The organism is Rhodothermales bacterium (assembly GCA_040221055.1).
Lineage (GTDB): Bacteria > Bacteroidota > Rhodothermia > Rhodothermales > UBA10348 > 1-14-0-65-60-17.
Genome location: JAVJVN010000020.1, coordinates 172,123 through 219,207, shown reverse-complemented (window position 1 = coordinate 219,207; position 47,085 = coordinate 172,123). Strand labels below are relative to the sequence as shown.

Here is a 47,085-nt window from a genome sequence, read left to right as displayed (position 1 = left end):
GGCGGCGAAGGCGAAGGTCAGGGCGAAGGCGAGAGCGAAGAAGTTTTTCATGGCGTTGTTCGTGGTCTTGAAGAGGGTGTGTGTTGGTAACTGTCCACGCTCTTGCAAGCCACGTGCCGGTCCGGACCGCGTTTTGGCACGATCGGAGGAAAACGCCTTTTTTCGGGCCGATATCGCCCATTCCTGCTTCATTCCGGCCATCATCTGTCCGGATGATCGTCCCGAAAGTGTTTCGCCAGCGAAACAGGACTGCTCTTCTGGAGAGGCAATGGCCAGACACTATTTACAATTGGACGCCACTGACTTTTACAATCGGACGGAGTTGACGGGGCCAAGGCGTCAGCCGCCCAGGTACGCGTCCGGAATGGGGAAGTGCGGCGACTCGCCCTGCCAGAAGATGTTGATGACCCACCACCGTGCGCCGTCGAAGCGGAGCTGGAAGCTGTTGATGCCCCGCATGAAGGGCTCCGCATCGTCCGCATTCCGCCGGCTCTCGTAGGTGCTGAAAATGTGGGCGATGTCCGCGTAGCGCTCTTCCACCCGGTGGATTTCCGTCTCGAAGAATCCCATGGTTTCCAACTGCTGACCGGGGCCGGAGATGTACTCCTCGATGGTCAGGTAGCGGATACCGCCCTGCCCCGTGTCGGGGTTCCGGCCGGACGGGATGAGCCGGGCGTCGGGATGAAACAGGGAGCGCATCCGGTCCCAGTCGCGGGCCTGGCCCGCCGGGCCCGAAATGACCTCATAGACGGCCGCCATGATGGCATCGACCGACTCCACGTCGGCGGGATCGGGCTCGGGCACCTGCTGGGCCGCGGTGGGCCGGGCCATGGAAAGCATCAGGAACAGGGCGCCGGCGGCAAGAACAGGAAAACAGGGACGTGTGTGTGTGGTCGTTGTCATGGTTCAGTACAGATCGTATTTGGCGAGACGGCCTTCCAATGCGCCATTGACGACCTCCTTCCGGAAGCTGGTCCGAAGCCCCACATATTTCAGGAGTTCCGGCTTGCCCACGTAGATGAACGCGGTGCATCCGGAGCATTCCTGCTTCAGGAAGTCGCCAAACGCCTTGTAAAAGGCCTGAACAGGCATGGTACCACCGATCCGAAGCCCATACGGGGGATTGCACAACAAAGTTGTGTCGGTAAAGCCGGGCAACAGCCGGAAATCCGACTGCTCCACCCGGACCGCACTTGAAGCACCCGGAATGCGCGCCAGATTGGCCCGCGCGGCCGCTACCGCCTGTGCATCGATGTCCCAGCCCCTCAACAACCCGTCTGCAAGCGGGACCACCTTGGCCTCCCGTTCCGCCCGGACCTGTTTCCACAACTCCGCATCGAAATCCGGGAATTGCTCGAATCCGAAGGAAGTCTGGAGGATGCCCGAGGGCGTTCCGGATGCGGCCATGAACGCTTCGGCCAGGATGGTGCCCGATCCACACATGGGGTCGACGAACGGCCGCTCGCCCTTCCAACCCGTATAGCGGACCAGTGCGGCCGCCACGGTTTCCTGCAACGGCGCCTCGACGCTGGCCACCCGGTAGCCTCGGCGGTGTTGGGACCCTCCCGATGCATCCAGGCTCAATACCGCCCGGTTGTTCTGGATGTGCAGGTTGATCCAGATGTCGGGGTCCCGCCGGTCCACATCAGGCCGTTCGCCGACGCGGTCCCGGATGTCATCCACGATGGCGTCCTTGACCTTCAGTGCCGCATACTTCGAGTGGCTGATGGCGCTGTTGGATACGTTGGCGAACACGGCAAACGTGCGGTCCGGGCCGATCAACGCCGTCCAGTCCAACTCCCGCACCCGCTTGTAGAGGTACTTGTCGGAATGGCAGTCGAAGGTCATGAGCGGCGCCAGGATCCGCGTCGGGATCCGCGACGAAAACACGATATCGTACAGGACGGCGGGCGTAGCCGTGAAGTGCGCCCCCCGGTAATCCGCCTCGACATCGGTGGCCCCCAGTTCGGTCAGCTCGTCGGCTCCGAGTTGTTCAATGGGATGCGCAATCTGCGCGAAATAGCGGCTGAATTCCTGGTATTGATACATGCTTATGGTGCGTCGAGCCCCAGGATGCGCAGCAGCATGTCGTGGACCTCGATGTTTTCAAAGGGCTCGGCGGTGGTGCCGGGCGCGAACGATGGGCCATGCGCTACGAACAGTGCACGCATGGACGATTCCTTGTTGTCGTAGCCGTGGGCGCCTCCGCTGGCTCCCCGGAACCTTTCCCGGGACGGAACCGCGAGCCAGCCGCTTGTGACGTATCCATTGATATCCGGAATGCGCGGGTTGCCGTCGAAGTGGAAGCGCTCGGGCATGTCCTCTTTTTTCCAGACGCTGAGCTCAGGGTGGGCGCCGTGGAGCGCATCCAGAATGACATCTTCCTTGCCGTCCGTGACATTCATGGCCAGGTTCGGGCCCGATTCGACGATGGAAACGTCGTCCAGATCGATGTAGTCGTCCAGGAATACGACCCGGTCCGGGGATACCTCAGCCATGCCGTGGTCGGAGACCACGATCACGTGGACGCGGCCCAGGAGCTCGCGCGCTTCCAGGCCGTCCAGAAGACGTCCCAGATGGGCGTCGAATTGTTCAACCGCCCGCGTGACTTCGGGGGCATCCGGTCCGTGCCGGTGTCCTTCGGAATCCACGTCCGAGAAATACAGTGAGATGAAGCCCGGGCGTTCATCGGGTGGCAGCTCGAGCCATTTGAGCACCTCGTCCACTCGGGTCTTTCCCGGTACGGAGTCATCATAGGTATACCAGTATGTCGGCCGGATGCCGTCGTAGGGCGACTCCGAGCCGACCCAGAAATAGGTGGCCGCCCGGATGCCGTTGCGCTCGGCGGTGGTCCAGATGGGCTCGCCCGTCCACCACGCAGGATCTTCCACCGCCGCACGGTCCCGGATATTGAACCGGGCGTCCCGCTCCGGATCGTACATGGAATTGCCCACAATACCGTGCTCGGCCGGATACAGTCCGGTGACGATGGAATAGTGGTTCGGGAAGGTCTTCGTCGGGAAGACAGGAATCATCCCATCCGGCGCCGACAGTCCTTCGGCCGCCAAGCGATCCAGATTCGGCGTATCGGCCCGCTCCACCATGGACGGATGGGTGCCGTCCGTGGAAATCAGGATGACGGTCCGGCTGAAATCCCCTTCGGGAACAGCCGGCCGGCCGCACGCTGAAAGGAGCAGGGCGGCGACAACGGCCGTGGAAAAGAAAAGGTGACGCATGCGATGGACGGGAATCCGGTGGGGTTTGCCTCAATATAGGACCCACCCCGCGTCCGCCCGTAACGCGCGTGTTGTCCTTATCGCCCGAAGAAGTAATACAGGAGCAGTCCGCCCACCGGGAAGAAGATGAGCAGGAGCACCCAGAGGACTTTGCCGCCGAACGTCCGGTCGCTCCCGGAGACCTCGATGATGGCCACGATGTCCATGATCAATATGATCATGCCGCATATGCCAAGACCCCAGCCGTGGTTGGCGTAGTCAATGAGGGTCGGACCGCCGCAGCCGGCCAGCAGAAGCATGCCGAAGGCCGCGAGGGAAGCCGTCAGGAAGCGCGGGGAGGGAAGGGAAGGGTGTACACGCATAGGCGATTGGACCGTAAAATTGAATGGGCCTTTCCCTGAGTATACGGTGGAACGGGGGCCGGATGTTGCGTTACGGAACCGCCCCATACGGCTGCCGTACGTGCCGTTCCATGCAGATCGGCTCCATCATACTGCCCGAACGCCCCATTTTCCTGGCTCCCATGGAAGATGTGTCGGACCCGCCTTTCAGGATCATCTGCAAGCGGCTGGGCGCGGACATGCTGTACACGGAGTTCATTTCGTCCGGCGGCTTGGCCTACGGCGCCGACGGATCGGAGATGAAGCTGGATATCTATGATGAGGAGCGTCCGGTGGCCATCCAGATTTTCGGGGGCGATGTGGAGCAGGTCCGGGAAGCGACACGCATTGTGGATGCGGTGGGTCCCGATCTGATTGACATCAATTTCGGCTGCCCGGTCAAGAAGGTGGTGTGCAAGGATGGCGGCGCGGGTATCCTGCGGAATCTGCCGAAGATGCAGGAAATCACCGCTGCGGTCATCGATGCGTCAAACCGACCGGTGACCGTGAAGACGCGCCTGGGATGGAACGATCAGACGATCCAGATCCTGGACGTGGCGCGCATGCTCGAGGAAACCGGCATCCAGGCGCTGGCCGTGCACGCAAGGACGCGCTCCCAGATGTACAAGGGCGAGGCGCGTTGGGACTGGCTGCGGCGCATAAAGGAAGAGTCCGGCATTTCCATCCCGCTCATCGGGAACGGGGATGCCTCGGATCCGGTCCGGATTGAAGCCATGTTCAACGAGACCGGCGTGGACGCCGTCATGGTGGGACGCGGAGCCATCGGGAATCCGTGGATATTCCGCGACACGAAGATCTATCGCGAAACGGGGGAGGTGCCGCCACCGCCGAGCTGGGACGAGCGCATAAAGGTCGTCGCCGAACACCTGGCCCTGAAATGCGAATGGCTGGGCGAGCACAAGGGCGTCCTGGAAATGCGTCGTATGTACGGCGGGTACTTCAAGGGCTTCCGCGGCGCCAGCCGGCTGCGCTCCCTGATCATGGACCTGTCGACCATGGACGAGGTGCTGGAGTTGCTCCTGAACTTCAAGGAAGAGGATGCGGACATCCAGGTGTCAGCCGGTCCTTCCGTTCGCGCGGTGGCGGTGAAGGCCTCGCTGCCGGTGCCCACACGCCGAGCGGTTCCCACCGTTTAGGTCAAGGACGGTTCAGCGGTCAGGTCAGGCCGTGGTCGGACCAAGACCGCGCTCCTCATCCCACAACGCCGTCAGGACCTCGTGGAAGGTCATCCATTTTTCCCGTTCGGTGGCCAGGGCCTTTTCGCCCTTCGGCGTGATGGCATAGTACCGCCGGCGACGCTCGCCAACCGGCTCTTCCCAGTAGTCACGGATCCACCCGTTCGTTTTCATGCGATGCAGGACGGGGTAGAGGGAGCCGGCCGTCCATTCAACGTCCCCGCCCGACAATTCGCGGACCCGGTTGATGATGGCATACCCGTAGCTGTCGCCATTCCGGAGAATGGACAGGATGATGGGGGCAATCGAGGCTCCGTTCAGGGATTTCGTGGACATGGATTCAGGCGACGCGTAATATTTCGGCGGGATTGGCCCTGGAAAGTCGGCGGATATGCGCCGAGATGGCGAGCGCGGCCACGGACCAGACCAGGGTTACGCCCAGGATGAAGGGGGCAGGACCGAGGGGCATGAGCGCGAGTTCGTCCGGAGCCATCCGGAAGGCGACAACCGCTCCGCCGCCCACGATGGACACCGCTATGCCACCGGCGATGACGAGCATCCAGATGTACGTCCAACTGATGGTCAGCAGCGTGCGGCCGGCCGATGCGCCCAGCACCTTGCGCACGCAGACTTCCTTGAGCCGACGGCTCACGTTCTGTGACGTCAAGCCGAACAGCCCCATGGTGGCAATGAACACCGCCAGCAGTCCGAGATACCCGAGGGACCGGGCCAGGTTGTCGTAACTCTCCAGTTGCTCCTGGAATACATCGGCCTGGATGACACCGCCGAACGGCTCGGAAGGCCAGGATGCCTGCCACAGTTCGGCCACGTCGGCCAGCACCGCCGACGCTGTGCCCGGTTCCGCGAGCGCGGATATCCAGGGCATGTTGGCGGCCTGTTCCGCATACTGGAAAATGACCGGGCGTTCCTTCACCATCGGGTTGAGGTGGAAGTTGCGCACCACGCCGGTGATTTCGTAATACGTCCCGTCCAGAAGCAAGCGGTGTCCTTCCTCCGTTTCCCAGCCCATGCGGGAGATGAAACTCTCATTCACGAACACCGTGGCCGGCGTCAGTGGCTTGTCGGAGAGATGCAGCGTGCGCAGGTAATCGGCTCCGACGCGATACCGGACGGCGAGCACGAGCTCGTCTTCCACGGTCAACTCCATGGATGACACGGATCGGCCCGGGTGGGACTCGGCTGCGGAGACCAGTTGGACGCGCGCATCGGTCGACAGCATGCGCATGGTTTCCTGGTACTGGTCGGCGTCCGTGACCGGAATAACCACCGTCTCCTCCGTGCCTGCACCCCACTCGATCGCTTTCATGTACTGGCCATTGGCGGCGACCAGGATCACGACGAGAACCGTCATGAACGCCAGGGTGAACTGTGCCGTCAGGAAGGCCTTGGTGAACCATGCATTTCCGGCCACGGACAACCGCCCGCCGAGGACGGCGACCGGACGGAACGACGAAATGTAAAGGGCCGGATACATCCCGGAGAGCACAGCCACGGCGCCGAGCAGGATGACCAGGAAGGTCCAGAAGCCTGCAGACGCAAACATGCCGTGGCCGATCTGAAGCACGAACAGATTGTTGAACGCCGGGATCGCCACGGAAATGGCCAGGAAAGTTCCGATGACAAGGGCGATCGTGCACAGCAAGAGGTTCTCCACCATGAACTGAGCCGTCAATTGCGCGCGTGTGCCGCCCATCACCTTTCGGACGCCAATTTCCCGTAACCGGCGGAGGGCCGCACCCACGGATATGTTGATGTAGTTGAAGCAGGACAATGCCATCATGAGCCCGGCAATGAGGAGGAACATGCCAATCAGGATGGGATGCGGAGCCTCGGACGGGCGGAACAGGACCCGGTATGCGCCCGGCATCGGATTTCGCAGGTTGTCCAGCAAGAAGGACTCAACCACATAGGCATCATTCGCAGCATGTTGTTGCGCTACATACCGTTGCATGGATTCAGACACGGATGAGGCCTGGCCGGCCTCATGCAGCAACACGAACAATCCGTTCGTGAGGGATGCCCATCCCTGGTCCATGTCCGGATACACGGTGTCGAGCGCGCCCCAACCCATCAATATGCCGAAGAAGAAGCCGGCATTCTCCGGGAAGTCCGCGGTTACCCCGCGTACGATGTACTCCCGTCGTTCGCCGTCGCCGAACGCCATGGTCACCTGTCGTCCGAGGACATCGGCATGCCCGAACAGGCGTGCGGCGGTATCGAACGACAGAATGACGGCCGATGGATCGCGCAATGCCGAGGCCGATCCCGACAGGAGAGGGAACGTGAATACATCGAAAAAGCCCGGATCGGTGAATGTGGCCCGGTCCTGCAGACTGACCCCGTTGCCGGAAATCGTGACCATATCGTGCTCCACCCGGACGGCTTTGTCAACCTCGGGCAGCTCGGCCTCCAGGGCCGGGCCCAGGGCCACGGGGATGGTTCCCCGGATTTCCATCTGCTCGTTTCGGATGACCTCATGTTCCACGATGAAGATCCGGTCCCCGTTCTCATGGAAGGAGTCGAGCGATCCGTAGACCTGCAGGAACAGGAAGACCGCGATGGAGCAGGCAATGGCAATCGACAGTCCCACGATGTTGATGACGGAAGTCATGGGGTTGCGCCCGAGTGCCCGGACTGCACTGACCCCGTAGCTGCGCGCCAATCCGGTCCAGTATCGCATTTCGGCGGCCATTCCGGACGGGGCGAGCCTCTTTTCGACGACGACCGACCCGTATGCGGTATTCAATCCGCCCGGCTCACCCGTCAGTCGCCGGGCCTCGGCAAAGGCTTCCTGGCCCCGGAGTCCACGCCGGCATGCGGCCGCAAACTCGTCGCGCAGATGATTTTCCAATTCGTCCAGATCACCTTCGTGGAAGGCGCGGTCGCGGGACAGGAACTGGCGCCATGTAGCCACAGCGTTTTCAAGATCAAAGGTCCAATCGCGGGATTCGGGGTGGCGCATGGCACTCAGGAATGGTGATTGCGACGCCTACGGACCGAAGCTGGTCGTTGTTACATAGAAATTCTATACACGTAGATATCCCATGCTTGACCTATCCAGCCAATGACAGGACCAGGACACCTGTCCAGGCTGCCGTTCGGAGCCAGTTGGTCCTCACAAGCCGATCGATGATGCCGGAATCCTTTCCTCTGGAAGAAAGGGCATGGTGACATGGGACCGAAAGCGTCACCGTACCTACGAGTGCGATGGCAATACATACGGCCTGCGCCATGGAGATGACCGTCACGCCTGTCCACAAGTCACTGCCGTGCAAAAAGATCTGCGCCGCCATCAATGGTCCCACGATAATGCCCATGGTCCGCGTGTATCTCCGGTGCCATCGGCGAAACCCGTTCTGCTCCTGCGTCCGGAATGAGGGATAGATGATGAGCTGGACCAACCAGATGAGGACCGCCATGGCCGCGTCAATGGCGACTGTCATCAGAGCCCGGCCTCGGCCAGATACTCAGCGCCGCGCCCCTTTATCCGCTCATCCCAGTACTGCATCCACGTGGGGCCTTCTGCCTGCAGACGGTCCCAGTCCAGTTCCATGGGGCGCAGATCCACGTCGCGCATCCATTCGGGCAGGCGTTCGGTCGGGATGTCGGTCCGCGCCGGAATCCGGTAGTACGTGTGGGCCTGTTCGACGAGCGCGGAATCGGACGTCACGAACTCGTAGAAGGTGCGGGCCCACTCGGGCTCCGGCGCGCCGGACACGATGGCAATACCGTCATTCAGGACCGGCGTACCGGACGTGGGCAGGGAAAAAGCGAAGGGGTAGCCGTTGGTTTCCGCCTGGATGTACGTGTCGGGCATGTTCCAGAGCGATACGTCGCCCTCTTCACGTGCAATCTTGAGGTACAGCTGGGTGGGATCGGCCGTGTACGTCTTCGTGTTCGCGTCCAGACGGGCCAGCCAGGCATAGCCGTCTTCCACCGTGGGCTGGCGCAGGATGAGCGCTCCCCAGATGGTCCGCATGGTGGAGCTGGCAAGGGGATACCGGATGAGGATGCGATCCTTCCATTCGGGCTCCAGGAGGTCATCCCAGTCCGTGGGTACTTCCGCTGCATCCACCGTGCGCGTGTTGTACAGCAACACCTCCGGCGTCAGATACGTCGCGTACCACGCGTGGTCGGCGCCGTGCGCATCGTCGGGCATGGCCGCGGACCAGGTGGGCTCGTACGGCTCCAGGAGCCCCTCCCGCGCCGCCCGCGAGAATGTGGGTCCATCGCCGCCCCACCACAGGCTGGCCGTGGGATTCGACCGTTCCGTCCGGATCCGGTCGTAGGCATCCTGACCGCCCATGTCTATCCACTGCACATTGACCTCCGGGTGGGCTGCTTCGAAGGCATCCTCGTAGGCCGACAGCATTTCCTTGCCGTGCGGCGAATAGACCACCAGGCGGGTCCGGTTGTCGGTGGAGCAGGCAGAAAACAGGACGGCGCCCGCGAAGAGGCCCGCGAGCGTTCTTGAAAAGGGCAGGGTCATGCGTCAACCTATGCGTTTGAGCCGGGCAAACCGGAGGATGAGTTTCTTTTCGCCCACGTCTTCGAAGTTGACGATGGCCTTCGCGTTCGGGCCGGAGCCGTCGAGCGCCACCACGTGGCCTTCGCCGAACAGGTGGTGTTCGACCTGCATACCGGGTTCGATGGTCCCGGATTCTTCCTCGTCGTAGACCACCCGACGATCGGCCGCTTTCTTCCGCACCGCCGCCTGGGTCGGCTGGTCCTCACGCAGGCTCTTCCGGTAATAATGGGGGTCCAGGGTTTCGTAAGATGTCGTGCCCGCGGAACGCATGGCGAACCGGTCGGACTTCGGATTGAACGGCTGGCCGCTCTCCGTAACGACCACAGCCGGGTCGATTTCCTCGAAGAACCGGGATCGGATGGCCGACTGCTGGTCGCCGTACCGGTACCGACTGCGGGCGTAAGAAAGGAACAGCAGGGACTTTGCGCGGGTGGCCCCCACGTAGAACAGCCGGCGCTCCTCCTCCAATTCCTGTGGGTCCTGTGCCGCGGCCTGCAGCGGAAACAGGCCTTCCTCCATGCCGCCCAGAAAGACCACGGGGAATTCCAGCCCTTTGCTGGCGTGCAGCGTCATGAGCGTCACACGGTTGTCGGAATCATCGTTCTGGTCGGCATCCGTCAGCAGGGAAACCTCCTGCAGGAATGCGCTGAGCGTTCCGCCGTCGCCGTTGGCTTCCGAGAATTCGGTGATGGCGTTCAGGAGTTCCTGGACGTTCTCCCAGCGCATGAGGTTCTCCGGTGTATGCTCGGACTTCAACTCCTCGAGCAGGCCGGACGCCTTGATGAGCGACTTGGCGACCACGGCTGCGGACTCCTTGTCCTGCATGGTCTTGTGCGTGTTGATGATGTCCCGGAAGGCCTTCACGCTGGACGTGGCTCGTGCCGGCAGCCCCGTGAACTCCACCCGCTCAAGTGCATCCCAGGCCACGATCCCTTCCCGGGCAGCATACTGGATGAGGTGATCCTGCGTCTTGTCGCCAATGCCGCGGGTGGGCGTGTTGATGATCCGGCGCAAACTTGCAATGTCGTTGGGGTTCACCAGCAGGCGCAGGTAGGCCAACGCATCCTTGATTTCCTTCCGCTGGTAGAAGCTCACGCCGCCGACCACGCGGTACGGGATGTTGCCGCGCCGGAGCGCATCTTCCAGGGAACGGCTCTGGGCATTCGTGCGGTACAGGATGGCGAAGTCCCGGTACAGGTAGCCCAGCCGGACCTGGACATCCCGGATGCGCCGTTCGAATTTCTGCGCTTCGTCCTTCTCCGAAATGGACTCCATGATGATGACGGGGTCGCCCTCGGCGTTGTCCGTCCACAGGTCCTTGTCGAGCTGCTGGCTGTTCTGCTTGATGATGGAGTCGGCCAGGCGGACAATCCGTTTGGTGGAGCGATAGTTCTGTTCCAGGCGGACGGTCTGCGCCTGCGGATAGTCCCGCTGGAAGGACAGGATATTGGTGATATCCGCGCCGCGGAAGGAGTAGATGCTCTGCGCATCGTCGCCGACGACACACAGATTGCCGTGTCGTTCGGCCAGCAGACGGGCCAGCAGGTACTGGGCCCGGTTGGTGTCCTGGTACTCGTCGATATGGATGTACTTCCAGCGGTTCTGGTACTTGGCCAGCACGTCCGGATGGTTCTGGAACAGTTGAATGGGCTTCAACAGGAGGTCGTCGAAGTCCAGTGCATTCGCGTTGCGCAGGGCGGTCTCGTACGGTTCGAACAGCTCGGCGGCACGGACCTGGGCCGGGGAGATGGCCGTCCGTGCGAATTCCGACGGGGAGATCATGCGGTTCTTGGCACCGGATATCTGTTGCTGGATGCTCCGCGGCTTGACCTGCTGTGTATCGATGTTGAACCGGTGCATGAGCTCGCGGATAATCCGCTGCCCGTCGTCCGTATCGTAGATGCTGAAATCGGACGTGTAGCCAATCCGGTCACCGTCGGCGCGCATGACACGCGCGAACATGGCATGGAAGGTCCCGATGGCCATGCCCTTGCCCTGTTCGTGCCCGACCAGGTCCAGCACGCGCTCCCGCATTTCGCGGGCCGCCTTGTTCGTGAACGTAATGGCCAGGATTTCCCACGGGCGTGCCTTGCCGGTGGCCAACAGCCAGGCTATCCGGTGGGTGAGCGTCCGGGTCTTGCCCGAACCGGGGCCGGCTATGATGAGGACAGGGCCATCCGCGGCCCGGGCCGCCTCCTGTTGGGAGGGGTTGAGGCCCTGGATGATGCTTTCTGCGTCGATGTCGGGCGCCGTCGGATGCGGGTCGGTCCGTGCCGGGTCCGGGTAGAGGGTAAACTGTGCCATAAGCTGCAGAAGATACGAAGTCCGCGGGTCGCGTATATTCCCGCTCCGCACACACAGATCCTGCCGCAAAACCGGATTTCCATGGACTTCATCTCCCTCCTTCGTGGCCTCCTCGGGTTGGCTGTCATCCTCGGCATTGCCTGGCTCGTTTCGAGCAACAAGAAGCAGATCAACTGGCGGATGGTGGCGTCGGCCCTGGGGCTCCAGGTCGTCCTGGCCATCTTCCTGCTCAAAGGGGAGGCCATGGGTGCCGTATTCGCGCCCCTGGGATGGGTGAAGGCGTTTTTCTCCTGGGTGTCGTCCTTCTTCGTGTTGGTGCTGAATTTCACGACGGCTGGCGCCCGGTTCATTTTCGGGGATCTGGCGAACCCCCCGGGCACGGAAGGCAGCATGGGCATGTTCTTTGCCTTCCAGGTCCTGCCGACCATCATTTTCTTCGGCTCGCTGATGGCCGTGTTCTACCACCTGGGCATCATGCAGAAGGTGGTGCAGGGCATGGCCGTCCTGGTCTCCAAATTCCTCGGGACGAGCGGGGCCGAGTCGCTGTCCGTCACGGCCAATATTTTCGTCGGACAGACCGAGGCACCCCTGGTGGTCCGGCCGTATCTGTCGACCATGACCATGTCCGAGCTCATGGCGGTGATGACGGGCGGCATGGCCACCATTGCCGGTGGCGTGATGGCGGCATACATCCAGATCCTGGGCGATCCCTATGCGCAGGCCATGGGCATTTCCCTGGACGCCGGTCGATTGCTTTTTGCGGAGCAGCTCCTGGGCGCCAGTATCATGGCGGCTCCGGCCGCGCTGTTGTTGGCGAAGATGTTCATCCCGGAAACGGAGGAGCCCGCCACGAAGGGTGAAGTGAAGATCGAGGTGGAACAGCGCTCGGCCAACGTGATTGATGCGGCGGCGTCGGGGGCGTCAGATGGACTGAAGCTGGCGTTGAACGTCGGGGCCATGCTGCTCGCGTTCCTGGCGTTGATTGCCATGCTCAACTACATCCTGGGCTGGGCCGGGGGCATGGTTGGCGTGAATGTGACGCTCGAGCAGTTGCTGGGGTGGGGTATTGCCCCCCTGGCCTGGCTCGTGGGTGTGCCGATGGCGGACATCGTGCAGTTCGGCTCGCTCATCGGGACGAAGATCATTGCGAACGAGTTCGTGGCCTATATCAACCTGTCTGGGCTTATAGGCGAGGGCGTCCTGTCACCGAAGACGGTGGTCATGGCGACGTTTGCGCTCTGCGGATTCGCGAACCTGTCCTCCATAGCCATCCAGATCGGCGGCATCGGGCCGCTTGCGCCGGAGCGGACCAGTGACCTGGCAAAGCTCGGGGTCCGGGCGGTGGCCGCCGGGACCATGGCCAACCTCATGACGGCCACGATTGCCGGGGTGTTGGCTTAGGGTTTGGATTCGGTCGGTGCGAACAGCCCTAAGGCATTTCGAAGCGGACCTTGAAGCGCGCCCAGGACGCGATGGGGACCGATTTGCCCTGTCGGATTACGTACGCGGGCTGCCAACGCATGTCGGTGGTTGCGCGCATGGCAATGCGGTCCAGGACCGGATGCACGCCGTCAATCAGTTCGATTCCCACGGGAGCGCCGAGGGTATCGACGCTCACCTGCATGAGGACCGTTCCGTTGAACTGCGGAGCCTGCAGACTGTCCGGAACGGGAACGGGGATATCGGTGCCCAGCTTCGTAAGCGGATAGGGGGCCCTGAAATGCCGGCCCACAATCCGGTAGCCCTCCAGTTTCAGCCGTTCGACTTCCGGGCGGACATCCCCCCGGACCTGCGCATCTTCCATCCGCGGGACCACGAATCGGACAAACAGGGAATCCACCACATCGGGACGGTTGCGGTACAGCGGGAGCAACGATTGCTTGACGAGCACGGCGAGCTTGCGCCGGGCCAGGGTGTGTGTGACGTTGGCCGGAACGGCATCCAGCAGGTAGGCATCCTCAGCGCCCATGGCGTGCAGGGTTTCCAGGTCACGGAAAATGTGCGACGTATCGGTGACCGTTACCCACCACCGGGTGCCGGTGGCATCGGCCGTCCATCCTTCCGGGGGGGAGATGGGGATGGTGGGTGGCGGAGTGCATCCCACGAAAAACAGTGCAGATACCACCACCGAGGCCAGGGCGAGCCGGACGGGCAATGGAATCGAGCGATGAAATACGGCTCCGGCGTGCATTCAGTCGGCCTCCCGCACGAACACGCGACGGCGGTCCACGGCCACGATCTCGACCGGGATGCCGGTGCCCACGAAATGCCCCTCGGTAACGACTTCCACGCGCTCACCGTCGATGTCGGCGAATCCCGTCGGTCGAAGCGGGGAAACCGTTGTGCCCCGCCGACCGACAAGGGCGGTACGGGTGGCCAACGTCTGCTCGGCGAGCACCTTGTCCGTCTGAAGCGATGTGCCCAGGATGAAGGCGTTCCAGGCTCCGGTTTTCCACATGGCATAGAAGGTGCCGCCTGCGGCCACTCCGGCCCCGGCTGCCGTCAGCAGGCCGCCGGCCATGCCGGCCTCGGAGAAGGCGTATCCGACACCGAACAGCAAGGTCAGGGCGCCCACAATGCCCACCACGTTCACACCGGGCACCAGATAGACTTCCACCACGATGAGGCCGAGTCCGGCCAGGACAAGCAATATGGGGACCAGCAATTCCATCAGACGCGCCGGACTTCCACGCGGGATCCGTTTACGCGTACAATGCGGACTTCCACGCCGGCTTCAATGTAGTCGCCAGCCGTGACCACGTCTATCCGTTCACCGTCCAGATCGACAGCCCCCGACGGGCGGAGCGAGGTCATCGTGGTGCCGGTGCGACCGACCCAGTCCGCATGCACCGCCGATGAAGTATATCCGCTGCTGCTGGCCAGCGATGGCTGGAGGACGAGTTGGTTGAACCGGGAGGATCGCGGGAGCACTTTCCCGAGTCCGAAGACCATGCCCACGAACAGCAGCATGGTGGAGGCGAGGGTCAGTAGGGCATTGGCAATGGCATCCCCGGCCGGGAACGAGAAGCCGACGTTGGCAATGAGGGAAACCACCAGGGACAGGACAATGAGGATGAGCCCGCTGATGCCCGCCACGCCGAATCCCGGGATGACGAAGATTTCCACCAGCAGCAGTCCCACGCCCACCACGAAGACCACCACCTCCCAGCTCTCGACCAGGCCATTTAGGTACGCCGGACCGAAAAACATGGATGCGCCGAGGGCGGCCATGAGTCCGGGAAAGCCAACGCCCGGGGTCTGGAGCTCGAAGTAGAGGCCGCCGAGCATCATGAGCATGAGCAGGGACTGGACAACCGGCGATCCGAAGAAGCGGATGATCTTCTCCGTCCGACGGAGCTCATGGTATACGATGGGGGCTGCTTCCAGACCCAGGGCGGCCAGCACAGCCTCGATGGAGGTCAATTCGGCGTCCGCAACCCCGAGTTCGACCGCTTCCTTCGTTGAGAGGGTGAGGACCTTTCCTTCTTCCACAATGCCCTCAATGGCGAGCGTCTCGTCCACCATGGCCTCGGCAATCGCCGGATCGCGTCCGTTGGCTTCCGCGGTGGACCGCATGAGTCCCCGCATGTAGCTCTGGTATTTGTCGGGGGCCGCTTCTCCCCCCGTGCCTTCCACCACGGTGGCCGCGCCAATGGATCCTCCGGGCACCATGACCATCCGGTCGGCCGCATAGGAAATCAATGCACCGGCGGAGGCCGCATTCGGGTCAATGAAGGCGACGGTCGGGACCGGGCTGTTCAGGATGGCCTTCCGCATGGCATCGGCCGCATCCACCAGTCCTCCGAAGGTATCGATGTGGAGGATGACCACCGAGGCGTTGCCGTTCGCGGCATCGGCCAGGGCCCGTTCCAGGTAGACCGCTAGTCCGTTGTCGATCATGCCTTCGATGGGGACCACATAGGCGGGACCGTCACCGTCACCGGCGTTCTCGAACGGGGCCAGTTGGGCCTGGGCCGACAACACCGTCAGGAGCGCGAGCACGCTGAGAAGAAGGGTTCGCATGGGTTTCAGGAGTCTATCAGGACCGGTGTGCCGACCGATACCAGGTCCCAGATGATGTCCATCTGGGTGTTGGGTATGGCGACGCAGCCTTGCGTCCAGTTATTGCGTTTTCCGGTGCCGTCGCCGTGCAGCTCGATGTATCCGCCAAGGGCGGTGAACATGGGCGGCATGGCGTACTGTTCCTCGGCGTTCCGGATGGCATCGTACTCGGCTTGCGAGATGAGTCCATCCCGGAATCCCCGTTCGGCATCCTCGGCGTTCGGATAATTGAGGACCAATGCCTTGTAGAATTGACTCCGTGGATTCTTGGCCACAACAAAGAATTCACCTTCCGGGGTGCGCCAATGGTCCGGTTCGGCCGAGGAGCCCCGGCGCTCCTTGTCGGAGTAGAAATTGTAGCCCAGATCTGCGGCAAACCGGTAAATGAGTTCGTCCCCACGGTAGACCAGCACGGTCTGTGTCCGCTTCGAAATCCGGATCCAGACGTTCGACAACAGGTCGGCCCGCATGAGACCATGCGCCCCGTCGCGGGTCCGGACGCGTTTCCAACCGTTTTCCGCGTCCCCGAGGACGTGCAGGGGCTCCCGGAAGCCGACGTGCAGATACGCTTGCGTGGTGTCGTTGCGGTGGTACAGTACGGCACCCCGCTCCACGGCGTAGAACAGGGCCCCTTCCTCGTCGGCGGCGGGCACGGGCTGCGCCTCGGCCGTCATGACGCGCGGCGTGAGGGCCGCCAGGGCGGCCAAAACCAGGAGGGCCGGTTGGAACGGAAATCGACGCATATCATGCGAACGAGCCATCCGCTCCGGGGATCCTGCACGGGGATGCAGATCAGGCCATGCAGAGGCGATAGGCCTCGATGACGCCCTGGATGTCGGTGCCTGCACAAATGTGGTGCACGACGTTTTTCACCTGAGGCTGGGCGTTCGCCGGCGCAAACGACCGTCCTACCGATTCCAACGCCGCGATATCGCCGTTCGTATCCCCGATGAACGCCATTTCGGCGAGGGACACGCCGGTCGTTTCGGCCAGCCAGACCAGTCCCTCTTTCTTCGACAGCCCAGGCGGGACTACGTCGATGGAAACATGCGTGTGGAAAGTGGTGAATCCAGGTGCGTTCTCGGCCACCCAATCCTCGATGATCCGGAGCGCGCTGTGCAATTCCACGGAATCGGTGCCCACAAGCGCAGCCTGTGTTCCCTTGGCGTGGTCCATGGACATGGAGGAGTCCCGGACGACGGATTCCATGAACGTCCGGATGGCAAGCATACCGTCCCGGATGTCCGGGGTGAACGCCGGATGCCATTGGCTGCGCGCCGCACCGGGGTCGAACATGCCGGCTCCCGACTCGAACAGGACCGGCGTTACGCAGCCCAGAAGTTGGGTCACGGCCTCCACGTACGGATAGGATCGACCGGAGCAGATGGACACGGCAGGAAGACGGGGGTGTGAACCGGGTTTTCCGGCTTCCCGTGTCCAAGCCGCCATCCGGCCCAGTGCCTCAAGGTCGTACGGCTGATAGGGCTCTGCGAGACATCCATCGATGTCCGAAACGAACAGTCGGATCATCCCCCCAGGACGGATGCCAGGTCTTCGATGACCTCATCGGAAATGCCCATGGCGCTGAACCCGCCGTCGTGGTAGAGGGTCTGCATGGTCACCATCCGTGTCAGGTCCGAGAGCAACGAAACGCAATAGTCGGCACACGATTCGGCATCCGCATTCCCAAGGGGGGCAATGCGTTCCGCGAATTCATACATGGCGTTGAATCCGGCAATGCCACTGCCTGCCGTGGTCTTCGTGGGGCTCTGGGAAACCGAGTTGATCCGGATTTTCCGCTTGCCGAGACGGTATCCGTAGGAGCGCACAATGCTCTCCAGGAGCGCCTTGGCATCGCCCATCTCGGAATACTTGGAAAACGTCCGTTGCGCGCCGATATAGGACAGCGCCAGGATGGATGCGCCGTCCTTGATGGCGCCGGTTTCCATGCTCGCATGCACGGCACGATGCAGCGAAATAGCCGAAATGTCGAGGGTCTTCTTGTACCACTCGTAATTCAGGTCATCGTAAGGACGGTTTTTGCGCACATTCAGGCCCATGCCAATGGAATGGACGACGAAATCCACGCCACCGTACAGGCTTTTGGCCTCATTGAACAATGCCGTCAGTTCCTCGTCGGACGTCGCGTCGGCCCAGATGATCTTGGCGCCGGTGCGTTCCGCCAGCCCGTCCAATTCGCCCAGGCGCTTGGCCACGGGGGCGTTCGTGAGGACGAAACGGCCGCCTTCCCGATGGACGGCTTCCGCAATGTGCCATGCGAGCGAACTGTCATTCAGTGCGCCGAAAATGATTCCGTTCTTGCCTTCGAGCAGGGGCATGGGTCAGCAGGATGATAATGGATGATGCGAAAGGTACGGCAAATATTGCAGGTTGTTGAACGGCCTTCTACAGCACATTCCGCACCGGTTGCAGGATGTGCATCATGTGGTCGTGGATGTGCCCGTTCGATGCGATGATGCTGGCCCCCATGGGCGACGCATCCTGTTTTCCGTCGTAGTCCGATACGCGGCCGCCGGCCTCGCGCACCAGGACCATGCCGGCCGCCACGTCCCACGGCTGCAGGCCACTCTCGAAAAAACCGTCGAACCGGCCGGCGGCCACCCAGGCCAAGTCGATGGATGCCGATCCCGGACGGCGTACGCCGCGGGTTTCCTTCATGAAGTGCCCGAGTGCAGCCAGATAGGCGTCCAGATGCTCGAAGTCCCGGTATGGATAGCCGGTGGTGAGCAGGCTGTCATTCAGGTGCTCGGCCGCGCTTACGGAACACGGGCGTCCGTTCACGAACGCCCCCATGCCTTCGGCCGCAGTGAAGAGTTCGTTCCGGGTTACGTCGAAGACAATGCCCATCTGGGGCTCTCCCTTGTAGGCCAGGCCGATGGATACGGCGTACGGCGGGACTCCATGGGTGAAGTTCGTGGTCCCATCCAGAGGATCGATGATCCACGTATAGCCCTTGTCGGCTACCTTGGTGCCGCCGTCGCCTTCCTCGGCCAGGATGTCGTGGCGCGGAAAGGCCTTCCGGATGGGCTCCACGATCATTCGCTGGGCCTCCCGGTCGACGCGCGACACCAGGTCGTGCAGTCCCTTCGTTTCGATCTCGCTCCGGGTGAGCGTACCGGCCTGTTCAAGGATGAATGCACCGGCTTCGCGGGCAGCGGCGCCTCCAACCCGGAGTGCGTCTTCGTAGATTCGGAAATCAGGTGTAGGGATCGACATGGCGTGTGGGGAATTGAACAAGGATGGAAAATCAGGAAACAGGATGACGCAGGGTACACACATGTTCGCCGCGCTGGTGGTCTTTCTCGCCCTCACGGGATGCGGGGATGAGGCCACGTCCGGCCTCGGTCCCGTGGAACTCGCGGAACGCGATGCGTTGCTGGAGGTCCTCCGGACGGCCGACACCGCTGGCATGCGCGGTGCGTTCGGGCTGCTGGACGAACATGCCTACACCCGGTACATCCGGACCGAGCAGTACGACGACGAGGACTTCCTCCTGGCTTACACGGAATACGTGGCCCGCTTCGGATTCTCCGACGGTGAAAGGACAGTCCAACTGGAGCGTGCCGACTCGGCCGGTGAGTTCCAGTTCGGATTCTTCAAGGGATTCGTGTCGGAGAACGTGGAAAATGTGGATCCGGTTGATCTGGTGCCGTTCGTACTGGATGATGACCCCGTCTACCTCGATCCGCGCAGCCTGGACAAATACGCGTTCCGCGAATTGGCCGATACCCTGCTGTGGGACCGTCAGGCACGCGTCATCGAAGTCCGGGCCAGGCCCGACAAAGGCGACGGATTGAACGTTCGGCGGGTGCGTTGGCACATTGATCGCGAAACGAACGAAGTGGTCGCAATGTCATTGGAACGCATAGACTTGGCCCTTTTGTTCCGGGAAGAGAGCTCGTTCTACGTGCACGTCCGCCAGGATGGGGACTCCGGAGCGCTGCCCTACAATACCCGCTTCGAGACGTACATCAAGACGCCGTTCCGGGGCTCGTATCGCCTGCGGACCGTCTCCACCTATACCGATTACCGGCACGTCAGCGGCGGCGCCACGCTGCCAGACCCTCCCGCTCCATGAGGGGGGCCAGTACGGGATCGCGCCGGATGTCCCAGGCCCGGACCGCCCGTTCCTGAAGGCCCTGCACGAGGACGGTCTCGGCATTACCTGCCCGGTCCGTCCGCATGAACACGCGCGCCAGCTGGAGGTGACCGCGGCCGTCCCGCTCGCCGGACGCCATGGCCAGACGCGCCAGGGCTTCGGCCGGTCGGATCTGGCCCAGTTCAAGGGCACAGGAGGACAGCCGGATGTACAGGGCCACGTCACCCAGGATGAGGTCCGTTGCCGTGTCCAGCGATTCCTTCGCAAGCGCCGCGTGTCCCGACCCCACGCCACTCTCGCAGAGCAGAACGTGGGCCTCACCGTCACCGGGGGAAAGGGTGGTGGCCCGCTGGGCGTCGCGGAAGGCGGCTTCCGGCTTTTCCAGGGCCAGAAGGATGGAGGCCCGCAATTTCCGGGCCTCGGTGTCGTCAGGCAGTTCGGCCAAAACGATGTCCACGCGGGCCTTGGCTTCCAGCAGACTGGCACCCGAATCGAAGGCCGTCTTGGCCCGGTGGAACTGCATGTTCAGTTGCTGCGGGCGCACGAGCGGCGTTTCGCGCAATGCTTGAACCTGGGCGTTCTCCTGCGCCGTGGCCGGTGTGGCCAAGGGCACCAGCAAGGCCATGCCCAGGATGAAAACCGGAAGTGTTGTGCAGCGTATCCTCATGGCGCTCCCTACATGCAAGAATCGTACCTGCTGCCCTGACGGGCCCGTCGGTACGCATCGTCCGGAAACTGTGTCCACGGAAGACATCAATATAGCCTCTAATCTGGTCACCCCGGTGGCGCCGCCTGGCTACCGGGTGGTGCATGTGGCCCGATGCCGGTCCACGAACCTCCTGGCCCGGGACGCGGCCCGGGAGGGCGCGGTGTCCGGTACGGTGTTCACGACCGACGACCAGACGGAAGGACGGGGGCGGCACGGCCGCACTTGGGTTTCGAGCGCCGGACAGAATCTGCTGTTCAGCGTGCTGCTTCGCCCCGGCGAGCCCGTGTCCGATTGGGGACGATACGGCATGATGGCCGGCCTGGCCGTGACCGATGCGTTGTCGGATGCGGGCGCGGGCCTGAAGTGGCCCAACGACATCGTCGTGGACGGCCGAAAATGCGGAGGAATCCTGCTGGAACGGGTCACCGCGGTGTCACCGAATGCTGCCCACGCCGCCCGGCCAGCGCTGGTCGTTGGAATCGGATTGAATGTGAACCAGACGGATTTTCCGGGCGATTATGCCGTGGAGCCCGTTTCGGTGGCGCTTTGCGTGGGGCGCCCCGTATCCCGCGAGGCGCTGCTGCACGCCATCCTCCGGGGGATGACCCGGTGGCAGGCGGCCGACGTGGTCGAACTCCGGGCAATGTATCGCCAGCGGCTTGTGCATCTGGGCAGCCGGGTGTCCGTGCGTCCCATGGACGGGGCGCAGGCGGTGGAGGGCACAGCGGTGGACGTCGCGTCAGACGGTGCGTTGGTGGTGGATGTCCATGGCGAGCGCCGGACGTTCCATGCCGGCGATGTAACGTTGAGGTCTGCATGATCCTGGTCATGGATATCGGCAACAGCGCCGCCAAGGTGGGGCTCTGGAACGGAACGGACGTGGTCCGGGCCGGGCGACTCACCGACCCCGGAGCGCTTGCCGACTTCCTGGGTGACGCCCACGTCCAGGCAGCCGGCGCGGTCTCGGTCGTTCCGGCCCACAATGCGGCGTGGTCCGCGGCCGTCCCGTCATCCGTCGCACTCCGGTTCTTCGATCACCGGTCCGGGTGGCCGGTCCGGATCGGGTATCGGACGCCCGCAACCCTGGGCACCGACCGGATTGCGGCTGCCGTGGGCGGCTGGCTGGATCCGGACCGGCCACCGGGCACCACCACGGTGGTGGTGGACGCCGGGACCGCACTCACGTTCGAGGTGGTCACTCCGGACGGCCATTACCCCGGAGGCATCATTGCGCCGGGTCCGGAACTGCTGCGCCGCGCACTCAACGACGGCACCGCCCAGTTGCCGCTCGTACCGCTGGAATCCCCTCCGGACACCGTGGGGCACTCGACCGTCGAGGCCATGCAGTCGGGCATCATGCACGGATTCCGGGCACTCGTCAAGGGATTGCTGCGGGACCTGCACGCGCAGCACGGCCCGTTGTACGTCGTGGCCACGGGAGGCTGGGCACCCTGGTTGTCGACCCGGATTCCGGAAATCGACCGGGTCCGACCGCATCTGGTGCTCAGGGGCGTCGCGGAAATGGTGCGCTGACCCCGGCCCCGACCGTCTATCTTCCCGCCAGAATCGTGGAAATCCGGGAAAGCACCATCTGCACGGCAATCTCGTTGCGGCCGCCCCGCGGAATGATGACATCGGCCATCCGGCGCGACGGTTGCACGAACTCGATGTGCATGGGGCGCACCGTGCGCTCGTACTGCTCCAGGATGGAGTCCAGCGAGCGTCCACGCTCTTCCATGTCGCGGCGTATCCGTCGGATGAGCCGCACATCATCATCCGTGTCCACGAACAACTTGATGTCCATCCGGTCCACGAGATCCTTCTCGGCCAGCACGAGGATGCCTTCCACAACAATGACTGGCGTCGGGCGAACGGTGACGGTGCGCTCGGTCCGGCTGTGCGTTGTGAAGTCGTACACCGGTTTTTCAATGGAGAACCCCTGCAGGAGCGCTTCGAGGTGCTTGACCAGCAGTTCGGTCTCCAGCGCAGCCGGGTGGTCGAAGTTGAAGGAAGCCCGGTCCTCCACGGAGAGATGGGTCAGTTCCCGGTAATACGCGTCGTGGTCCAGGACGCTCACGCCCTCATCGTCCCACGCTTCCTGCAATTGCGACAGGACGGTGCTCTTTCCCGAGCCGGAACCTCCTGCGAGGCCAATGACCACGGGACGGGAAAGCGGGGAAGGGGACATTGCGCCAGTCGGCCTCAGCCCTTGCGGACCATGACGAGGTCGTGGATTTTCGTTTCCTCGTCGTAGGCAGACAGCTTCTCGTCGATCACATACCCGTCCGGATGCTTCCATTCCAGGAGCGGCTCCAGATTCTCGATGGTTTCGCGCACGATGTAGTTGACCAGCTTGCCGCGCAGGGGCTTCACGCCATGCGTGACCGGGGTCAGGTCGCCGCCCTTCTTGCGGACGAAGCGGACCTGGACCATGGCGGCGTAGGTGTGCTCGTCCGTCCATGCGTCCTGGTGGATACCCGGCAGGAAATTCCATACGAATTTGCCGCTGACCGCCTCGTTCACCACGGCGGACATGGCCCCGCGCCAGTACGACGATACCTTGCCTATGCCCGGCAGCGTCGCATCCATGCGCAATTTGTAGTTCGGGATGAGGTCATCCGGACGCAGGACGCCAAACAATCCGGAGAAGATGATGCCCTCTTCGAGGAGTCGCCGTTGGGCACCGGTCGGAAGGCCCGGGAAGTCCATGGCCTGATACATCACGCCGGGGCTGTACCGGTCGAGGGCGGATATCAGGGGGGCCTTGAGGATATTGCGGTTGACCGCAATGGCCTGCTCCAGGGCCGTTCCCTTGACGCCGAACAGCGTCTCGAGTTCGTCTTCGGGACCGTCCAGTACGCCCTGAAGCGCCGTAATCAGTTCCCGCCGCTGTGGATTCAGCGATTTGAAATAATTGAACGTGCTCGACGAACGATAGTCGAACATGTCCGGAGCGAAGGGATTGCCGCCTTCCTGCTTGCCTTCAGCAGGGGGAAGCAGAATGGAAAAATTGGGCATTGGAAAAGAAGAAGACGGGCGGGATCAGGAATCGGAGTGCTGCTGGCGCATTTCGCCCAGGAGCGCATCGATATCCGTACGGATCTTGTCGGCCTTTTCCTTCGCATCCTTGATGAGGGCATCGCCTTCGGCACGGGCCTGGCTGGCCAAGTCCTCATCCAGCGCTTTCTCCACGAAGGACGCGACCTGCTCCCCGAGGTGGTCCAGCTGGTAGGCGAGCTTGCGGCGGAGCCGCTTGCCTTCTTCAGGTGCGAAGATCAGGCCCAACGCAAATCCGGCTGCCCCACCAATCAACACACCCCAAAGACCACTGCGGGCAGAACGGGTCCAGGAATCGTTTTTCATGAACGCACCTATGCTGGTTGATGATGGATGGCCGGGGATCTACGGGCTATTTCTTCTTCTTGTGCCGGTTTTTCCGCAGGCGCTTCTTGCGCTTGTGCGTGGCAATCTTATGACGTTTTCTTTTGCGTCCGCAGGGCATGGAAATTCTCTCGTTGCGTGTGAATTGAGGGCAGACCCTCATAATACGGTAATTCTGGACCTGGTGCAACGTATTGGCCCCTCATGGGTTCACCGTATTCCTTGAAGAAATGATTCAACGTGCGGATGCACCTTACCCCCCTGATGGGTAATTTCCACATCATGGATTACGAGATCAAGACGGCTCAGGGATACACCTACGCGGAGGCGGGTGCCGGGAACGACGGCACGCCGGTTCTGCTCCTGCACGGTATGATGGGGGACATCAGTAACTGGGAAGCCACCATTCCGGCCGTGGCGCGTGCCGGTTACCGGATAGTCTGCCCCATCCTGCCCGTTTATTCCATGCCCCTCCGCCAGGCCAACCTGGAAGGCCTCGTGGAATTCGTCAAGGACTTCACCTCGAAGTTCGGCCTGGAACGTGCCGTCGTTACGGGCAACTCCATGGGCGGTCACCTGGCCGTACTCTATGCGCTGGCCTACCCGGAGCGGGTGGCAGGACTCGTCCTGACGGGTGCATCGGGTATTTTCGAGGTGGAAATGTCGTCGTCCATCATGCGTCGCAAGGACCGGGAATACCTGCGGCCCCGCGTGGCCAAGACGTTCTTCGATCCGTCGCACGTCACCGAGGAACTCCTGGACGACGTCATTGACATCATCAATGACCGGGAAAAGGCCGTCCGCCTCATCCGGTTCGCCCGATCGGTCGAAAAGCGCTCCATCCGGGATGATCTCGGAGACATCCAGGCGCCTACCCTCCTGGTCTGGGGCAAGCAGGACGAAATCACGCCGCCCGACGTGGCGCGCATGTTCCACGAGGGCATTTCAGACTCCGAACTGCATTTCGTGGACAGGTGTGGACACGTCCCCATGCAGGAACAGCCGGACGTCTTCAACCGGCACATGATCGACTTCCTGTCCCGGATTGCGCACGCCCCGTCCACGGCGAAGGCCAGTTGACCGGACGGCCCGACCGTTCGCGCGCGTTCCCGGTCTGTTGGGAAGGATGATGCGCGTGGCCGCCCCTGTCCGTGTTATCATGGGTGATGCCGATGCTGATTCGTTCATATATCCTGCCCGTGTTGATGCTCGCCATGCTGGTCGTGGCGTCGGGATGTACGCCGTCCATTTCGCCGTTGTACCGGGACTATGAGGTGACCGATGCGCCGAGTCTCCCGGACAAGGAGGTATTGGCGCGGATTGACCGTGGGTTGCAGCAAGCCGGCTGGACCGTTGTGGACGGGGTCACCGACAACGTCGTGGCGACCGAAATGCGGACCATGCGGCGGTGGTTCTTCTATGATGTGCGGGTACAGATGGAGGCGGTACCCATGGGGGGCGACTATGTCCGGCTGCTCATCCATCCCTACCGGGAGCTGTTCAACGGGCGACGACGGCAGATCCCGTATTTGCGGGGTTCCCTGGCACGCGCCGTGCTTCGGGACCTGAAACCGGCCTTCGAAGCCGAGGGCCTGGTGTATGTGGGTACGGCACAGTCCCGAGACCGGGCCGAACGCGGGGACTGATCGAACGCACTGATCGAACGCATTGTGCAAGGCGGTGCGATGGATACCCGCGGAACCTTCCGGGGGCTCCACCACGTACAAGCCTTGGTTCTTGACCTACCCGCGAGGGCAGGTCTGTTCTTTCGAATTTTGGGGATGTCACGGCTTCGACGGGCGGATCGCGCAGATGGCTGCGTGTCGAGCTCTCCCGCATGCTCGTAAATCTTGCTGGAAACACTGCAACTGCGAACGATTACGCATTTGCGATGGCGGCTTAAGACCGCTGTCTGTTCTCCGGGGTGCTCGCCCATTGGCCCCCGACAGAGCAACGCTCAGATGGGATAGGTTTGAAGATGCTGACTGAATACAGATAACCGAAACAAGACCAGTCTCAGCGTGACGTTGGCCCTGCCATCCGGCATGGCGTCACGCGAAATACAATAGGACGGCTACACACGTAGACGCCTCCCTGTTTGACCGCTCGGACCCGGGTTCGACTCCCGGCATCTCCACCATTCCAAAACCCGTCCACTGACCCTCACCGGTTGGTGGACGGGTTTTCTGTTTTACGGCGGCCGTTGCTGATACAGATTGTATTCCGGTCTGATCGACGAGGTGGGACGGTACAGGCACGGCGGAGTAGGGGTGATGGCGGGTGAGCAGGTGGTCCACATGGCCCCGCCCGCCGACCAGGTTCCGCGGCTCATGAGCGACCTGCTGGGTTGGCTGGCCGCTACCGACGCTCATCCGCTTATCGTCAGCTCGGTCTTCCACTATGAGTTCGAATTCGTCCACCCTTTTGCCGACGGTCTGATTGAGATGACCATCCCCGACAAGCCCAATAGCCGATTGCATAAATACCGCCTGACCGACAAAGGGCTCCAGTGGCAGTCGCTGCAGCGCGAGTAATTTTCATTTCACTCAACGTCCATGAAACATCGGAACCAGACAGGTGCGCCCCGGTATAAACCTTGAAATCGAGATATTTAACTTCAAGGCAATCGCCGCAAGACCGCACGAATACACTGGTGCCCAACACCCTTTCCCATACCAACCCCGACACGGCCCGGGCCCTCAAGCTCTGGGTCGTCATGAACCGGGCCTCGGCCACGGTCGCGAAGGCCCTTCGCGGCCAGGTGGAAGCGCACGGATTGGGGCTTACGGAATTCGGTGTGCTGGAAGTGCTGCTCCACAAGGGAGCCCTGCCCATCAGTGCCATCGGCGGGAATATCCTGCTCACGAGCGGAAGCATGACGTACGTCATTGACAAGCTCGAGAAACGCGGATGGATTGCCCGTCGCGCCTGCGGGGAAGACCGGCGTGTCACATACATCGACTTGACGCCGGAAGGACGCTCGGTCATTGAGCCCGTGTTCGACGAACATGCCGGGTTCTTGCAGGACCTGTTCACCGGGCTCAATGCGCAGGAACAGGAAACGGCAACGAGCCTGCTCCGCCGTCTCGGCCTGTATGTCAGGGACCGCGAATCGGTGGTCGCCGTCTGACAAAAAACCGGAAATAAGGATCGTTTCACTACGTTCCGCCCATTTGCTTGACTAATCAACTAAAACACACCAACCAACCAAAGAGAGACTCGACCATGAGTACAGCAACACAGACCGATCTTCAGACCTTCGTCATTGACGGATCCCATTCCCGTTTCGGATTCAGCGTCCGACACCTCGGGTTCAGCAAGGTGCGGGGCAGCTTCGAATCCTTTGAGGGAACCATCCGCATGGAGGGAGACGACCTTTCGACGCTCCAGGCAAGTGCCAAGGTGCAGACGGCTTCCGTCGATACGCACGAAGAGAAGCGGGATGGGCATCTTCGCTCTGAAGACTTCTTCCACGTCGAAGAACACCCGGTCATGACCTTCGAAAGCACGGATGTCCGTGATGTCAAGGGCAACCAGTTCACCCTGGTCGGTGACCTGACCATCCGTGGCGTCACCAAGCAGGTCGAATTCGACGCCGAATTCCTGGGATCCGGCAAGGACCCGTGGGGCAATCTGAAGCTCGCGTTCGAAGCAGCCACCAAGATCAACCGCAAGGACTTCGGCCTGAACTGGAACGCTGTTCTGGAAACCGGCGGCTTCCTCGTCAGTGAAGACGTGGAAATCACCCTGGAAATCCAGGCAGCCCCGGCTCAGGACGCCGCCTGATCCGGATTGCATCCTGACCGCCGATTCCGAACAATCGGGAGCCAGGTCCGCCCTGCCGGAGAGGCAGGGCGGGCCTGGTTTCGGCGTAACTATTGTGTATCAGCTCACCCCACGACGTACGAACATGAATCCCATCCAAGGCATCCACCATGTGACGGCCATCTCCGGGCCGGCCCAGCAAAGCGTTGATTTCCATGCGGGCGTACTCGGCCTGAGGCTGGTAAAGCGGACCGTGAATTTCGACGATCCGGGCACGTATCACCTCTATTTCGGGAATCGGGAGGGCAGCCCGGGCTCCATCCTGACGTTCTTCCCGTGGGCCGGTGCGCCCCGTGGACGATCCGGACGGGGACAGACCGCCGAAACATCGTTTGCCATTCCCGATCACGCAATCTCCGCGTGGCAGACCCGATTCCGGGAAAAGGGCGTCGATTACGATGAACCGACCACCCGCTTCGGCCAGCCCGTCGTGCCGTTCCGCGACCCGGACGGATTGGTATTGGCGTTGGTGGCCGTGCCGTCTTCCGATACGGACGACATCATCGGATTCCATGGTGTCGCCCTCGATTCCGTCGCACCGGACGAAACCGCCCGTGTGCTGGTCGACGTCTTCGGTTATCGCCAGGTGGGCAGCGAAAACGGACGCACACGGTTCCACGCCGCCAACAACAGCCACACCAAGACCGACGAGGGTTCCCTGGGCGCCGTCGTGGACATCGTGGGTTCTGACGTCCGTGCCACGCAAGGCGTCGGGACGGTGCACCATGTGGCCTTCCGGGCCCGCAACGACGAGGAACAACTCGAATGGCAGGACCGGATCCGAGCGGCGGGACTGCATGTGACCGACGTCAAGGACCGCAACTATTTCCGCTCCATCTACTTCCGGGAGCCCGGCGGCATACTGTTCGAGATCGCTACCGATCCGCCCGGATTCACCGCAGACGAGCCGTTGGCCTCGCTCGGCATGGATCTCAAACTTCCGGAATGGCTGGAGCCGCACCGGACGCACATCGAAGCCCAACTGCCGCCGTTGACCCTCCCTGCATCATGACAGCAACCTCGAACCATCGTTCACCCCTCACCAATGGCCCCCATCAAGGCCAGCCCGTGGCGCGGGCGGGCGTGACGCCCAAGGAGGCCGACGCCGCCGTCATCCTGGTCCACGGTCGCGGCGCATCGGCTGGCAGCATGCTGGAATTTGCCCGGGAGTTCACCGCTGATCGCATCGTCTATGTCGCTCCGCAAGCGGCGGGTCACACCTGGTATCCGCACAGTTTCCTGGCGCCCATCGAACAGAATGAGCCCGGGTTGTCGTCCGGTCTTGCGGTCATCGGCCATATCGTCGAAGCGCTCGAACAGGACGGTATCCCGACCGAACAGATCATTCTGCTCGGGTTTTCGCAGGGGGCGTGTCTGGCCGGTGAATTCGCGGCCCGGAATGCCCGCCGCTACGGCGGCGTGGTCATGCTGAGCGGCGGCCTCATCGGGCAGGGCGGTGAGGCTCCATTCGAATACGCCCCTACATCCGGCCAACCGCTGGACGGCACCCCCGTTTTCCTGGGCTGTTCCGACATCGATGCCCATATTCCGCTCGAGCGGGTGCAGGCATCGACGCAGGTGTTCAACGCGCTCGGCGCCGACGTCACGGAACGGATCTATCCCGGCATGGGACACACCGTCAACATGGACGAGATCGCGTTCGTCCGTACCTTGCTGGGCTCCCTCCAATAGACAGCCCCTGGTCCATGACTCTTTTCCTGGCGGTGACCGCCGTGCTCGTCGGCCTCGCCGTACTCATCTGGAGCGCCGACAAGTTCGTGGACGGCGCGAGTGACGTGGCGCGGCATTTCCACGTATCGCCCCTCGTCATCGGCATGATCATCATCGGATTCGGCACGTCCGCACCCGAGATGGTCGTGTCCCTGTTCGCATCCATTGACGGCAACCCCGGGATCGCGCTGGGTAACGCCTATGGGTCAAATATTGCGAATCTGGGCCTGATCCTCGGTATCACCGCGCTCCTGAGTCCCATCGCCGTGCAATCCAGGATCGTTCGGCAGGAATTGCCCATCCTCACCGCCGTGACGCTCGTCGCGGCGTGGATTGTGTGGGATGCGACGATTACGCGTGTGGATGCGCTCCTGCTGCTGGCGCTGTTCGGGGCACTGCTCGCGTGGAGCTTCCGCAAGTCGGCCGAGACCACCGATGCGCTCCAGGAGGAAATGGACGTTCATGCCGACGTCGGCGTTCGGACCGCCACCATCCAGTTGGTGGTGGGCCTGCTGCTGCTCATTGTCTCCTCCCGGGCCCTGGTCTGGGGATCGGTTGAGATCGCCGGTTGGTTCGGCGTGAGTGATCTGGTCATCGGACTCACGGTCGTGGCTATCGGCACGTCGCTGCCTGAGCTGGCATCCAGTGTGGCGGCGGCCCGGAAGGGCAAACACGACATGGCCATCGGGAATGTCATCGGATCCAACCTGTTCAACACGCTGGTGGTGGTCGGACTGGCTGGCCTGGTGGCTCCGTTTGACGTTCCGGACGGGGTCTTGACGCGCGACGTGGCTGTCATGGGCGCCATGACGGTCGGAGTCATGATTTTCGGCGCGGGCCTGCGCCGCCCCGGACGGATAAACCGTTGGGAAGGGGCGACGCTGGTCGCGACGTGGATCGTGTATTCGGTCTACCTGGTCTTTACGGCCTGATTACGCCCTATTTTTGGCGGGTTACACCAAGAAGCAGAAAGGGGCTGTAACCTTTCTTATCATTTTGCATATACAGGATCGTTTCCATGAATTCATGAGGCGACCTGTGCGTGGATCGAGACTGGGTGAGTTCGAAGAGCTGGTGCTCATGGCCGTTGCGGCCCTGGATGGCCAGGGCTATGGTCTGACGGTCCAACAGCTGCTGGCGGACGAAGTCGGCAGGAGTGTGTCCTTGGGGGCCATCCACGCCACGCTGTACCGGTTGGAAGACAAGGGATTCCTGGAGTCGGGCATGCAAGGGGCCACCGAGGAGCGGGGCGGGCGCCGAAAGCGCATGTTCAGGGTGACCGGTGCGGCCTTGGAGGCCTTGCGGGAAGCGCAGGAGGCGCGGAATTCGTTGCTGGCCCGCATGCCGGACGGATTGCGTCCCGGAGTGTCATCATGACGCGCAGAACGCATCCGCCGGACTCGGCCATCCGGTTCCTGGACTGGTATTGCCGGGGAGACGTGTACGAGGAGATCCGCGGGGATCTTGACGAATCGTTTGTCCAGAATATCCAGCGTATGGGCGTGTTCAGGGCGCGGTGCATCTACTGGAAAGAAGTCCTTCTATTCATGCGGGCGCATTCGCTGCGGGCGCGGCGCCGTCAACCCATGGAGCGAACAGCCATGATCCTGAACCATCTTGTCACCTCTGGACGGTCCATCCGACGCGAGAAGGGCATTTCCGCCTTGAATCTGTCGGGCCTTGCCGTCGGAATGGCGGTAGCACTGTTGCTCGCCCTGTATGTACAGGATGAACTGGCGTACGATCAATACCATGAGGACAGCCATCGGATATTCCGGGTCAATGGCGAATACGACGCCGATGGGTTCCATGGCATTGCCAAGATCAACGGCCCGTGGGGCATCCGTGGTGCCCAGGAGGTTCCGGCCGTCGAGGCTGTCGCACGGTTTTCCCCATTCGGCTCCACGTTTGCCGAGGTCGACGGGGAACGACTGCCCATCGTCGGGACGCTGTTCGCGGACTCAACGGTTTTCGATGTGTTCACCTGGCCCTTCCTTGCCGGCGACGAGCGGACCGCGTTGCGGGCCCCCGGCAGCGTGGTCCTTACACGGAGCCTGGCCGAGCAGCTGTTCGGTGGTCCGGATGTCATGGGTCGGGAAGTCGTGCTCGGCGGTGGTGACCTGTACCGGGTGACGGGTGTCATGGAGGACGTTCCGAGGACGTCGCATTTCAGGTTTCCCATGCTGGTTTCCATGGCCAGCTACACGGACGAGCGGCACGATGACTGGTGGCGGTGGAATCAGTACTACACGTATGTGAAACTTGCGCCCGGCGCGGATCCGGCGGTGACGGGTGCGGCCATGTCGGACGTCGTCGCGGCCAATATCCCGGCGGAAGCGACTATTGACGGCGCCGGTGTCTGGCTTCAGCCGCTGACGGACATCTGGCTGCGGAGCAATCAGTTCCGGGAAATGTATCCGACGGGCGACGCGAAACGGGTCTGGACGCTGGGGCTCCTGGGCCTGCTCGTGCTTGTCGTGGCGGCACTCAATTTCGTGAATCTGGTCACGGCGCGGGCCTCCCAGCGATCGCACGAAGTCGGGGTGCGCAAGAGCCTCGGGGCCGATTCGTGGGGCGTGATATCCCGCTTCCTGACGGAGTCCATGGTGTTGGCCGTTCTCGGCGGCATGTTGGCCATCGGACTGGCGTTGGCTGTCGTCCCCGAGTTCAACGCGTTGACCGGGAAGGCTTTCATGTGGCAGGACTTCCTGGGAGGTCAGGCGCTGGGTTGGCTGGCATTGTTCATTCTGGGGATCGGGTTGGTGGCCGGATGGTACCCGGCGCTCGTCCAATCCCGGTTCACGCCCGGTGTGGCCATGCGCGGCGACGGTCCAAAGGGCGGGTCAAGGGGCGGATCCAACCGGCTCCGACACATCCTGGTCGTGTTCCAATTTGCGGTATCGGCTGCACTTCTCATGTTGGCGGGTATCGTAGACGATCAAATGCAGTATGTGGAGGAGGTCCCGCTGGGCTTTGAGCAAGACAACCGGGTTGCCATCCCTTTGCAGGATGCATCCATGCAGTCCCGGCTGGAAGACATCCGACGGGCCATTCTGGATGTACCGGGTGTTTCGGGCGTGACGATGTCAGGCAACCGTCCAGGCGGCAGCGATTGGGGCATTCCGGCAGAAGTGCCGGGCGTTCCCGCTGAGCAAATGCCCTCCATCCGCATGCTGGTGGGAGACTGGGACTTCCCGGTCGTATACGGCCTTGAATTGAGAGAGGGTCGATTTTTCGACCGGGCGTTCGGGACCGACCGGGCGTCCGCAGTCCTTGTGAACGAGGAATTCGTGCGCCAGATGGATTGGGATGAGCCGATTGGCAAAGCAGTATTGATGCCGGCGGTCGGTCGATCCCTGGAGGTCGTCGGTGTCGTGAAGGATTTCCATTTCCGTTCCTTGCACGAGCGGATTTCACCGGTCATGCTGTTCATGGCGCCGGACGCCTGGTACTCCCAGATGACCGTGGCGCTGACCGGGAATGCATCGCAGGGTACGATCGATGCACTGGCAGAGGTGTACGTCCGCTTCGACCCGGTAAATCCGTTCCGTTCGGTTTTCCTGGACGAGCAATTCGATGCGCTCTACGTGGCCGAGCGACGCGCCGCAACATTGGTCACGTACGGAACGTGGCTGGCCCTGCTTGTGGCCTGCCTGGGTCTGATTGGCCTGGCGTTGTTCGCGGCCCAGCGCCGCCGGCGGGAAATCGGAATCCGCAAGGTAGTGGGCGCGTCGGAGTGGAACTTGGTCATGCTCCTGAGCCGCAGCATGGCCGGACTCGTGCTCCTGGCACTCGGATTGGCGCTGCCCGTTGCCTGGTGGCTCGGGGCGCGCTGGCTGGACGGGTTCGCCTATGCGACCCACGTCCAGCCAACCACCCTGATGGCAGGAGGCCTGCTGGTATTCGGTCTGGCCATCGGTACGACGGCCGTCCTGTCCTGGCGTGCGAGCCGGATGGATCCGGTGGTCACCCTGCGGACGGAATAGAGATCAGTTGCCCGACTCTGCCTCCAGGGATTCGCGGTATTCTTCGGTAGCGGTAATGGCTACTTCGACACGGCGATTCTGGCGACGGCCTTCCGTTGTGGAGTTGTCTGCAATCGGAGTGGTTTCACCCAGGCCGGAAATGGCCAACCGGGTCGTGGCAATGCCCTGCTGGGCAAGGTAGGCCGCGGCCGATCCGGCACGACGCTCGGACAGGGCCTGGTTGTAGGATTCGGCACCCGTATTGTCCGTATGACCGACAATCAGGATATTGGTGTTCGGGTACTCCTGCAGGCTGTTCGCCAGGTTGTCCAGGTTGGCCTTGGATGCTTCGGACAGTTCCGAGGAGTCAACCGCAAACAGGATGGCGGCATCGAACGTGATCTGGATGCCTTCACCTACCCGTTCCACCCGCGCGTTTTCCAGTTCTTCTTCCAACTCGCGGGCCTGTTTGTCCATCTCGTTGCCGATGATGGCCCCGGCCGATCCACCCACGGCAGCACCGATGATGGCACCCTTGGCGGTCTCACCGGAGGCCTTGCCGATGGCCCCGCCAATGATGGCGCCGGCGCCGGCTCCTATGCCCGCGCCTTTGAGGGCCTTGCTGGCGTTGCATCCCATGAGTGTGAGCGAAAAGACGGCAATGAGCAGAAGGCCGTTGCGGGCGGTGAAACAGGACATTAAGGTCGAGGTGGGCTTGGTCTTCATGTAGGTCCGGGTGGGCATCGTGGATGCCTTGATGTTTGGGATTATTGGACTTATACGCACAGGGTTCCCAAACGGTTCGGCGCCTTCAAGGGTCAGGTCGAGACAGCCCAATACGATCCAGCAGGCCCCAAAACGACTGTGGGCGGGGGGCTCGCGCCCCCCGCCCACAGCAGGCATCGTCATGATAGCAGCAAGCACTCAACGAACAACGATGCTGATGAACGGTATTCCTGGCATCCTGTAACGCTTGCTGAATATGTAACCTGCCAGGTTACATTTTACTCCGCGGGCTGACCGGGTGCGGCACCCATCCTTGGGATGTCCACCGCTCCAGTCCGGTCACGAATGTGGCCATGAACGTGCTGTCGAGCGGGGGCGGTTCGAGGCCCATCGTATTCAACCGATCCCAGATTCCATCATAGGAATCGGTGGTGCCCATGCCGAAGCCGCGTAGATCCGAGTCCAAGTAAAGGTATATGGAAGCATTCAGGAGCGTGTTATCCACGCGACGCAGCATGGCTTCCCAGGTGGTGAACTGGATGAGGCGGTCCTGCAGCATCGGCCGGATTTCGTTGACAACGGGGAACGGAGGCGGTGCAAGACGCCCGACTCCGGTGCGGGGCAACCGCAGATACAACCGCTCATGCCCGGTCGGACCGGGGCCAGGTTGATACACCCCTTGGCTGGGGCCGAATCCACCGAATCGTTCCGGATCCAGGACGACGATCACGGCCTGGTCGAATGCATTGTTGGTCCCCCCAAGGACAATCTCAGCCCGACCGTCGTCATCCAGATCCAACGCCATCATCGCCCTGAAGACGCCCGAGTGATGATAGACATCCAGTATGGCTCCGCTCATCGCATCCAGTTTCATGACCACGGTCGGGTAGAAATCGTGGATGGCCGCCACATAGATTTCCGACGTACCGTTCTGGTCGTAATCACCGGCAATCACCATCCAGGGCGACATCCGGCCGTGGACAACGGACAGATCCCGGTCGTACGGCAACTCCATGTCAAAGATGTCGAGGGTGCGCACCCGATGCGTCCGTCCGTCGGCGATATGGAGGAGACCGGTGTCACCGTCCAGCAGTTGGCGACTGTCCAGGGCGACAAGGTCTTTGAAGCCGTCTCCGTTGAGGTCCGACAGAACGGCCGGACGAAACCCCTGGGATCCTGTTTGGAGGGCAATTATGGTTTCCCGGCTCGCGGAGAGTCGGAACAGCTCCTGCCCGTCCGAATTGAGCACCACATAGGACGTCTCGTCCCAGGACCAGGTATGGGGATAGGGATCAATCCAGGTCTCGCGCCAGATCATGGCGGAGATGCCGAGGATCACGCCGGCGAAGACAGCGGCAACCAGCCACTTCCGCATCCAGAACTGCCGGAGCACATGGTTCACCAGCCCGCGTTTTTCCGAGTGTACAATCCGGCGGTCCGCCGCCGCCTCGTGGACGGACTGGATCCCCCGGACTTCCAACTGCCGCTCAGGATACCGTTGCCGGAGAATGGCCAGTGCGGTTTCGGCTTCGTCCAGGTGGACGCGTGGCAGAACGAACAGGTTGGCACCCGAAAAGAAGGCAGCCGCTGTTTTCGCCCGGATGCTGCCGGGATCAACGGGAAGGACGTACCCATCGTCGTCCACGGCCCCGGTAAGTACACAATCCGGGCGGACGGACCATTCCCGGCGACGCCCGGAGAATTGGACGACCGCGCAGAAATAAAGCAGGGCCATGGCCAGGCCGGCCGATTCGCCGGAGTGGACCGCGCCGCCTCCGTCCAGCGAGAACGTACCCTGGAAGGTTCGCCGCAGCAGTGCGGGTTCATGATCACGCAGCAAGGTCCTGCCCGCGCTGAGGGGGGTGCGGGTCGCGGCCCCCGGATCGCCGTCGAGGTTGAAGATGGTATCGAAGGAGTCCCCGTTGGTCGACCGCCCGGCTATGGTGCACGTCAGGGTACGGGTGTATCCGGCCGTCAACACCCGCCGGGTCGATGCATGGTGGACGGTCGGAACGACCGGGAAGATGGCGGAATTCCGGCGTTCGCGCCGCCTGCGGTCTGCATTGTTCATGCACGCCGTATACATGGATTCCCAAGCCGGTCGGTGCGTACGGATGTCCTGCAGGACGGATTTCTCCAGCCCACCGCGGGATGGTGTGTCGGCGCCAGGCGACCGGTGTTGGAGCAGGCGGTGGGCATGCACCTGGCTGCCCAGGCGAACATATTGGAACGTGGCCATGGCCAGGAGCGCATCGGACGAACGCCGCAAATCCGGCAGGATACGGGCGCACCCTTCCAGCGCGGCGAGGCGGGCAACGACGTTGCCACCTTCCTCCAGGATCATCGGATCGACTCCGTCGAGATCCGGGATGTCTCCGTGGGTGGGGAGGAGGTCGAGCACGTCATCCGCGAACGATGCGGCGGCCTGGAACGGGTCCAGTCGTCCGAGGTCATCCGTAAGAAACAGGAGTACGCCCACGAGCCGGTGCGTCAGATGCTCCGTGTGGCTGTGTCGCACCCGCAACCCGTCCAGCGCATCCTCTACATCCAGCGCGGAGAGATGATGCCGGTCACCGGGCATACGCCCTGATGACGCACGGAACGCCGGGATCGCATGGAACCGGCTCATTGTCCACAAGGACCGTGGCGTCGCCTCCCGAGCATGTGGCCGTCAGGTGATAGGGCCCGTCTGTGGAAATGGCGGGTATCAGGTCCTTCCCGCGCACGGAAAACGTGGCCATGACCTCTCCGGAATCCGGATGATGGATGGTGAAATCCTCTGGACGACCTTCAAAGGCGAGGGCGGCCACGGGCAGCAACAGGTCCACATTCTGGTCGGCCAAGGACGAAGGCGGTCGGACCCACGACGCCGGAAAGGAAAAAGCCCCGTTGGCGTCCGGACAAATGGGTTGTGCATGGCCCTCGAGCACCACGACCGAGGTGGTCACGTCGACACCGGACGTCGAAAGGGCGTAGCCCCGGACCAGGTCGGCTTCGTCGTCGAGCAGGAAACGGACCAGGATGCCCTCTTCCCGATTGAGCATGGACCCCAGCGAACGGAATCGGGTGCTGCGGGAGGCGGTCGCGGCGGCCATGTTGGTCCGCAGGGCGGTTCGGGTTTTCACGTCCCGGTCCACTTCGCGCTTCATCCGGAGCGGAATCCGGCGCGGTGGCGTGTAGAGCGATTCCGCGAACGTCCGGACATGGGTCGGCATGTCCTCCGGATTCCATTCCGATGCGTGGTCCAGCATTTCCGCCCGGAGGGCCGACAGGAACTCCCACAGGTCGCGCGCCACGGGATCCGTCGCCACCAACTGCTCGGCGTGCCGCAGCTCTGGCTCGGGGAGCGCAGAGGGGGTCCATACCAAGGCTTCGATGACGTCGATCACGGGCGTGAAATAAAAGGCTGACTTTATATGTATATCCTACCGACGCGTGGGGGTTGCCGATTTCAGGAGGGATTTCTCCAATTCGTCCCGGACCAACTGGAAAAGGTACTCGAAGATGCTGCGATAGTGTTGACGATAGTGTTCTTCCGACAGGTCCGGGATGAGTTCCTGGAGTGCGAGCATGTTGGACGTAACGTGACCGAAACCGATCTCGGCGTGGGACACCATCCGGATTTCGACGGCTTGACACATCAGGTCGTACTCCTGTCCCGTGAGCCGTTCCCGCTCCACGTAGAAGGCGTACCTGGATTTCCGGACCCGAGCAACGGCACGTCGGAGGGTGGCCGGCAGGTCGGGACTCGTCTCGCGCGTGGAGGAGGGGGCTTCGCCATGCAGCCGGACGGTCGTGGAGCGCAGCAGGAGCGCCAGCGTGGTCAATTCGAAATGGGGCGCGTGGTCGGTCTGGGCCGTGAGCACGCTCTTCACCTCCATCAGGACCCGGCTCAAATCGACCCCGTCCTTCATGGCACGCCGGAGGTACGGGTCCATGTATTCGGGCAGCAGGACCGGGAGATGCAACCGCTCGGGTGGCGCGTCCTTGATCTGGATTCGGAGTCGACCACCGTACCGGACGAGTTCCAGGTCTTCCTCGAGGGTCCGGGCAATCCGTTTCAGGTTGCGGACAATCCTGGACAGCGATCCGTCCGCGTCCTTGTACCGTGCGAACAGTCCGTCGGAAACGGTGCCCAAAACCAGGCGCTTCCAGGCCCGGTCCACCGCTGCCTGGGACTCCCAATGGGCAGGGTCGGAGAAGTAATCGCGGATCCGCACGAACTGTCCCAGTTCGTTGGTTTCGAACAGATCGGCAATCAGGTCCAGCGGCAGGTCCCGGTCAGGGCGGCACACCAGGACGTGCGCAATGACCGAGTGGCTGCGCGCCGTTCTCAGGTACGCCCGGGCCAGCCGGTAGGCATGATCCACGCCGGCCTGGATGGCAGCGCGGGTCGGTTGGGGCGCGGTCAGGCCCTCAACCAGGCTGCGTATGTGCTCATGGGAAGCCATGCGCGCCAACTTACGAAATTTCCGTGAACGCGCAAGACTACTGCCTCAGCGTCCGCGCCGGATCCACCCGAGCGGCGTTCCACGCGTGCCAGGCCACGGTCATCATGGCCACGAACAGCGCGGCGGCAGTAGCCAACACGAAGACGCCGGCGCCCATATCCATGCGGTAAGCAAAGTTTTCCAGCCAGCGGTCCATGGCGAACCAGGCCAGCGGGACGGCCAGTATGGACGAGATCACCACGAGGACTGCGAACTCACCGGAAACCAGGCGGACAATGCTGCCGGCGCTCGCGCCAAGGACCTTCCGGATGCCGATCTCCTTTATGCGGCGCGTAACGGTCAGCAAGGCCAACCCGAAGACGCCCATGCAGGCAATGATGAGGGCCAGGATGGACGACCACGTCACGATATCCTGCCACTGCTGCTCGGTGGCATACTGCCGGGCCATGTCGTCAGACACGAAGGCCCACGCATAGGGCGCACCGGGCGCCACGACGGACCACGCCTCCTCCAGCGCAGCCAGCGCCTGCTCGGTATTGCCAGGTTTCAGCCGGACCAGGATGGCGCCCAACCGATTGTAGTAGCCCGGGTGCATGTTCAGGACGGCAGGCTGCACAGCCGTGTGCAGCGATTGGTAGTTGAAGTCCTCCACGACGCCAATGATGGTCGGCGGGGTCTCATAGATGAACGAGAGCCACCCGTGCATGATATGTCCCACCGGCTCCTCGATCCCGAATTCCCGTACGAGGGCCTCGTTCACGAGGATGGAATTCGTGGGATCGGCCGGGTAGTCCTTCGAATAATTGCGCCCGGCCACGATTTCCATGCCCATCACGTCCACGTAGTCGTAATCCACGCCGAAATTGTAGGCTTGGCGCTGGATGCCCTGCGCATCGGCCCAGCCGTTCCGGTCACTGCTCCGGGTGAAAGCCTGTCCGGCCCGGGCCACATTCTCGACGTATCCGGAGGGCATGACCGCCTGGCGATACGCTTCCACGTAGTCCTCGGCACGATTCGGGTCCAATCCGCGGGCTTCGATGGCCACCACACGCTCGGCATCGTACCCCATGTCGGCATTCAGGAGATGGTCAATCTGCTGGCTCATGATGAACAGGCTTGAGAGGAGGCCGATAGAGATCGTGTATTGCAGAACGACCAGACTCCGTGTCAGAAGGCCGCGACCGGACTTCGGGGTTTCGCCCTTCAGGACGCGGGCGGGCTGGAACCGTGACAGGACCACGGCGGGGTATCCGCCCGCAATCAGACCGACGGTGGCGAGCAAGGCCAGGATTCCGACCACCAGCAGGACGGGCGACAGACCCAGGATGGACAGTTCCTTGCCCGTCAGCGTGTTGAACCACGGCTGGAGCACTACCGCGAGGGCCAGGCCGGTCAGCAGGGCACCGCCTGCCAGCACCATCGATTCACCCAGATACTGTTTCATGAGCTGCCCGCGATCGGCGCCCAGCGCCTTCCGGATGCCGACCTCATGGGCCCGCGTGGCGGATTGCCCGACGGACAGCGTCATGAAGTTGATGCATGCAATGAGCAGGATGAGCAGGCCGATACCCCCGAGAATCCAGGAATACAGTGGATTGTGGACGGCGCGCTCATATCTCACACCCACTTCGGGGGACCGGTGCACGTCGGCCAGCGGTTGCAGTTCAAGGGTGTACGCGCCATCGTGCGTGGCCATCCGGGATGCGCCGCGCATGGCCTCGACGTATTCCGCGAATGCGGTATCGACGTGCGGCCCGAGTCCGGCTTCGAACGCCTCGGCGTCGGTGCCCTCTGCCAGGAGGATGTACGTGGAGGTCCGGCCGCCCCAGTTGTTGCCACCGAGCCGGATGTCCCCGTAATTCTCGAACGACACGGCTACATCGAAGGTGATGGAGGACCAGGCCGGGAAGTCCTCGAAGACCCCGACGACCGTAAAGTCCTTGTTCAGATCACCCCGGGAAATATTGGTCGACTGACCGACGGCCGCTTCGGCCGAGCCGTACCAAGCCTCGGCCGTGGAGCGGGAGATGACCATGTCGTCGGGGGACAGCAGGACCCGTTCAACATCCCCGGCCAGGAGCGGCACGGTGAACATCCGGAAGAAGTCATGGTCCACTTCGGCCATCATCCGGCGGTACACCTCATCGCCGGTCCGGATGTCCATGGAATTCTGCACGAGGCGTGTGGCCCGTTCTATGGCCGGAAACGCATCCTTGAACGCCGGTGTGAATTCGGGCGTCATCATGAGCTGGTATTCCGGCGTTCCGTCGGGCGTCAGGTAGCGGAAGTTGGTCTTGTGGATCCGATTCGCGTTCTCGTGATAGCGGTCAAAGCTCCATTCGAAGTGGACGAGCGTCAGGATGAGGACGCACGCGGCCATGCCGAGCGCCAAGCCGACCACATTCACGATGGCATAGACGGGACGACGGCGGAACGCGCGGAGCGCGGTCACGAGATAATTGCGGAACATGGCACGCAGGGGGCTGAATGAGACAGGCTGGCTTTGGCTTTGGACCGTCCCGCCTACGGAATGGTTTGCCCGCGCGTTGCACCTGCCGATTCCGACCGGAGTGTCAGGCTCGCCTGGCCAGCACCCCGCCCACTACTGCGTACACGGTCACCATCCCGAGTTCAGGCAGCAGACCGTCGGCGCCCGGCACGAACGTCCAGACCGCAAAAACGCCCACACCCACGGCCAGCAGCACGAGTACCCGGCCCCAGGCGTAGGGCACCGGGTAGACCGGCCGCACGAGCCAGAGCAGGACCAGGGCCATGGTGGCATAGGCGGCGGCGGTCCCGGCAGCAGCTGCCATCATCCCGTACATCGGTACGAACAGCGCATTCACGGCCACGGCCACCGCGCTGCCGGCCAGCGTCGCGTGCAGGAACCACCGGGTCCGTTCCCGGATGTATGCCCCGGCCGAAAAATGGTAGTACCATCCCTGGAAGAAATACCCCAGCAGCGCAACCGGAATGATGCTCAGCCCCATCCAGTATGCCGGCCCGATCAAGTACCGGTCGCCCGGCAACGGCAGGGACACGATGTTGTCTGCCAGGAACGACACGGCCAACAGCACGGCGCCGAGCATCCAGGTGAGCAGGAAGAACACCTTGCCGAACAGCTCCGGCGCATCGTCGTCCCGCCGGCGCTGCAGGAAGAACGGCTGCCACGCGTAGCGGAACATCTGCACGAACAGGGCCATGAGCACGGCCAGTTTGATCATGCCGCCGTACGTCCCGACCACATATTCGGTGTATACCCCCGGACCCAGCTCTGCGGCCCGTTGTGCCAGGCCGGGATCGGTGAACCGGTCGCCGTAGAGTTCAATGACCCGCGACGCATCCATCCGCTCCAGGAAGAAAATGTTGATGCGCTCCGTGAGCGCGTATCCCAACCCACCCGGTACGAAGGGCAGGCCGAATGCGAGCATCTTCCGCCACAGCGCCCGGTCCGTGCGCGCCGCCATCCGATGCGTCATGACGGGCACGAGCAGCAGTACGGTCACCGCCGAGGCCGCCGCATTGGCCATCAGGATGGCTTCCACGCCCATGTCCAGGCCGAGCAGCAGCCACAGGTTCAGCCCCACGTTCACGGCGATGTTCGCCAGGCGCACGCCGGCGAAGGTCCAGGGGCGATTCCGGAGACGCAAATCCGCAAACGGAACGATGGCCAGGGCGTCCAGCGCCAGGATGGCCGCGGCCCAACCCAGCAGGTGCAGATGCCGTGTGTCGAGCCCGATGAGGGCCGCAAACGGACTCCGGAACGCCAGCATGAGGACCGTGCACACCAGCATGACCCCGCCCACGGAGAGCACGGCGGTGGTGAAGGCTGCACTGCGCCCACCATGCCGGCCGTCCCCGCTCACCTCCTCGTCGGAGGCGAACTTCAGGTAGGCCGATTCCATGCCGTGCTGGTACACGATGTTCAGGAAGACGAACGCGGCGTACAGCACGATGATGGGCCCGTACGCATCCGGCAGGAAGACGTGCGAATAGAGCGGGAAGAGCAGGAAGTTGACCAACCGCCCCACGATGGACGATACACCGTAGACGGCGGTGTCCGAGGCGAGCTGCCGTATGCGGCCTCTCATGCCGTGGTCGCGTGGCGCTCCTGGAAGTACTGCACGGCCAGGTGGTATCCTGCGGTGCCCAGCCCGGTGATGACGCCGGTGGCCACCTCACCGGTCAGGGTATGCTGGCGGAATTCCTCACGCGCGTGGATGTTTGAGATGTGGACTTCCACAACGGGCAACGGTGTGGCTGCCACCGCATCCCGCAGGGCCACTGACGTGTGTGTGAATCCGGCGCCGTTGAGGATGATGCCGGTGTATCCCTGGTCCGCGGCCTTCTGTATGGCATCGATCAACTCCCCTTCATGGTTGCTCTGGCGCCAGTCAGTGGAGACGTCCGGATGCCGTTCGCGCACGTCATCCTCCAGATGTTTCAGGGTCTTCGATCCGTAGATGTGGGGCTCGCGTGAACCCAGCAGGTTCAGGTTCGGGCCGTTGAGTACGAGCAGGCGCATGGTGGCAAGAGGATTGGTCTCCGCGTACGGACGGGCACAGTATACGGTCCAGAAGCGTACATTGGAGCATGGATGAACTGCTTACACTGAAGGAGGCCTCCGAGCAACTGGGGGTCCACCCGGTCACGCTCCGGCGTTGGTCCGAGAGCGGAAAGATCGAGGTCGTGCGGACGCCTGGCGGGCATCGCCGGTTTCCGGCGTCGGAAGTGGCCCGCCTGAAACGCGGGCCGGACCGGGGCACGATGTCTGTTACTGCTGCTGCTTCCGCCCGCGAGGATTTCCAGGAGCGCGCGCTGGCCACGACGCGCGAGGACCTGAAGCATGTGAAGGCCGACTGGGCGCAGTCCGCCAACCAGGACGAACTGGAGGAGAAGCGGGTCCTGGGACGCCGGCTCATGGGCTTGCTCATGCAATACGTGGGCGTGGAAGGCGACGACGGTGACGATATCCTGGACGAGGCCCGCGTGGTGGCCCGGATTTACGCGAAAGGCATTGTTTCGGCCGGGGTACCGCTGGCGGAGGCCTTGCGTGCTACCCATTTCTTCAAGGATCACATCCTGGAGTCGGCCGTAGTGCTGCCCGAGACCGCCGGACGCCGTCCAGAGGCGAATCAGCGGATGTTCAGGCGCTTGAATGGCTTCCTGAACGAAATCCAGATAGTCATCGCAGAAGCGTACAGATCATGAGTTCGAAGGGACGGGTGCTGGTAGCCATGAGCGGCGGAGTGGATTCCTCTGTCGCCGCCGTGCTGCTCAAGCAACAGGGATACGAAGTGGTGGGCATCACCATGAAGACCTGGGACCACGCGTCCTCCGGCGGTGCGGCCGCACGCGCTGCTGCGGCGGGTGCTTCGGCCAAGGTGGTCGGATGCTGCACGCTCGAATCCATGAACGATGCCCGCTCGGTGGCGCTCACGTGGGATTTTACCCACTTCATCGTGGATATCCGCCAGGAATTCGGGGACTGGGTCATCAACCGGTTCACCGACGAATACATGGCGGGCCGGACGCCCAACCCGTGCGTGCTCTGCAATACGCACATCAAGTGGGAGGCGCTCATGCGCCGGGCGGACGACCTGGGATGCGAGCACATTGCGACCGGACACTACGCCCGCGTCCGACAGGATCCGGAGACGGGCCGATACGCTCTGCTCCCCGGTGTGGACCGCAACAAGGACCAGAGTTACGCACTCTGGGGTGTGTCGCAGGAGAACCTGTCGCGGACCATTTTCCCGTTGGGAGAACTGACGAAACCGCGCATCCGTGAAATGGCCTCCGAATTCGGACTGGACCGCGTGGCGGACAAGCCGGACTCGTACGAGATCTGTTTCGTGCCGGACAATGACTATCGTCGGTTCCTGCGTGACCGCGTCCCGGAAATGGACGAGAAGGCCGGTCCGGGGCCCATGGTGCTGTCGGATGGCACGCGCGTGGGGACGCATGAGGGGTATCCGTTCTATACCATCGGGCAGCGGCATGGGTTGGGCGTGGCCATGGGATGGCCGGCCTACGTGACGCGGATAGATCCGGAGACGAATACCATTGTGGTGGGTCCGGAGTCCGAACTCATGCAGCATCGACTGGTGGCCGGTCAGCTGAACTTCGTGGGCGCAGCGGACCTCGGCGAGGAGCGCCACGCATGGGCCAAGATCCGGTACAACGATCCGGGTGCGCCCTGCCTGGTGCGCCAGGAAGGCGACACGTTGCATGTCTCTTTCTTCGAGGCGCGCAAGGCCATTACCCCGGGCCAGGCCCTGGTGGTCTACGATGAGCACGCGGAACTGCTCTTGGCCGGGGGGTGGATATCCCGGATTGAAGAAGTCGTGACGGTGTAATCCGGACCGTTAAGCGATCCGGGATTTGGGACGATACCCAGAGCGTGGACACCGTTTCGTTCCCCATTATCGCCCCCTTCGTCGCGAGCATCCTGCTGTCACTGGCACTGGGAGGCTACGCCATGCACCGGTACCGGTCCCCCGAGGCCCGGTACTTCATGATGTCCATGCTACTGGCGGCGTTCTGGTCCATGTCGTCCACGTTTCAGTTGCTCAGCCCGGACTTCGGCGTGAAGCGATTCTGGGCCGACATCAAGTTCATTTCGGTCACCGTCATTCCGGTGACCTGGTTCCTGATGGCGCTGGCGTTCTCCGGCATCCGTCATTTCCGGAAGGCCTGGGAAGTGGCCCTCCTGTTCATTGTCCCCGTCGTCACGATGGCCCTGATTGCCACGAATGCGTTGCACGGGTGGGTCTTTGCCGTCCAGTGGCCGGCAGAGAGCGAGCACTTCACGTCGGTAGGTCGGACGTATGGACCCTGGTTCTGGGTCTATACCCTCTACGCATACGGCATGGTCGGTGCCAGCATGTCCATTTTCGGGCATGCGGCCTTCAAACTGAGTGGTCGGCGTCGCCAGCAGGCGGCCATGATGCTCGGCGGCAGTTTCGTGCCGTTGCTGTTGAATGCCCTCTACCTGAGCAACCCGGACGCTTTTTTCCAGCTGGACTACACCCCGGTGGCTTTTTCGGTGTCAGGCGTCTTTTTCGCGATCGGATTGTTCCGGTTCAGCCTGTTGGATCTGCGTCCCATTGCCCGCAGGGAAATCATGCGTGTCATGCAGGATCCCGTCATCGTGACGGATGTCCGGGGCGTCATTGCCGATTTGAACGATGCCGCCACGACCGCTTTCGGCATGGACCGGTCAGCAATCGGCACGCACTTCCGGGGCGCCATCCGGGGCCTGGCCGATGTCATGAGCCGGGATGGGGATACGCGGACGTTTTCGGCGGAAGTGTCCCGGCGAATCGGCGACGAGTTGCGTTGGTTCGACGCACGGATAAACCTGCTGGAGGACGAGATCGGGTCGCCGCTGGGCTACCTGTGTGTACTGCGTGACGTGACGGACAGGAAAGCGGCGGAACGGCAACTGCTGGTTGCCAAGCAGCGTGTGGAAGAACTGTCGCGACTGAAGTCCGCGTTCCTCTCCAACATGAGCCACGAAATCCGGACACCGCTTGCCGGTATCATCGGACTCTCCGACATGCTCGTGGAAGAAACCGAAGGGGAGCACCAGGAATTCGCCGGACTCATCCGGGACGGCGGCACGCGCCTGCTCCGCATGCTGAATTCCGTGTTGTCGGTTGCCCATCTGTCGTCGGGCAAGATCGAGCAACACGCGCGCAAGGTGGATATCGTGGAACTCATGCGCTCCACCACGGACTCGTTCCGGGTCGAGGCAGAGCGGGCCGGGCTCGACTTGCTGTTCGTGGAGCCCGCGGGTCCCGTGGATGCCATCCTGGATCCGGATCACTTCTCACACGCCGTCGGTCACCTGCTGGACAATGCCATCCAGTTCACGGAGTCAGGCCGCGTGAATGTGCGTCTGGAGAGTACATCGGACGACGTCCAGGTCATGATTTCCGATACCGGGCGCGGCATGAATGCCCGATTCCTGGAGCAGGCGGCCGAAGCTTTCAGCCAGGAGGCCTTCGATCTGGACCGGCCCGTGGAGGGCAGTGGCCTGGGGCTCCGTGTCGCCTACGGACTGGTGGAAGAAATGCACGGACGCATATCGGTGGATTCGGCACAGGGTGCCGGGACGTCGTTCACCGTTACCGTTCCACGACGGGCTACTCCCGCATGAAGCGGCGCTTCCGGATGATGGCGAAGGCCATCTCCAGTGCCTGTTCCCCGTTCAATCGGGGATCCACCTGCGATTGATACGCCCGCTTGAGGTCGTCTTCGTCCAGGCCGCCGGCCCCGCCGGTGCACTCCGTCACGTTCTCGCCCGTCAATTCCAGGTGCACGCCGCCCAGCACCGTCCCCGCCGCGGCATGGATATCGAAGGCCGACTCCAGCTCCGTCAGCATGGTCTGGAACCGGCGGGTCTTTATGCCTGAATCGAGAGTTTCCGTATTCCCGTGCATGGG

47 protein-coding genes and 1 other RNA gene (1 of these 48 only partly in view) are annotated in these 47,085 nt (G+C 62.6%); 19 read left to right on the top strand and 29 right to left on the bottom strand.

Annotated elements, in window-relative coordinates; all coding sequences use genetic code 11:
• The 5 genes from RIE53_13515 to RIE53_13495 all read right to left on the bottom strand — a co-directional run.
• On the bottom strand, positions 1-192 hold a 192-nt coding region (locus tag RIE53_13515), incomplete at its 3' end, for a hypothetical protein (GenBank protein MEQ9105702.1).
• Between the two features lie 147 nt (positions 193-339).
• The gene (locus tag RIE53_13510; GenBank protein ID MEQ9105701.1) at positions 340-903 is read right to left on the bottom strand and encodes a hypothetical protein; all 564 of its coding nucleotides are present in this window, start codon (positions 901-903) and stop codon (positions 340-342) included.
• A 3-nt stretch (positions 904-906) separates the two neighbouring features.
• Positions 907-2,049 (bottom strand): THUMP domain-containing protein, encoded by a 1,143-nt coding sequence (locus RIE53_13505; protein ID MEQ9105700.1) that lies wholly within the window; start codon positions 2,047-2,049, stop codon positions 907-909.
• 2 nt (positions 2,050-2,051) lie between these two features.
• Entirely contained in the window at positions 2,052-3,236 is a 1,185-nt protein-coding gene (locus RIE53_13500) for an ectonucleotide pyrophosphatase/phosphodiesterase (GenBank protein MEQ9105699.1), read from the bottom strand.
• Between the two features lie 77 nt (positions 3,237-3,313).
• Positions 3,314-3,598 (bottom strand): PLD nuclease N-terminal domain-containing protein, encoded by a 285-nt coding sequence (locus RIE53_13495; protein MEQ9105698.1) that lies wholly within the window; start codon positions 3,596-3,598, stop codon positions 3,314-3,316.
• 110 nt (positions 3,599-3,708) lie between these two features.
• Between RIE53_13495 and dusB the strand changes: the two genes are divergently transcribed.
• Positions 3,709-4,773 carry a tRNA dihydrouridine synthase DusB gene (gene dusB / locus RIE53_13490; GenBank protein MEQ9105697.1) on the top strand — a complete coding sequence of 355 codons (1,065 nt, stop codon included), beginning with the start codon at positions 3,709-3,711 and terminating at the stop codon, positions 4,771-4,773.
• A gap of 24 nt (positions 4,774-4,797) precedes the next feature.
• Here the strand turns inward: dusB and RIE53_13485 are convergent, their stop codons facing one another.
• The 5 genes from RIE53_13485 to RIE53_13465 all read right to left on the bottom strand — a co-directional run bounded on the left by RIE53_13485 (position 4,798) and on the right by RIE53_13465 (position 11,665).
• Positions 4,798-5,148, bottom strand: a complete 351-nt coding sequence (locus RIE53_13485) for a helix-turn-helix transcriptional regulator (protein ID MEQ9105696.1) — start codon at positions 5,146-5,148, stop codon at positions 4,798-4,800.
• Positions 5,149-5,152: 4 nt separating this feature from the next.
• Positions 5,153-7,795, bottom strand: a complete 2,643-nt coding sequence (locus RIE53_13480; GenBank protein ID MEQ9105695.1) for an FtsX-like permease family protein — start codon at positions 7,793-7,795, stop codon at positions 5,153-5,155.
• Positions 7,796-7,886: 91 nt separating this feature from the next.
• Positions 7,887-8,276: a hypothetical protein gene (locus RIE53_13475; protein MEQ9105694.1), complete on the bottom strand. Its 390-nt coding sequence runs from the start codon at positions 8,274-8,276 to the stop codon at positions 7,887-7,889.
• The gene (locus RIE53_13470) at positions 8,276-9,322 is read right to left on the bottom strand and encodes an extracellular solute-binding protein (GenBank protein ID MEQ9105693.1); all 1,047 of its coding nucleotides are present in this window, start codon (positions 9,320-9,322) and stop codon (positions 8,276-8,278) included. Before RIE53_13470 ends, RIE53_13475 begins: the two co-directional genes overlap by 1 nt.
• A 3-nt stretch (positions 9,323-9,325) precedes the next feature.
• Positions 9,326-11,665, bottom strand: coding sequence for a 3'-5' exonuclease (locus RIE53_13465; GenBank protein MEQ9105692.1), 2,340 nt, complete (start codon positions 11,663-11,665; stop codon positions 9,326-9,328).
• A gap of 81 nt (positions 11,666-11,746) precedes the next feature.
• Between RIE53_13465 and RIE53_13460 the strand changes: the two genes are divergently transcribed.
• Positions 11,747-13,066: a nucleoside transporter C-terminal domain-containing protein gene (locus RIE53_13460; GenBank protein ID MEQ9105691.1), complete on the top strand. Its 1,320-nt coding sequence runs from the start codon at positions 11,747-11,749 to the stop codon at positions 13,064-13,066.
• Between the two features lie 28 nt (positions 13,067-13,094).
• Here RIE53_13460 and RIE53_13455 read toward each other — a convergent pair whose 3' ends face one another.
• The 7 genes from RIE53_13455 to RIE53_13425 form a co-directional block, all read right to left on the bottom strand.
• Entirely contained in the window at positions 13,095-13,820 is a 726-nt protein-coding gene (locus RIE53_13455; protein MEQ9105690.1) for an energy transducer TonB, read from the bottom strand.
• Positions 13,821-13,856: 36 nt separating this feature from the next.
• A complete protein-coding gene (locus RIE53_13450; GenBank protein ID MEQ9105689.1) occupies positions 13,857-14,336 on the bottom strand; it encodes an NfeD family protein in 480 nt (159 codons plus the stop codon).
• Entirely contained in the window at positions 14,336-15,688 is a 1,353-nt protein-coding gene (locus tag RIE53_13445) for an NfeD family protein (protein MEQ9105688.1), read from the bottom strand. The genes RIE53_13450 and RIE53_13445 overlap by 1 nt, the downstream gene beginning before the upstream one ends.
• 5 nt (positions 15,689-15,693) lie before the next feature.
• On the bottom strand, positions 15,694-16,470 hold the full coding sequence (locus tag RIE53_13440) for a L,D-transpeptidase (protein ID MEQ9105687.1): 777 nt from the start codon (positions 16,468-16,470) through the stop codon (positions 15,694-15,696).
• Positions 16,471-16,519: 49 nt separating this feature from the next.
• The gene (locus RIE53_13435) at positions 16,520-17,257 is read right to left on the bottom strand and encodes an HAD family hydrolase (protein ID MEQ9105686.1); all 738 of its coding nucleotides are present in this window, start codon (positions 17,255-17,257) and stop codon (positions 16,520-16,522) included.
• Positions 17,254-18,066 carry an SDR family oxidoreductase gene (locus tag RIE53_13430; protein ID MEQ9105685.1) on the bottom strand — a complete coding sequence of 271 codons (813 nt, stop codon included), beginning with the start codon at positions 18,064-18,066 and terminating at the stop codon, positions 17,254-17,256. Before RIE53_13430 ends, RIE53_13435 begins: the two co-directional genes overlap by 4 nt.
• A 67-nt stretch (positions 18,067-18,133) precedes the next feature.
• A complete protein-coding gene (locus RIE53_13425) occupies positions 18,134-18,964 on the bottom strand; it encodes an inositol monophosphatase family protein (GenBank protein ID MEQ9105684.1) in 831 nt (276 codons plus the stop codon).
• Positions 18,965-19,025: 61 nt separating this feature from the next.
• On the opposite strand from RIE53_13425, the gene RIE53_13420 reads away from it, so the two are divergent.
• A complete protein-coding gene (locus tag RIE53_13420; protein ID MEQ9105683.1) occupies positions 19,026-19,826 on the top strand; it encodes a hypothetical protein in 801 nt (266 codons plus the stop codon).
• Here the strand turns inward: RIE53_13420 and RIE53_13415 are convergent.
• Positions 19,786-20,514: a hypothetical protein gene (locus RIE53_13415; protein ID MEQ9105682.1), complete on the bottom strand. Its 729-nt coding sequence runs from the start codon at positions 20,512-20,514 to the stop codon at positions 19,786-19,788. The two genes, RIE53_13420 and RIE53_13415, sit on opposite strands and share 41 nt — an antisense overlap.
• On the opposite strand from RIE53_13415, the gene RIE53_13410 reads away from it, so the two are divergent.
• Together RIE53_13410 and RIE53_13405 are read left to right on the top strand one after the other, a co-directional pair.
• The gene (locus RIE53_13410; protein MEQ9105681.1) at positions 20,513-21,376 is read left to right on the top strand and encodes a biotin--[acetyl-CoA-carboxylase] ligase; all 864 of its coding nucleotides are present in this window, start codon (positions 20,513-20,515) and stop codon (positions 21,374-21,376) included. The genes RIE53_13415 and RIE53_13410 overlap by 2 nt on opposite strands.
• Positions 21,373-22,089 carry a type III pantothenate kinase gene (locus RIE53_13405; GenBank protein MEQ9105680.1) on the top strand — a complete coding sequence of 239 codons (717 nt, stop codon included), beginning with the start codon at positions 21,373-21,375 and terminating at the stop codon, positions 22,087-22,089. Before RIE53_13410 ends, RIE53_13405 begins: the two co-directional genes overlap by 4 nt.
• A 16-nt stretch (positions 22,090-22,105) precedes the next feature.
• Here the strand turns inward: RIE53_13405 and udk are convergent, their stop codons facing one another.
• Genes udk through RIE53_13390 form a run of 3 tightly spaced genes read right to left on the bottom strand, consistent with a single transcriptional unit; the run spans position 22,106 to position 23,919 of the window.
• Entirely contained in the window at positions 22,106-22,744 is a 639-nt protein-coding gene (gene udk, locus RIE53_13400; GenBank protein MEQ9105679.1) for a uridine kinase, read from the bottom strand.
• A 14-nt stretch (positions 22,745-22,758) separates the two neighbouring features.
• Positions 22,759-23,574: a peroxide stress protein YaaA gene (yaaA, locus tag RIE53_13395; protein ID MEQ9105678.1), complete on the bottom strand. Its 816-nt coding sequence runs from the start codon at positions 23,572-23,574 to the stop codon at positions 22,759-22,761.
• 24 nt (positions 23,575-23,598) lie between these two features.
• Positions 23,599-23,919 (bottom strand): YtxH domain-containing protein, encoded by a 321-nt coding sequence (locus RIE53_13390; GenBank protein ID MEQ9105677.1) that lies wholly within the window; start codon positions 23,917-23,919, stop codon positions 23,599-23,601.
• A 300-nt stretch (positions 23,920-24,219) separates the two neighbouring features.
• On the opposite strand from RIE53_13390, the gene RIE53_13385 reads away from it, so the two are divergent.
• The 11 genes from RIE53_13385 to RIE53_13335 all read left to right on the top strand — a co-directional run bounded on the left by RIE53_13385 (position 24,220) and on the right by RIE53_13335 (position 33,479).
• Positions 24,220-25,017 carry an alpha/beta fold hydrolase gene (locus RIE53_13385; protein ID MEQ9105676.1) on the top strand — a complete coding sequence of 266 codons (798 nt, stop codon included), beginning with the start codon at positions 24,220-24,222 and terminating at the stop codon, positions 25,015-25,017.
• A gap of 119 nt (positions 25,018-25,136) precedes the next feature.
• Positions 25,137-25,583, top strand: a complete 447-nt coding sequence (locus tag RIE53_13380; GenBank protein ID MEQ9105675.1) for a hypothetical protein — start codon at positions 25,137-25,139, stop codon at positions 25,581-25,583.
• A 131-nt stretch (positions 25,584-25,714) separates the two neighbouring features.
• Positions 25,715-26,077, top strand: a transfer-messenger RNA (tmRNA) gene (ssrA, locus tag RIE53_13375).
• Positions 26,078-26,153: 76 nt separating this feature from the next.
• On the top strand, positions 26,154-26,471 hold the full coding sequence (locus RIE53_13370) for a Fic family protein (GenBank protein ID MEQ9105674.1): 318 nt from the start codon (positions 26,154-26,156) through the stop codon (positions 26,469-26,471).
• A 119-nt stretch (positions 26,472-26,590) separates the two neighbouring features.
• On the top strand, positions 26,591-27,067 hold the full coding sequence (locus RIE53_13365) for a MarR family transcriptional regulator (GenBank protein ID MEQ9105673.1): 477 nt from the start codon (positions 26,591-26,593) through the stop codon (positions 27,065-27,067).
• A gap of 95 nt (positions 27,068-27,162) precedes the next feature.
• Positions 27,163-27,723, top strand: a complete 561-nt coding sequence (locus RIE53_13360) for a YceI family protein (protein MEQ9105672.1) — start codon at positions 27,163-27,165, stop codon at positions 27,721-27,723.
• 124 nt (positions 27,724-27,847) lie between these two features.
• Positions 27,848-28,774: a ring-cleaving dioxygenase gene (locus RIE53_13355; protein ID MEQ9105671.1), complete on the top strand. Its 927-nt coding sequence runs from the start codon at positions 27,848-27,850 to the stop codon at positions 28,772-28,774.
• Positions 28,771-29,454 carry an alpha/beta fold hydrolase gene (locus RIE53_13350; protein ID MEQ9105670.1) on the top strand — a complete coding sequence of 228 codons (684 nt, stop codon included), beginning with the start codon at positions 28,771-28,773 and terminating at the stop codon, positions 29,452-29,454. The genes RIE53_13355 and RIE53_13350 overlap by 4 nt, the downstream gene beginning before the upstream one ends.
• A 14-nt stretch (positions 29,455-29,468) precedes the next feature.
• Positions 29,469-30,425, top strand: coding sequence for a calcium/sodium antiporter (locus tag RIE53_13345; GenBank protein ID MEQ9105669.1), 957 nt, complete (start codon positions 29,469-29,471; stop codon positions 30,423-30,425).
• 94 nt (positions 30,426-30,519) lie between these two features.
• The gene (locus RIE53_13340) at positions 30,520-30,870 is read left to right on the top strand and encodes a PadR family transcriptional regulator (protein ID MEQ9105668.1); all 351 of its coding nucleotides are present in this window, start codon (positions 30,520-30,522) and stop codon (positions 30,868-30,870) included.
• A complete protein-coding gene (locus RIE53_13335; GenBank protein ID MEQ9105667.1) occupies positions 30,867-33,479 on the top strand; it encodes an ABC transporter permease in 2,613 nt (870 codons plus the stop codon). Before RIE53_13340 ends, RIE53_13335 begins: the two co-directional genes overlap by 4 nt.
• Positions 33,480-33,482: 3 nt before the next feature.
• On the opposite strand, the gene RIE53_13330 is transcribed toward RIE53_13335, so the two are convergent.
• From RIE53_13330 to aroQ, 7 genes are all read right to left on the bottom strand, one after another.
• The gene (locus tag RIE53_13330; protein MEQ9105666.1) at positions 33,483-34,157 is read right to left on the bottom strand and encodes an OmpA family protein; all 675 of its coding nucleotides are present in this window, start codon (positions 34,155-34,157) and stop codon (positions 33,483-33,485) included.
• Positions 34,158-34,455: 298 nt separating this feature from the next.
• Positions 34,456-36,765, bottom strand: a complete 2,310-nt coding sequence (locus tag RIE53_13325) for a hypothetical protein (protein ID MEQ9105665.1) — start codon at positions 36,763-36,765, stop codon at positions 34,456-34,458.
• Positions 36,755-37,573 carry a hypothetical protein gene (locus tag RIE53_13320; GenBank protein ID MEQ9105664.1) on the bottom strand — a complete coding sequence of 273 codons (819 nt, stop codon included), beginning with the start codon at positions 37,571-37,573 and terminating at the stop codon, positions 36,755-36,757. The genes RIE53_13325 and RIE53_13320 overlap by 11 nt, the downstream gene beginning before the upstream one ends.
• 36 nt (positions 37,574-37,609) lie before the next feature.
• The gene (locus RIE53_13315; GenBank protein MEQ9105663.1) at positions 37,610-38,635 is read right to left on the bottom strand and encodes a hypothetical protein; all 1,026 of its coding nucleotides are present in this window, start codon (positions 38,633-38,635) and stop codon (positions 37,610-37,612) included.
• A 37-nt stretch (positions 38,636-38,672) separates the two neighbouring features.
• A complete protein-coding gene (locus RIE53_13310; GenBank protein MEQ9105662.1) occupies positions 38,673-41,105 on the bottom strand; it encodes an ABC transporter permease in 2,433 nt (810 codons plus the stop codon).
• A 103-nt stretch (positions 41,106-41,208) separates the two neighbouring features.
• Entirely contained in the window at positions 41,209-42,726 is a 1,518-nt protein-coding gene (locus RIE53_13305) for a polysaccharide biosynthesis C-terminal domain-containing protein (GenBank protein ID MEQ9105661.1), read from the bottom strand.
• On the bottom strand, positions 42,723-43,160 hold the full coding sequence (gene aroQ, locus RIE53_13300) for a type II 3-dehydroquinate dehydratase (GenBank protein MEQ9105660.1): 438 nt from the start codon (positions 43,158-43,160) through the stop codon (positions 42,723-42,725). Before aroQ ends, RIE53_13305 begins: the two co-directional genes overlap by 4 nt.
• 68 nt (positions 43,161-43,228) lie before the next feature.
• On the opposite strand from aroQ, the gene RIE53_13295 reads away from it, so the two are divergent.
• The 3 genes from RIE53_13295 to RIE53_13285 are packed head-to-tail and all read left to right on the top strand — an operon-like array spanning position 43,229 to position 46,799.
• Positions 43,229-43,846: a helix-turn-helix domain-containing protein gene (locus RIE53_13295; GenBank protein ID MEQ9105659.1), complete on the top strand. Its 618-nt coding sequence runs from the start codon at positions 43,229-43,231 to the stop codon at positions 43,844-43,846.
• Entirely contained in the window at positions 43,843-44,994 is a 1,152-nt protein-coding gene (mnmA, locus tag RIE53_13290) for a tRNA 2-thiouridine(34) synthase MnmA (protein MEQ9105658.1), read from the top strand. Before RIE53_13295 ends, mnmA begins: the two co-directional genes overlap by 4 nt.
• A gap of 44 nt (positions 44,995-45,038) precedes the next feature.
• Positions 45,039-46,799, top strand: a complete 1,761-nt coding sequence (locus RIE53_13285) for a histidine kinase N-terminal 7TM domain-containing protein (GenBank protein ID MEQ9105657.1) — start codon at positions 45,039-45,041, stop codon at positions 46,797-46,799.
• Here RIE53_13285 and RIE53_13280 read toward each other — a convergent pair.
• Positions 46,786-47,085: the 3' portion of a 3-deoxy-7-phosphoheptulonate synthase class II gene (locus RIE53_13280; protein MEQ9105656.1), read on the bottom strand. It continues 1,026 nt past the right edge of the window; 300 of the gene's 1,326 nt are visible here — the last part of the coding sequence; its start codon lies beyond the right edge, outside the window; the stop codon is at positions 46,786-46,788. The two genes, RIE53_13285 and RIE53_13280, sit on opposite strands and share 14 nt — an antisense overlap.

Coding starts and splice junctions, on each gene's coding strand:
- RIE53_13435 (MEQ9105686.1), bottom strand. CDS start 17,257: ATGATCCGACTGTTCGTTTCGGACATCGATGGATGTCTCGCAGAGCCC.
- RIE53_13325 (MEQ9105665.1), bottom strand. CDS start 36,765: ATGCCCGGTGACCGGCATCATCTCTCCGCGCTGGATGTAGAGGATGCG.
- RIE53_13450 (MEQ9105689.1), bottom strand. CDS start 14,336: ATGGAATTGCTGGTCCCCATATTGCTTGTCCTGGCCGGACTCGGCCTC.
- RIE53_13495 (MEQ9105698.1), bottom strand. CDS start 3,598: ATGCGTGTACACCCTTCCCTTCCCTCCCCGCGCTTCCTGACGGCTTCC.
- RIE53_13460 (MEQ9105691.1), top strand. CDS start 11,747: ATGGACTTCATCTCCCTCCTTCGTGGCCTCCTCGGGTTGGCTGTCATC.
- RIE53_13510 (MEQ9105701.1), bottom strand. CDS start 903: ATGACAACGACCACACACACACGTCCCTGTTTTCCTGTTCTTGCCGCC.
- RIE53_13500 (MEQ9105699.1), bottom strand. CDS start 3,236: ATGCGTCACCTTTTCTTTTCCACGGCCGTTGTCGCCGCCCTGCTCCTT.
- RIE53_13295 (MEQ9105659.1), top strand. CDS start 43,229: ATGGATGAACTGCTTACACTGAAGGAGGCCTCCGAGCAACTGGGGGTC.
- RIE53_13355 (MEQ9105671.1), top strand. CDS start 27,848: ATGAATCCCATCCAAGGCATCCACCATGTGACGGCCATCTCCGGGCCG.
- RIE53_13440 (MEQ9105687.1), bottom strand. CDS start 16,470: ATGCGTCGATTTCCGTTCCAACCGGCCCTCCTGGTTTTGGCCGCCCTG.
- RIE53_13505 (MEQ9105700.1), bottom strand. CDS start 2,049: ATGTATCAATACCAGGAATTCAGCCGCTATTTCGCGCAGATTGCGCAT.
- RIE53_13360 (MEQ9105672.1), top strand. CDS start 27,163: ATGAGTACAGCAACACAGACCGATCTTCAGACCTTCGTCATTGACGGA.
- RIE53_13340 (MEQ9105668.1), top strand. CDS start 30,520: ATGAGGCGACCTGTGCGTGGATCGAGACTGGGTGAGTTCGAAGAGCTG.
- RIE53_13330 (MEQ9105666.1), bottom strand. CDS start 34,157: ATGTCCTGTTTCACCGCCCGCAACGGCCTTCTGCTCATTGCCGTCTTT.
- RIE53_13445 (MEQ9105688.1), bottom strand. CDS start 15,688: ATGCGAACCCTTCTTCTCAGCGTGCTCGCGCTCCTGACGGTGTTGTCG.
- RIE53_13485 (MEQ9105696.1), bottom strand. CDS start 5,148: ATGTCCACGAAATCCCTGAACGGAGCCTCGATTGCCCCCATCATCCTG.
- udk (MEQ9105679.1), bottom strand. CDS start 22,744: ATGTCCCCTTCCCCGCTTTCCCGTCCCGTGGTCATTGGCCTCGCAGGA.
- RIE53_13310 (MEQ9105662.1), bottom strand. CDS start 41,105: ATGTTCCGCAATTATCTCGTGACCGCGCTCCGCGCGTTCCGCCGTCGT.
- RIE53_13480 (MEQ9105695.1), bottom strand. CDS start 7,795: ATGCGCCACCCCGAATCCCGCGATTGGACCTTTGATCTTGAAAACGCT.
- RIE53_13305 (MEQ9105661.1), bottom strand. CDS start 42,726: ATGAGAGGCCGCATACGGCAGCTCGCCTCGGACACCGCCGTCTACGGT.
- RIE53_13465 (MEQ9105692.1), bottom strand. CDS start 11,665: ATGGCACAGTTTACCCTCTACCCGGACCCGGCACGGACCGACCCGCAT.
- aroQ (MEQ9105660.1), bottom strand. CDS start 43,160: ATGCGCCTGCTCGTACTCAACGGCCCGAACCTGAACCTGCTGGGTTCA.
- RIE53_13390 (MEQ9105677.1), bottom strand. CDS start 23,919: ATGAAAAACGATTCCTGGACCCGTTCTGCCCGCAGTGGTCTTTGGGGT.
- RIE53_13425 (MEQ9105684.1), bottom strand. CDS start 18,964: ATGTCGATCCCTACACCTGATTTCCGAATCTACGAAGACGCACTCCGG.
- RIE53_13410 (MEQ9105681.1), top strand. CDS start 20,513: ATGGCGCTCCCTACATGCAAGAATCGTACCTGCTGCCCTGACGGGCCC.
- RIE53_13335 (MEQ9105667.1), top strand. CDS start 30,867: ATGACGCGCAGAACGCATCCGCCGGACTCGGCCATCCGGTTCCTGGAC.
- dusB (MEQ9105697.1), top strand. CDS start 3,709: ATGCAGATCGGCTCCATCATACTGCCCGAACGCCCCATTTTCCTGGCT.
- RIE53_13475 (MEQ9105694.1), bottom strand. CDS start 8,276: ATGACAGTCGCCATTGACGCGGCCATGGCGGTCCTCATCTGGTTGGTC.
- RIE53_13315 (MEQ9105663.1), bottom strand. CDS start 38,635: ATGGCTTCCCATGAGCACATACGCAGCCTGGTTGAGGGCCTGACCGCG.
- RIE53_13470 (MEQ9105693.1), bottom strand. CDS start 9,322: ATGACCCTGCCCTTTTCAAGAACGCTCGCGGGCCTCTTCGCGGGCGCC.
- RIE53_13350 (MEQ9105670.1), top strand. CDS start 28,771: ATGACAGCAACCTCGAACCATCGTTCACCCCTCACCAATGGCCCCCAT.
- RIE53_13385 (MEQ9105676.1), top strand. CDS start 24,220: ATGGATTACGAGATCAAGACGGCTCAGGGATACACCTACGCGGAGGCG.
- RIE53_13415 (MEQ9105682.1), bottom strand. CDS start 20,514: ATGAGGATACGCTGCACAACACTTCCGGTTTTCATCCTGGGCATGGCC.
- RIE53_13430 (MEQ9105685.1), bottom strand. CDS start 18,066: ATGCCCCTGCTCGAAGGCAAGAACGGAATCATTTTCGGCGCACTGAAT.
- mnmA (MEQ9105658.1), top strand. CDS start 43,843: ATGAGTTCGAAGGGACGGGTGCTGGTAGCCATGAGCGGCGGAGTGGAT.
- RIE53_13420 (MEQ9105683.1), top strand. CDS start 19,026: ATGTTCGCCGCGCTGGTGGTCTTTCTCGCCCTCACGGGATGCGGGGAT.
- RIE53_13345 (MEQ9105669.1), top strand. CDS start 29,469: ATGACTCTTTTCCTGGCGGTGACCGCCGTGCTCGTCGGCCTCGCCGTA.
- yaaA (MEQ9105678.1), bottom strand. CDS start 23,574: ATGCCCAATTTTTCCATTCTGCTTCCCCCTGCTGAAGGCAAGCAGGAA.
- RIE53_13405 (MEQ9105680.1), top strand. CDS start 21,373: ATGATCCTGGTCATGGATATCGGCAACAGCGCCGCCAAGGTGGGGCTC.